This window comes from Pseudomonas sp. 20P_3.2_Bac5, assembly GCF_025466035.1.
Taxonomy (GTDB): Bacteria; Pseudomonadota; Gammaproteobacteria; order Pseudomonadales; family Pseudomonadaceae; genus Aquipseudomonas.
Genome location: NZ_JANLOA010000099.1, coordinates 1 through 57671, shown reverse-complemented (window position 1 = coordinate 57671; position 57671 = coordinate 1). Strand labels below are relative to the sequence as shown.

General features: G+C 64.0%; 47 protein-coding genes and 2 pseudogenes (1 of these 49 running past the window's edge). 28 read left to right on the top strand and 21 right to left on the bottom strand.

The window, feature by feature from the left end; translation table 11 throughout:
• Positions 1–419, top strand: partial view of a DUF6708 domain-containing protein gene (locus NTD88_RS17975; RefSeq protein ID WP_262154998.1) — the end only. Its footprint begins 772 nt before the window's first position; only the last 419 of its 1191 coding nucleotides appear in the window; its start codon lies off the left edge, out of view; its stop codon occupies positions 417–419.
• The gene (locus tag NTD88_RS17970; RefSeq protein ID WP_262128912.1) at positions 416–679 is read left to right on the top strand and encodes a PAAR domain-containing protein; all 264 of its coding nucleotides are present in this window, start codon (positions 416–418) and stop codon (positions 677–679) included. The genes NTD88_RS17975 and NTD88_RS17970 overlap by 4 nt, the downstream gene beginning before the upstream one ends.
• 9 nt (positions 680–688) lie before the next feature.
• Here NTD88_RS17970 and NTD88_RS17965 read toward each other — a convergent pair whose 3' ends face one another.
• The 3 genes from NTD88_RS17965 to NTD88_RS17955 all read right to left on the bottom strand — a co-directional run bounded on the left by NTD88_RS17965 (position 689) and on the right by NTD88_RS17955 (position 2490).
• Complete coding sequence (locus NTD88_RS17965; RefSeq protein WP_095156251.1) at positions 689–1108, bottom strand: DUF3010 family protein; 420 nt, start codon at positions 1106–1108, stop codon at positions 689–691.
• Positions 1109–1115: 7 nt separating this feature from the next.
• On the bottom strand, positions 1116–1523 hold the full coding sequence (locus NTD88_RS17960) for a lysozyme inhibitor LprI family protein (protein WP_095156250.1): 408 nt from the start codon (positions 1521–1523) through the stop codon (positions 1116–1118).
• 211 nt (positions 1524–1734) lie between these two features.
• Positions 1735–2490: a hypothetical protein gene (locus tag NTD88_RS17955; protein ID WP_262154999.1), complete on the bottom strand. Its 756-nt coding sequence runs from the start codon at positions 2488–2490 to the stop codon at positions 1735–1737.
• 247 nt (positions 2491–2737) lie between these two features.
• Here NTD88_RS17955 and NTD88_RS17950 point away from each other — a divergent pair, with 247 nt between their 5' ends.
• From NTD88_RS17950 to NTD88_RS17915, 8 genes are all read left to right on the top strand, one after another.
• Complete coding sequence (locus NTD88_RS17950) at positions 2738–3715, top strand: dipeptidase (protein ID WP_095156248.1); 978 nt, start codon at positions 2738–2740, stop codon at positions 3713–3715.
• A 74-nt stretch (positions 3716–3789) separates the two neighbouring features.
• Positions 3790–4320, top strand: coding sequence for a DUF5943 domain-containing protein (locus tag NTD88_RS17945; protein ID WP_095156247.1), 531 nt, complete (start codon positions 3790–3792; stop codon positions 4318–4320).
• 17 nt (positions 4321–4337) lie between these two features.
• Entirely contained in the window at positions 4338–6398 is a 2061-nt protein-coding gene (dgcA, locus tag NTD88_RS17940) for a dimethylglycine demethylation protein DgcA (protein ID WP_262155000.1), read from the top strand.
• 152 nt (positions 6399–6550) lie between these two features.
• Positions 6551–8497 (top strand): dimethylglycine demethylation protein DgcB, encoded by a 1947-nt coding sequence (dgcB, locus tag NTD88_RS17935; protein WP_262155001.1) that lies wholly within the window; start codon positions 6551–6553, stop codon positions 8495–8497.
• A complete protein-coding gene (locus NTD88_RS17930; RefSeq protein WP_262155002.1) occupies positions 8497–9720 on the top strand; it encodes an electron transfer flavoprotein subunit alpha/FixB family protein in 1224 nt (407 codons plus the stop codon). The genes dgcB and NTD88_RS17930 overlap by 1 nt, the downstream gene beginning before the upstream one ends.
• 15 nt (positions 9721–9735) lie before the next feature.
• Complete coding sequence (locus NTD88_RS17925) at positions 9736–10506, top strand: electron transfer flavoprotein subunit beta (protein ID WP_262155003.1); 771 nt, start codon at positions 9736–9738, stop codon at positions 10504–10506.
• An 804-nt stretch (positions 10507–11310) separates the two neighbouring features.
• Entirely contained in the window at positions 11311–12234 is a 924-nt protein-coding gene (locus tag NTD88_RS17920) for an RHS repeat-associated core domain-containing protein (RefSeq protein WP_262156393.1), read from the top strand.
• Positions 12222–13190 (top strand): RHS repeat-associated core domain-containing protein, encoded by a 969-nt coding sequence (locus tag NTD88_RS17915; protein WP_262156394.1) that lies wholly within the window; start codon positions 12222–12224, stop codon positions 13188–13190. The genes NTD88_RS17920 and NTD88_RS17915 overlap by 13 nt, the downstream gene beginning before the upstream one ends.
• A gap of 61 nt (positions 13191–13251) precedes the next feature.
• Here NTD88_RS17915 and gbcA read toward each other — a convergent pair whose 3' ends face one another.
• Positions 13252–14541 carry a glycine-betaine demethylase subunit GbcA gene (gene gbcA, locus NTD88_RS17910; RefSeq protein WP_095156240.1) on the bottom strand — a complete coding sequence of 430 codons (1290 nt, stop codon included), beginning with the start codon at positions 14539–14541 and terminating at the stop codon, positions 13252–13254.
• Between the two features lie 282 nt (positions 14542–14823).
• On the opposite strand from gbcA, the gene gbcB reads away from it, so the two are divergent.
• Positions 14824–15927 (top strand): glycine-betaine demethylase subunit GbcB, encoded by a 1104-nt coding sequence (gene gbcB, locus NTD88_RS17905; protein ID WP_262156395.1) that lies wholly within the window; start codon positions 14824–14826, stop codon positions 15925–15927.
• A gap of 9 nt (positions 15928–15936) precedes the next feature.
• Here gbcB and NTD88_RS17900 read toward each other — a convergent pair whose 3' ends face one another.
• The 3 genes and pseudogenes from NTD88_RS17900 to NTD88_RS29290 all read right to left on the bottom strand — a co-directional run.
• Positions 15937–16812, bottom strand: a complete 876-nt coding sequence (locus NTD88_RS17900) for a hypothetical protein (RefSeq protein WP_262156396.1) — start codon at positions 16810–16812, stop codon at positions 15937–15939.
• A gap of 323 nt (positions 16813–17135) precedes the next feature.
• Complete coding sequence (locus tag NTD88_RS29295; protein ID WP_371864292.1) at positions 17136–17999, bottom strand: methyl-accepting chemotaxis protein; 864 nt, start codon at positions 17997–17999, stop codon at positions 17136–17138.
• Positions 17991–18746 (bottom strand): annotated as a pseudogene (locus NTD88_RS29290) (MCP four helix bundle domain-containing protein); the annotation flags it as partial. The pseudogene NTD88_RS29290 and the gene NTD88_RS29295, both read right to left, overlap by 9 nt.
• A 296-nt stretch (positions 18747–19042) precedes the next feature.
• Here NTD88_RS29290 and NTD88_RS17890 point away from each other — a divergent pair.
• From NTD88_RS17890 to NTD88_RS29280, 4 genes and pseudogenes are all read left to right on the top strand, one after another.
• The gene (locus NTD88_RS17890; RefSeq protein WP_095156236.1) at positions 19043–19273 is read left to right on the top strand and encodes a hypothetical protein; all 231 of its coding nucleotides are present in this window, start codon (positions 19043–19045) and stop codon (positions 19271–19273) included.
• Positions 19270–19572 (top strand): cell division protein ZapA, encoded by a 303-nt coding sequence (locus NTD88_RS17885; protein WP_095156235.1) that lies wholly within the window; start codon positions 19270–19272, stop codon positions 19570–19572. Before NTD88_RS17890 ends, NTD88_RS17885 begins: the two co-directional genes overlap by 4 nt.
• Positions 19573–19671: 99 nt before the next feature.
• Positions 19672–20820: pseudogene (locus NTD88_RS29285) on the top strand (cache domain-containing protein); the annotation flags it as partial.
• A gap of 129 nt (positions 20821–20949) precedes the next feature.
• On the top strand, positions 20950–21687 hold the full coding sequence (locus tag NTD88_RS29280) for a methyl-accepting chemotaxis protein (protein WP_410017289.1): 738 nt from the start codon (positions 20950–20952) through the stop codon (positions 21685–21687).
• Between the two features lie 47 nt (positions 21688–21734).
• Here NTD88_RS29280 and NTD88_RS17875 read toward each other — a convergent pair whose 3' ends face one another.
• Positions 21735–22775 (bottom strand): low specificity L-threonine aldolase, encoded by a 1041-nt coding sequence (locus NTD88_RS17875; RefSeq protein ID WP_095156233.1) that lies wholly within the window; start codon positions 22773–22775, stop codon positions 21735–21737.
• 627 nt (positions 22776–23402) lie between these two features.
• Between NTD88_RS17875 and glyA the strand changes: the two genes are divergently transcribed.
• The 7 genes from glyA (at position 23403) to fdhA (ending at position 32356) form a co-directional block, all read left to right on the top strand.
• Positions 23403–24656 carry a serine hydroxymethyltransferase gene (glyA, locus tag NTD88_RS17870; protein ID WP_262156398.1) on the top strand — a complete coding sequence of 418 codons (1254 nt, stop codon included), beginning with the start codon at positions 23403–23405 and terminating at the stop codon, positions 24654–24656.
• A 15-nt stretch (positions 24657–24671) separates the two neighbouring features.
• Positions 24672–25922, top strand: coding sequence for a sarcosine oxidase subunit beta (locus tag NTD88_RS17865; protein WP_095156231.1), 1251 nt, complete (start codon positions 24672–24674; stop codon positions 25920–25922).
• Positions 25923–25936: 14 nt separating this feature from the next.
• Complete coding sequence (locus NTD88_RS17860; protein ID WP_095156230.1) at positions 25937–26266, top strand: sarcosine oxidase subunit delta; 330 nt, start codon at positions 25937–25939, stop codon at positions 26264–26266.
• Positions 26263–29280, top strand: a complete 3018-nt coding sequence (locus NTD88_RS17855; protein WP_262156399.1) for a sarcosine oxidase subunit alpha — start codon at positions 26263–26265, stop codon at positions 29278–29280. Before NTD88_RS17860 ends, NTD88_RS17855 begins: the two co-directional genes overlap by 4 nt.
• A gap of 121 nt (positions 29281–29401) precedes the next feature.
• Complete coding sequence (locus tag NTD88_RS17850) at positions 29402–30034, top strand: sarcosine oxidase subunit gamma (RefSeq protein ID WP_110972457.1); 633 nt, start codon at positions 29402–29404, stop codon at positions 30032–30034.
• Between the two features lie 22 nt (positions 30035–30056).
• Positions 30057–30914, top strand: coding sequence for a formyltetrahydrofolate deformylase (gene purU, locus NTD88_RS17845; protein WP_110972456.1), 858 nt, complete (start codon positions 30057–30059; stop codon positions 30912–30914).
• 242 nt (positions 30915–31156) lie between these two features.
• Positions 31157–32356: a formaldehyde dehydrogenase, glutathione-independent gene (gene fdhA, locus NTD88_RS17840; protein WP_095156226.1), complete on the top strand. Its 1200-nt coding sequence runs from the start codon at positions 31157–31159 to the stop codon at positions 32354–32356.
• Between the two features lie 79 nt (positions 32357–32435).
• On the opposite strand, the gene NTD88_RS17835 is transcribed toward fdhA, so the two are convergent.
• The 8 genes from NTD88_RS17835 to glnE form a co-directional block, all read right to left on the bottom strand.
• The gene (locus NTD88_RS17835) at positions 32436–33878 is read right to left on the bottom strand and encodes a lipopolysaccharide kinase InaA family protein (RefSeq protein WP_262156400.1); all 1443 of its coding nucleotides are present in this window, start codon (positions 33876–33878) and stop codon (positions 32436–32438) included.
• Positions 33878–34630: a lipopolysaccharide kinase InaA family protein gene (locus tag NTD88_RS17830; RefSeq protein ID WP_262156401.1), complete on the bottom strand. Its 753-nt coding sequence runs from the start codon at positions 34628–34630 to the stop codon at positions 33878–33880. The genes NTD88_RS17835 and NTD88_RS17830 overlap by 1 nt, the downstream gene beginning before the upstream one ends.
• Positions 34627–35361, bottom strand: a complete 735-nt coding sequence (locus NTD88_RS17825) for a lipopolysaccharide kinase InaA family protein (RefSeq protein WP_095156223.1) — start codon at positions 35359–35361, stop codon at positions 34627–34629. Before NTD88_RS17825 ends, NTD88_RS17830 begins: the two co-directional genes overlap by 4 nt.
• Positions 35361–36167: a lipopolysaccharide core heptose(I) kinase RfaP gene (rfaP, locus tag NTD88_RS17820; protein ID WP_095156222.1), complete on the bottom strand. Its 807-nt coding sequence runs from the start codon at positions 36165–36167 to the stop codon at positions 35361–35363. The genes NTD88_RS17825 and rfaP overlap by 1 nt, the downstream gene beginning before the upstream one ends.
• Positions 36164–37288: a glycosyltransferase family 4 protein gene (locus tag NTD88_RS17815; protein WP_262156402.1), complete on the bottom strand. Its 1125-nt coding sequence runs from the start codon at positions 37286–37288 to the stop codon at positions 36164–36166. The genes rfaP and NTD88_RS17815 overlap by 4 nt, the downstream gene beginning before the upstream one ends.
• Positions 37288–38349: a lipopolysaccharide heptosyltransferase I gene (waaC, locus tag NTD88_RS17810; RefSeq protein WP_095156220.1), complete on the bottom strand. Its 1062-nt coding sequence runs from the start codon at positions 38347–38349 to the stop codon at positions 37288–37290. Before waaC ends, NTD88_RS17815 begins: the two co-directional genes overlap by 1 nt.
• Positions 38350–39399 carry a lipopolysaccharide heptosyltransferase II gene (gene waaF, locus NTD88_RS17805; RefSeq protein WP_262128928.1) on the bottom strand — a complete coding sequence of 350 codons (1050 nt, stop codon included), beginning with the start codon at positions 39397–39399 and terminating at the stop codon, positions 38350–38352.
• 134 nt (positions 39400–39533) lie between these two features.
• The gene (glnE, locus tag NTD88_RS17800; protein ID WP_095156218.1) at positions 39534–42467 is read right to left on the bottom strand and encodes a bifunctional [glutamate--ammonia ligase]-adenylyl-L-tyrosine phosphorylase/[glutamate--ammonia-ligase] adenylyltransferase; all 2934 of its coding nucleotides are present in this window, start codon (positions 42465–42467) and stop codon (positions 39534–39536) included.
• Between the two features lie 383 nt (positions 42468–42850).
• On the opposite strand from glnE, the gene aceE reads away from it, so the two are divergent.
• From aceE to NTD88_RS17775, 5 genes are all read left to right on the top strand, one after another.
• The gene (gene aceE, locus NTD88_RS17795; RefSeq protein ID WP_095156217.1) at positions 42851–45496 is read left to right on the top strand and encodes a pyruvate dehydrogenase (acetyl-transferring), homodimeric type; all 2646 of its coding nucleotides are present in this window, start codon (positions 42851–42853) and stop codon (positions 45494–45496) included.
• Between the two features lie 13 nt (positions 45497–45509).
• Positions 45510–47144, top strand: coding sequence for a dihydrolipoyllysine-residue acetyltransferase (gene aceF / locus NTD88_RS17790; RefSeq protein ID WP_095156216.1), 1635 nt, complete (start codon positions 45510–45512; stop codon positions 47142–47144).
• A 301-nt stretch (positions 47145–47445) separates the two neighbouring features.
• Positions 47446–50136, top strand: coding sequence for a putative bifunctional diguanylate cyclase/phosphodiesterase (locus NTD88_RS17785; protein ID WP_095156215.1), 2691 nt, complete (start codon positions 47446–47448; stop codon positions 50134–50136).
• Positions 50137–50226: 90 nt separating this feature from the next.
• Complete coding sequence (gene msrA / locus NTD88_RS17780) at positions 50227–50892, top strand: peptide-methionine (S)-S-oxide reductase MsrA (RefSeq protein ID WP_262156403.1); 666 nt, start codon at positions 50227–50229, stop codon at positions 50890–50892.
• A gap of 9 nt (positions 50893–50901) precedes the next feature.
• Positions 50902–51534, top strand: coding sequence for a glutathione S-transferase N-terminal domain-containing protein (locus tag NTD88_RS17775; RefSeq protein WP_262156404.1), 633 nt, complete (start codon positions 50902–50904; stop codon positions 51532–51534).
• A 208-nt stretch (positions 51535–51742) separates the two neighbouring features.
• On the opposite strand, the gene creD is transcribed toward NTD88_RS17775, so the two are convergent.
• From creD to NTD88_RS17755, 4 genes are all read right to left on the bottom strand, one after another.
• Positions 51743–53077, bottom strand: coding sequence for a cell envelope integrity protein CreD (creD, locus tag NTD88_RS17770; RefSeq protein ID WP_262156405.1), 1335 nt, complete (start codon positions 53075–53077; stop codon positions 51743–51745).
• Between the two features lie 84 nt (positions 53078–53161).
• A complete protein-coding gene (gene creC, locus NTD88_RS17765; RefSeq protein WP_262156406.1) occupies positions 53162–54595 on the bottom strand; it encodes a two-component system sensor histidine kinase CreC in 1434 nt (477 codons plus the stop codon).
• Positions 54595–55281 (bottom strand): two-component system response regulator CreB, encoded by a 687-nt coding sequence (gene creB, locus NTD88_RS17760; protein WP_262156407.1) that lies wholly within the window; start codon positions 55279–55281, stop codon positions 54595–54597. The genes creC and creB overlap by 1 nt, the downstream gene beginning before the upstream one ends.
• A gap of 70 nt (positions 55282–55351) precedes the next feature.
• A complete protein-coding gene (locus NTD88_RS17755; RefSeq protein ID WP_095156208.1) occupies positions 55352–55849 on the bottom strand; it encodes an ATP-dependent zinc protease in 498 nt (165 codons plus the stop codon).
• Between the two features lie 180 nt (positions 55850–56029).
• Between NTD88_RS17755 and NTD88_RS17750 the strand changes: the two genes are divergently transcribed.
• A complete protein-coding gene (locus NTD88_RS17750; protein ID WP_262156408.1) occupies positions 56030–56917 on the top strand; it encodes an acyltransferase in 888 nt (295 codons plus the stop codon).
• Here NTD88_RS17750 and NTD88_RS17745 read toward each other — a convergent pair.
• Positions 56909–57496: a DUF2780 domain-containing protein gene (locus NTD88_RS17745; protein WP_262156409.1), complete on the bottom strand. Its 588-nt coding sequence runs from the start codon at positions 57494–57496 to the stop codon at positions 56909–56911. The two genes, NTD88_RS17750 and NTD88_RS17745, sit on opposite strands and share 9 nt — an antisense overlap.
• Between the last annotated feature and the right edge of the window lie 175 nt (positions 57497–57671).

Below are 57671 nucleotides of genomic sequence, written 5' to 3'. Positions count from 1 at the left end.
TGCTGAGCAAGGTGCCATGGCCGTGGCTATCAGTAATGGCGTCCTTGAGCTTTTTCAGGCCGCTGTGGCGTGCCGGTATGCGTTGGCAGGTCGCCTGCATTGTGGCGCTGACCTCTCCGGCTCTGGCATTGCATGCCGTAGGCCACTGGATATCGCTGCTGCTGTGCTGGGAGCCCCGCTGGCCGCGCATCATCCGAGAGGCCGGGCTGCCCGGAAAACCAGTTCCGCAACTATCTACCGCTGCTGACTGGCCATCACTGCCCAAAGTGGAGCCCGCCGGGAAAAAACCACGACGTGCCCGCAGACCCGCGAAGAGCGATGCGCAATCGGGCGAACAAGCGTCGCAAGAGGCAGGGCAGAGCACGCCAGAGTCTATGTCCGGCCTTGAGCCAGATGTTCATCGCCAGGAGTTGAAATGAGCCGACCTTTCATTGTTCTCGGCGACACCAGTAGCCATGGCGGCACGGTACAGACTGCAACCACCGGTTTCACCGCCAATGGCATTGCCGTGGCAGGGCATGGCGACACACTTGAGTGCCCCCTGCACGGGAGGGTTGCCATCGAGGCGGCAGGACGCGGGATGCGAGCCAATGGCAAGACACCCGCGCGAGACAGTGACACTGCTTCCTGCGGGGCCAACCTGATCGCTTCTCAGAAGGGCATCAGGTGGCAGGGATGATGGCTCTGCTCAGCGTCGGCCAAACATCAGCGCACCCGCACTTTTCCACGCTTCATGCTGATACTTGTTCAGGGCCGCAGGCGGGGTCAGGTCATGCTTCTTGCCTTGCGCGGTGATGGTCTGCGGCGACACCAGGTGCACTTCGCAGCCGTCCAGCAACTGCAGCAAGCCTTCCATCTTGAAGGTCACCGGGCCGCCGGCGAAGTCGCCTTTCTTGCCACGCTTCTTGATCGCCACGTGGGTGATGCCGTGCTCGTTCACGAAGGCCTGGACGCGGGCGGCGAACGCTTTGACCTGGGCGGCGTCTTCGTCGTCGTCCAGGGCAATTTTCTTGGTCGCGACGGGCTGGTGCAGCGGTAGGCCGCCGTCGAGGCTGGCGACGGCCAGCAGGGCTTCGCTGCCCTTGAGTTCGATACCGCAGATTTTCATGTCGTGCTCAATCGGAAGTGGGCAGGCCGAGGGACTGCAGATACTCGGAACGGTCATCGTTGCGCTGGGCGATGCAGGTGTTTTGCGCCGCCTCGAAGGCCTTGCCGGCGGGGATGTCGTAGGTTTCGACACGGCAGTCGGCATCGCGCAGTTGCTTCCAGATTGCCTCGGCATCGTTCAGGCGCTTGCTCAGCTCGGCGATTTTCGTGGCCTTGCCCGCGTATTGCTCCTTGATGCGGTCCTGCAGGTCGGCGAAGGCCGCCTCGAGTTCACGTTCGGAACTGGTGCGGCTGAAATGCGCGCACTCGTAGTTCTGCTGATCGGTCTCGACGTTGTCGCATGGCGTGCTTTCTTCTTCGCTGGCGTGGGCGCCAACGGCAAGGGTGGCCAGCATCAGCCAGACCATCGATTTCATCTGCGGCATCCTCCCAAAGGAACATGGGCAGGGATTCTCGCTCAGCGCCACGGCAAAGAACAGCGCCTCTCCATGAAGGTTTGCAGTTGTTGATAATGATTGTCGGCTTTCATGGGTATCGCCGGCGATTATGCCGGCGACTGCTGCGATGTACGGCTGTTCAGCCGCGCGGGCATCCCTCGAGCAAACCGTTACAGGTGTGCACCGTCGATCAGAGCGCCAGCCGCGCAATGAACTGGCTGGCGTTGCTGCCGAGCTTGTCCAGCACCGCTTCGCGCACCTGGCGGTAGACCCCGGTATTGAGCACGGCCAGTTGCGCCGAGCGGTACACCTGGACTTCGTGCTGTCGGTAGGTGAAAAACAGGATTTTGTAGCGCAGCGCGTTGTGCACGAACTGCATGCAGTTCAGCAGCATCGACACGTTGCCCTCCGCCGTTTGCGAGCACGGCAGGATCTGGAACATGCCCAGCCAGCCGTGGTCGCTGTGGTGCTCGAACAGCGCCAGGGCCTGCGGCTGTTTTTTCAGCGCCGCGAAGGTCTTCTTCAGCACCGGCGCGAAGCCGGCGCCGCCCACCGCGGACTCGATGATGTCGAGGGCCACTTGATCCATGGTGAAGGCATCGTGCTTGGGCACATAGTGCTCGATCGAGCTGTTGGAGACGGTCCAGCCCAGTTTGCCCAGCCCCTCGGTATAGAAGCGGAACCACGCTTCGCGCTGCTGCGTCTTGTCGAATGCCGCGCTCGCGGCCAGTTGCATGAGCAGCGTGCTGTTGAGCACATCTTCGCGGTTCTGCGGGCTCAAGCCGGAGACAAAGGACACCACGCTGTGCCCGGCAATGTTGGCGCTATCGCTGTCGGTAGCGGAAATGGCGCTGGCAGGAACTGTCTCGGCTTGCCGCAGCAGTGCGCCGGTATCCGGCAGCGACAGCGAGGCGATGAAATCGAGCGTTTGGTCAGGTTGGGTCATCACGAACTCCGTTGAAGTGGTCAGCGCCGCCGATACTGGCGGCAGCCCGACCCTTGCTGGCAGATGGACACCCTTCACGCCCGGCCTGCCTTTCCCGACCGGCTCGCGACGCTTTGTCGCGCTTTGACGCTTTCGGCAATTCCCCTGTCGTTTTTGCACCGGGGCGACAATCCCCCGAGGCATATGCTGGCTCCAATAGCGCCGGCAGACGATTCGGCGCGGGAATACCAAAAAAGGGGACTGCCTGATGAGCCCGGCCGAATTACACGCAGACAGCATCGTTATCGACGGGCTGATCATCGCCAAATGGAACCGCGAACTGTTCGAGGACATGCGCAAGGGTGGCCTGACCGCAGCCAACTGCACCGTGTCGGTATGGGAAGGCTTCAAGGCCACGGTCGACCAGATCGCCGCCAGCCAGAAGCTGATCCGCGAGAACGGCGATCTGGTCATGCCGGTGCGCACCACCGCTGACATCCGCAAGGCCAAGGAACTGGGCAAGACCGGCATCCTCTTCGGCTTCCAGAACGCCCACGCATTCGAAGACCAGATCGCCTACGTCGACGTGTTCAAGCAGTTGGGCGTGGGCATCGTGCAGATGTGCTACAACACCCAGAATCTGGTCGGCACCGGCTGCTATGAGCGTGACGGCGGGCTGTCGGGCTTCGGTCGCGAGATCGTCGCCGAGATGAACCGCGTCGGCATCATGTGCGACCTGTCCCACGTCGGCTCCAAGACTTCCGAGGAAGTCATCCTCGAATCGAAAAAACCGGTCTGCTATTCCCACTGCCTGCCTTCGGGCCTCAAGGAACACCCGCGCAACAAGTCTGACGCAGAACTGAAGTTCATCGCCGACCACGGCGGTTTCGTCGGCGTGACCATGTTCGCGCCCTTCCTGGCCAAGGGCATCGACTCGACCATCGACGACTACGCCGAAGCCATCGAATACACCATGAACATCGTCGGTGAAGACGCCATCGGCATCGGCACCGATTTCACCCAGGGCCACGGCCAGGACTTCTTCGAGTACCTGACCCACGACAAGGGCTATGCCCGTCGCCTGACCAACTTCGGCAAGATCATCAACCCGCTGGGCATCCGCACCGTGGGCGAGTTCCCCAACCTCACCGAGACCCTGCTCAAGCGCGGCCATTCCGAGCGCGTGGTGCGCAAGATCATGGGCGAAAACTGGGTCAACGTCCTGAAGGACGTTTGGGGCGAATAAGCCTCCGAACCATCTCTTCCGGCCCCCGCGACAGCGCGGGGGCAGCCAACCAAATTTTCTGGAGTTGAGTTTCCATGGCCAAGATCGCCCCGCAATTGCCAATCGAAGTCGACAGCGAGACCGGTGTCTGGACCAGTGACGCCCTGCCGATGCTCTACGTGCCACGGCATTTCTTCGTCAACAACCACATGGGTATCGAGGAAGTGCTGGGCGCTGAAGCCTACGCCGAGATCCTCTACAAGGCCGGCTACAAGTCCGCCTGGCACTGGTGCGAGAAAGAAGCCGAATGCCACGGCCTGGAAGGCGTGGCGGTGTTCGAGCACTACATGAAGCGCCTGTCCCAGCGCGGCTGGGGCCTGTTCAAGATCCAGGACATCGACCTGGAAACAGGCACCGCCAGCGTCAAGCTCGAGCACTCCGCGTTCGTCTACGTCTACGGCAAGGTCGGGCGCAAGGTCGACTACATGTTCACCGGCTGGTTCGCCGGGGCCATGGACCAGATCCTCGCCGCCCGCGGCAGTTCGATCCGCACCGTCGCCGAGCAGGTCTACGGCGGTTCTGAAGAAGGCCACGACGACGGCCTGTTCATCGTCAAGCCGTTGTAAGCCGGGGAGTCCGCGCCATGGCATTCGAAGCTATGTTCCAGCCGATCCAGATCGGCAAACTGACCATCCGCAACCGTGTGCTCAGCACCGCGCACGCCGAGGTGTATGCCACCGACGGCGGCATGACCACCGACCGCTATGTGAAGTACTACGAAGAGAAGGCCAAGGGCGGCATCGGCATGGCCATTTGCGGCGGCTCTTCAGTGGTTGCCATCGACAGCCCGCAGGAATGGTGGGCGTCGGTGAACCTGTCCACCGACCGCATCATCCCGCACTTCCAGAACCTCGCCGACGCCATGCACAAGCATGGCGCCAAGATCATGATCCAGATTACCCACATGGGCCGTCGCTCACGTTGGGACGGCTTCAACTGGCCGACCCTGATGTCGCCGTCGGGCATCCGTGAACCCGTGCACCGCGCCACCTGCAAGACCATCGAGCCGGAGGAAATCTGGCGGGTGATCGGCAACTACGCGCAAGCGGCGCGCCGCGCGAAGGCCGGCGGCCTCGACGGCGTGGAACTGTCGGCGGTGCACCAGCACATGATCGACCAGTTCTGGAGCCCGCGCGTCAACAAGCGTACCGACGAATGGGGCGGCACCTTCGAAGGCCGCATGAAGTTCGGCCTGGAAGTGCTCAAGGCGGTCCGCGCCGAGGTCGGCCCGGATTTCTGCGTGGGCATGCGCATCTGTGGTGACGAATTCCACCCCGATGGCCTCAGCCACGACGACATGAAGCAGATCGCCCAGTACTACGACGCCACCGGCATGCTGGACTTCTTCGGCGTGATCGGCTCGGGCTGCGACACCCACAACACCCTGGCCAACGTCATCCCGAACATGAGCTATCCGCCGGAGCCGTTCCTGCACCTGGCGGCGGGCATCAAGGAGGTGGTGAAGGTTCCGGTGCTGCACGCGCAGAACATCAAGGACCCGAACCAGGCCACGCGCATCCTCGAAGGCGGCTACGTCGACATGGTCGGCATGACCCGCGCGCACATCGCCGACCCGCACCTGATCGCCAAGATCAAGATGGGCCAGATCGACCAGATCAAACAGTGCGTCGGTGCCAACTACTGCATCGACCGCCAGTACCAGGGCCTGGATGTGCTGTGCATCCAGAACGCCGCGACCTCCCGTGAATACATGGGCGTGCCGCACATCATCGAGAAATCCACCGGGGCGAAACGCAAGGTGGTGATCGTCGGTGCCGGCCCGGCGGGCATGGAAGCGGCGCGGGTTGCCGCCGAGCGTGGCCACGACGTGACCCTGTTCGAGAAAAAAGACCAGATCGGCGGGCAGATCACCACTGCCTCCAAGGCGCCGCAGCGTGACCAGATCGCCGGCATCACCCGCTGGTATCAACTGGAACTGGCGCGGCTGAAAGTCGACCTGCGCCTGGGCACTGCGGCGGATGCCGACACCATCATGGACTTGCGCCCGGACATCGTGGTGCTGGCGGTGGGCGGCCATCCTTTCGTCGAGCAGAACGAACACTGGGGCGCCGCCGAAGGGCTGGTGGTCAGCAGTTGGGACGTGCTCGACGGCAAGGTCGCGCCGGGCAAGAACGTGCTGGTCTACGACACCATTTGCGAGTTCACCGGCATGTCGGTGGCCGACTTCCTCGCCGACAAGGGCAGCCAGGTCGAGATCGTCACCGACGACATCAAGCCGGGCGTGGCGATCGGCGGAACCTCGTTCCCCACCTACTACCGCAGCATGTACCCCAAGGAAGTGATCATGACCGGCGACCTGATGCTGGAAAAGGTCTACCGCGAGGGCGACAAGCTGGTGGCGGTCCTGGAGAACGAATACACCGGCGCCAAGGAAGAGCGGGTGGTCGACCAGGTGGTGATCGAGAACGGCGTGCGGCCTGACGAGGCGCTGTATTACGGGCTGAAAGAGGGTTCGCGGAACAAGGGCCAGATCGACGTCGAAGCCCTGTTCGCCATCCAGCCGCAGCCGATCCTCAGCCAGCCGGGCGAAGGCTATTTGCTGTACCGCATCGGCGACTGTGTGGCCCAGCGCAATACCCATGCGGCGATCTATGACGCCTTGCGGCTCTGCAAGGACTTCTGATCGGGCGCGGGAGCGGGCTGTTCGGGGGCCGCGTTGCGGCCCATCGCGAGCAAGCTCGCTCCTACAGATAATCGGTGCGCCGCAGTTCTTGCAGGAGCGAGCTTGCTCGCGATGAGGCCGGCCCCATGCAACCACTCCAGTGGGAGCTTCCCATGCTGAACGTTCTTCTTCCCATCCTGCTGTTCGCCGCGCTCGGCCTGGCCGTGCTCGGCGCCGTGCGGCGGGTGCGCATGTGGCGCCAGGGGCGACCGTCGAAGGTCAACCTGCTGGCCGGCCTGCTGGCCATGCCGCGGCGCTATCTGGTCGATCTCCACCATGTGGTGGAGCGCGACAAGTACATGTCGAAAACCCACGTGGCCACCGCCGGGGGCTTCGTCCTGTCTGCCGTGCTGGCCATCGTCGTGCACGGTTTCGGCCTGCATAACCAGATCCTCGGCTACGCGCTGCTGGCCGCCACCGTGGTGATGTTCTGCGGTGCGCTGTTCGTCTTCAAACGCCGGCTCAATCCGCCGTCGCGCCTGTCGAAAGGCCCGTGGATGCGCCTGCCGAAAAGCCTGCTGGTGTTCTCCACCACCTTCTTCATCGCCACCCTGCCGGTGGCCGGCATCCTGCCGGAAGGTTTCGGCGGCTGGTTCGTCGTTGCCCTGCTCGGGCTGGGCGTGGTCTGGGGCGTGTCCGAGCTGTTCTTCGGCATGACCTGGGGCGGCCCGATGAAGCACGCCTTCGCCGGCGCCCTGCACCTGGCCTGGCACCGCCGTGCCGAACGCTTCGGCGGCGGTCGCTCCACCGGCCTCAAGCCGCTGGACCTGGAAGACCGCAGCGCGCCGCTCGGCGTGGAAAAACCCAAGGACTTCACCTGGAACCAGTTGCTCGGCTTCGACGCCTGCGTGCAATGCGGCAAGTGCGAGGCCATGTGCCCGGCCTTCGCCGCCGGCCAGCCGCTGAACCCGAAAAAGCTCATCCAGGACATGGTCATCGGCCTGGCCGGTGGCACCGACGCGCAGTTCGCCGGCAGCCCTTATCCGGGCAAACCCATCGGCGAGCACGGCGGCAACCCGCACCAGCCGATCGTCAACGGCCTGGTGGACGCCGAGACGCTGTGGTCCTGCACCACCTGCCGCGCCTGCGTCGAGGAATGCCCGATGATGATCGAGCACGTCGATGCCATCGTCGACATGCGCCGTCACCTGACTCTGGAAAAAGGCGCCACGCCGAACAAGGGCGCCGAAGTGCTGGACAACCTGATCGCCACCGACAACCCCGGCGGCTTCAACCCCGGCGGGCGGATGAACTGGGCCGCCGACCTCAACCTCACGCTGCTGTCCGAGGTGAAGAGCACCGACGTGCTGTTCTGGGTCGGCGACGGCGCCTTCGACATGCGCAACCAGCGCACCCTGCGCGCGCTGGTCAAGGTGCTCAAGGCCGCCAACGTGGACTTCGCCGTGCTCGGCCTGGAAGAGCGCGACAGCGGTGACGTGGCCCGCCGCCTGGGCGACGAGGCGACCTTCCAGCAACTGGCCAGACGCAATATCCAGACGATGGGCAAGTACCGTTTCCAGCGCATCGTCACCTGCGACCCACATAGCTTCCATGTGTTGAAAAACGAATACGGCGCGTTCGGCGGCGACTATCAGGTGCAGCACCACAGCACCTACATCGCCGAACTGCTCGCCGCCGGCAAACTCAACCTCGATGCGCACAAAGGCGGCAGCGTGACGTATCACGACCCGTGCTACCTCGGCCGCTACAACGGCGAATACGAGGCGCCGCGCCAGGTGCTGCGCGCCCTCGGCATCGAGGTCAAGGAAATGGAACGTTCCGGCTTCCGCTCGCGCTGCTGCGGCGGCGGCGGCGGCGCGCCGATCACCGACATTCCCGGCAAACAGCGGATCCCCGACATGCGCATGGACGACATCCGCGAGACCGGCGCTGAAGTGGTGGCGGTGGGTTGTCCACAATGCACCGCGATGCTCGAAGGCGTGGTCGAGCCTCGTCCGCTGATCAAGGACCTGGCCGAACTGGTGGCCGACGCCCTGGTGGAAACCGAGGCGCCGAGCAAACCGGCCGTGAACAAACGTGAACCCGCGGAGGTGCACTGATGAGCGACATTATCCGCCGCGACCCCCGCGCCGAATGGATCGCCCGTAACCGCCTGCACCCGCTGCACGCGGCCATGCAGGTGCAACAAACCACCTGGATGGGGCCCAACGGCGTCATCCGCAAGAATCCCCATGCGCTGGGCTTTATCGGCCCCAACGGTCTCAAGCGGATCGACCGCAGCGGCGCTCAGCAGGGCGGCACCAGCGGCAAACGCAGCGCCGCCGCCGAAGTACAGTTGCCGCTGCACCAGGTGCCGGCGCCGGCGTTCTACATCGCCGTGGTCCCGGACATGGTCGGCGGCCGCCTGAGCAGCCACGACCGCGACCTGCTCGGCCTGGCCCACAGCCTCGCCGGCAGCGACGGCGCGGTGCTGGCGGTGGTGTTCGGCGAGCACAAGGAGAGCAACTTCACCGGCAACGGCGTCGATCGCCTGCTGGTCATCGACGGCGACGAATTCCAGGGTTATGCACCGGAGCAACGAATCCAGGGCCTGCGGGCTGTGGATAACCAGCTCGGCCCCCGGCATTGGCTGCTGCCGGACAGCCGCACCGGCGGCGGCGAACTGGGCCGGCGCTTTGCCGCGGCCTTGGGCGAACGCCCGGCCACGCGGGTCTGGCAGGTCAAGGACGGCGTGTGCAGTGGCCGCGCCGGTGCCGGCCAGCAGGACCTGGTGCGTGCGCTGCCGCGGCTGATCCTGGCGTCGGCCGAATGCGCGGAGCCGGTCAGCGAAACCCGTCACGAAGCCCTGCCGGTGGAGTTGTCCACAGGCGTGGCGCGCAGCCTGTCGCGCATCGAAGACCTCGGCCCAGTGGCCGTGGACCCGGCGGCGATTGCCATGGCCGAGGCCGAATTCATCGTTTCGGGCGGCAACGGCGTCAAGGACTGGGCGCTGTTCCACCGCGCCACGGTCGCGCTCGGCGCCACCGAAGGCGCCTCGCGGGTGGCGGTGGACGACGGCTTCATGCCGCGCAACCGCCAGGTCGGCGCCACCGGCACCTGGGTCACCGCGCGGGTTTATGTGGCGGTGGGCATTTCCGGGGCGATCCAGCACCTGCAAGGCATCGGCGCTTGCGACAAGGTGGTGGCCATCAACATGGACCCGGGCTGCGACATGATCAAACGTGCCGATCTATCAGTGATCGGCGACAGCGCGGCAATCCTCCAGGCGCTGATCGAGGCTGTGGAAAACTTCCGCAACGGCACGCAACGCGACGCGGCATAAGGGCAGGGGACAGTTATGAACACGAAGGTCATCAGCCTGGTTTCGGTCGGCGCCCACCCCCTCTCGGGACGCAGCCGCCGCGCCGAACAGGACGCCCGCGCCGTGGAACTGGGCCTGCAACTGGCAGGCGAAGGCTTGCAGGTGCTGCATGCCGGCGACCCGCACGAAGACGCCTTGCGCGCTTATCTGGGCATGGGCCTGGCGCAACTGGAGGTGCTCGAACAGCCCGCTGGCGCTGACGTGCTCGGCGTGTTGGGCGATTACTTGCGCGATGCCGGTGCACAACTGGTGCTCACCGGCAGTCAGGCAGAAACCGGCGAAGGTTCGGGCATGCTCCCGTACCTGTTGGCTGAGCGCCTGGGCTGGCCGCTGGTGGTGGGCTTGGCCGAGGTGGAATCCATCGACAACGGCACCGCCCAGGTGCTGCAGGCGTTGCCGCGTGGTCAGCGGCGCCGGCTCAAAGTGCGCCTGCCGTTTCTCGCCTCTGTGGATAACGCTGCGCCCAAACCCCGGCAGACTGCATTCGGCCCGGCTCGGCGGGGTGTGTTGGCGGCGCGTGAAGTGGCGATTGTCGAGGACGAACTGCTCGCCAGTGCCGAACTGCAACCGGCCAAACCCCGGCCCAAGCGGCTCAAGGTGATCAAGGCGAAGAGCGGCGCCGACCGCATGAAAGCCGCGACGGCCAAGGCCAGCGGGGGCGGCGGGCAGGTGCTCAAGGATGTCAGCCCGCAGGCGGGGGCCGAGGCGATCCTCAAGTTGTTGGTGGAAGAGGGCGTGCTGCGCTGACGGGTTGTGCACAGAGACTGTTGGCCTGGCTGTGGATAAAGTGTTTGCTATCGGCTGGACGCCTTGCGGGGCGTGGCTTTCAGAGTTTTGATCGAATTTTGATCAATTTTCTGCTGCGGGCAGGCAGTGCGCGATCGCGAGCAAGCTCGCTCCTACAATGCCCTGTAGGAGCGAGCTTGCTCGCGATTCGGCCCCCCCAAAAATACGTGGGTGGTACGTCTCGGCCCTGTTGAATCCTCTCGCAGACAAAAACCAGCACTTGCCCACAATCCTTGTTGGCGCTTCTGTGGATAAACTGTTCGGCCTCTAGATAAATCCTTTAAATACAATAACTTGTCGTTTTTGATCAAAAAACAACCAAACCCCGCCTTTCTCTCTCCGAATCCCCGTTAAAGCCCCAAAAACCGCAGCGTTGGTGAGTTATCCACTCCTGCCCCTCAGGCGGGAAAAGTTCCACACAATCTCTGTTGGCCTGCTTGTGGATAAGGTGTTCGCCAACCGCTACACGCCTTGAATTCAAAGGCTTGTAGCGTTTTGATCAAAAAACGACCAAATCACGCCTGTGAACAAAATCCAGCACAAACGCAGTTTTCCACAGCGGTTGCCCACAATTGCTGTGGGTCGTCCTGTGGATAAAGTGTTTGCGAAGAGCGTTCTTCCTAATGAATACGGGCGTTTTTTATGGGTGTTCAAAAAACAACCAGCGAATGCGGGGCTGCTACCTGATAAATCTGTCAGTAGCGGCGCAGTCGTGGATGGGGTTAGCGTGGCGCCATAGGGTTCAACGGCGTCGGGGATCTTGTCATGGCTGCCCACAAAACCGTTCAAACGTGCTTGCTGGCAACCGATGCCAAACAAACGCCCCTCGCCGAATTCGCTGGCGCGGCACTCCAGCGTGTGAGCTACAGCCCCTATGGCCATCAGAGCGCCAGCGCGCCGCTGGCAAGCGGTACCGGCTTCAATGGTCAGCTCAGGGAGCCGCAGGGCTGGTATCACCTGGGCAACGGGCACCGGATTTACAACCCGGTGCTGAGGCGTTTTCACAGCCCTGACCATTTGAGCCCATTCAGCGACGGTGGATTGAACCTTTATAGCTATTGCCTCGGCGACCCGATCAACTACACCGACCCTACCGGGCGGGCCGTGAACTGGCTGGGAAGAAACCCGTTCCACAGCCTGTTATTGAACGTGAGCTTGCTGGTGGCCAACGTCGTGGCCTCTGTCCTCGTGCCACCTGCCGGCCTCGCCTTGTGGTCAGCGCGTCTCAGTATGGTCGGGGCGACCACGGGTACCGTGGGGGCCAGTATGCAGTTGGGCGGAGCTGAAGCGGGCAAAGCGGTCTCGATTGTCGGCACCTTCGTGTCGATGGCAGGGGTTGCCATGCGCGCGGGGATTGGTGCTCAAACGCTTTACCAGACCCGTGCCACTCTACGGCCGGATCTTGGCAATCGACTGAAAAACATGTTCTTGGGTGGTTACAAGGCGCCTCCTGCTCCTTCGGTGGTTCAGCCGGTTGCCTCACCACCAGCCTCACCCCCCATCTCACCCGGTTCGGCTATCAGTCGCCCCCTTTCTCCCGGCTCGTTCAATTCGCTTTCGAGCCATGCAAGCACGGTGAAGCACGTGCCGGTCACGCCGTCGGATGTAAGCCCTGGCAGCTTTACCTCTAACGGATTGTCAGAGACGACCTCCTCAATCAGGACGAGTATCCGCACATGGGTAATCTAGATTTTGATTCGCGCCGGACTCTCCTTCTTGCCGTTGACCGTAGTCAAAGCGTATTGGCCGAAAGAGCGCCCGACGGCACCCGCTGCATTGCTTACAGCCCTTATGGCAGCCAGCAGGCAGGCGTTCAGGCGCAATCGCACCTCGGTTTCAACGGCGAACTGCGGGAGCGACCACAAGGCTGGTATCACCTGGGCAATGGCCACCGGATCTACAACCCGGTGCTGATGCGCTTTCACAGCCCGGACCGGCTCAGCCCGTTTGCCGAGGGTGGTTTGAATCCGTATGCCTATTGCCTTGGCGATCCGATGAATTACGTCGATCCGACCGGCCGTGCCGCTAGCTGGGAGCACATTCTGACGGGCGTGACCATCGCGATGGGGTTGGTGCTGGGGGCTAAAGCGGTGTTCATCCCGAAGATCGCGAAGATGGCGACCAAGAGAAAGATTGACCGGTTGATGAGGTACTTCACGGCCAAGCCGCCGATTCTCGGTTCTTCCCTGGGCGGCCTTGACCGCATCAATGCCTTGATCGGGATCGGCGGTGCGCCTCTGGGCTTTGCAGGGGTCGGTCTGGGGTCAAATGAACATCCTTCGGAGGGCATGCAAGCGCTCTCGACAGCGCTCATGAGCGTCAGCGCTGTCCTGGGCGTGCAACAGATCCTCGGGCGGGCGCTGGTGCAGCTCTATCCGGTCGTTCCCAAGTCGCCAGGCCTGGCGACGGCAGCCAGGTGGATTCATGGCAAGCACAAAGTGAAGGCGGCTGAAGGTGGTAACGCCATACGTGCAATAGCGGAAGGCGTAACGGTCTCTGGACCGAGCGGGGTAGCACGTTCCGGTTATAAGGCTCCCCCCCCCAGTGTGAGCACCACGCCGTTACCCCCTCTCCCAGAGCCATTTAACCGTAATGGCACTTATCGCCAGGCCAGGCGCAGTCGTGACCAAGAGACAAGGCTGTGACAAGGGCCATGCCTCGACGGTGACCGAAGACACCGCGGGGCCAGCCCTCGTCGTTCCCGTGTTACACCGAAACATCCTTCAAATAAGGCGCCGGCTCAGCCCCCAGGTTCGCCAGCACGCGCTGGCTGTACCAGTCGATGAAGTTCACCACGCCAAACTCGTAGGTCTTCGAGTACGGCCCCGGCTGGTAGGCGGTGGAGTTGATGCCGCGCTGGTTTTCTTCGGCCAGGCGACGGTCCTGGTCGTTGGTGGCGTCCCACACTTCGCGCATGCGTTGCGGGTCGTAGTCCACGCCCTCGACGGCGTCCTTGTGCACCAGCCACTTGGTGGTGACCTTGGTTTCCTGGGCGCTGATCGGCCACACGGTGAAGACGATCATGTGATCGCCCATGCAGTGGTTCCACGAATGCGGCAGGTGCAGGATGCGCATCGAGCCGAGGTCGGGGTTCTGGATGCGGCCCATGAGTTTCTGGCAGGCCTGTTTGCCGTCCATGGTCATGGACACGGTGCCTTTGAGCAGCGGCATGCGCACGATGCGGTTACGCAGGCCATGGCTCTTGTGCAGGTACGGAATTTTCTCGGCGTCCCAGGCGGCGGCGGAAGCGGCCACGTGGTCCTTGAACGACTGGGTGGCACGCGGGTCGTTGGTGTCGTCCCACTCCAGCAGGGTGTTGAGCAGTTCCGGGTGCGAACCGCTGCAGTGGTAGCACTCGCGGTTGTTTTCCAGCACCAGTTTCCAGTTGGCCTTTTCCATCAGGGTGGTCTGCACCGCCACCTTGGTGTTCTCCATGTCGTACGGTTCCATGTAGTGCGCCAGGGTGGCGAGGAACTCGTCGATGGCCGGCGGGTTTTGCGCCAGGCTGATGAAGATGTAGCCGCCGGCGACCTTCACATGCACGGGCTTGAGCCCGTACTGCTTCATGTCGAAGTCGGTGCCCATCTCGGTGCCGGCGAACAGCAGGCGGCCGTCCAGCTCATAAGTCCACTGGTGGTACGGGCAGACCAGCTTCGCCACCTTGCCCTTTTCACTGGTGCACAGGCGCGAGCCACGGTGCCGGCAGACGTTGTGGAAAGCGTGGACCTGACCCTCGGCGCCGCGCACCACCATGATCGGGTTCTTGCCGATTTCCAGGGTGAGGAAGTTGCCCTTGGCCGGGATCTCGCAGGTCATGCCGGCGATCAGCCATTCCTTGTGGAAGATCTCCTGCATGTCGATCTGGAACACGCGCTCGTCGGTATAGAACGGTTGTGGCAGAGAGTAGGTGCGCTCGCGTTTCTGCAGCATCTCGGCGGTGGCCTTGCGTGCGGGTTCCAGCGGGTCGCCCAGGCTCAGGGTGGTGGTAGCGTCCATCGTGTCGGTCCTCATGGCCTGTTCGGCCGGCGAAAGTGGCTAATCGTTGTTATGCGACGCAAGGCAATGACGGCGGGATCATTTGCGACGGAGTGTGCGTCCGGGCACGCCACGAACCATATCCATGGGCGACATGGCCGAATCCGTTTCCGACGAGCAAGCCCTTGCCGCTGGGGGCTGGTCGCGATAAGCACGCCGATGTCGTGAATGGGTAAGTGGGATGCTCGCGGCTTGCGCATTATCTTCGCCATAGAGCCGCAGTCGGCCGTGGAGACGAAGAGCATGTCCAATCCCTTTCTGAATCCGGTGACCACCCAGACCTGGGCCAACGGTCGCCACATCGTGCGTTGCGTCAAAGTGATCCAGGAAACCTGGGACGTACGCACCTTCTGCTTCATGGCCGACCAGCCGATCCTGTTCTTCTTCAAGCCGGGCCAGTTCGTCACCCTGGAGCTGGAAATCGAAGGCCAGCCGGTGATGCGTTCCTACACCATCTCCAGCTCGCCGTCGGTGCCCTACAGTTTCTCGGTCACCATCAAGCGCGTGCCTGGCGGCAAGGTTTCCAACTACCTGCACGACACCCTGCACGAAGGCCAGGAGCTGGCGGTGCACGGGCCGGTCGGGCTGTTCAACGCCATCGACTTCCCCAGCCCGAAAGTGCTCTACCTCAGCGGTGGCGTCGGCATCACCCCGGTGATGTCCATGGCCCGCTGGTTCTACGACACCAACGCCAATGTCGACATGGTCTTCGTCCACAGCGCCCGCTCGCCGAAAGACATCATTTACCACCGCGAGCTGGAGCACATGGCGTCGCGGATCGACAACTTCAGCCTGCACATCATTTGCGAGAAGCATGGCCTGGGCGAACCCTGGGCCGGCTATCGCGGCTACCTGAACCACAAGCTGATGGAACTGATCGCCCCGGACTTCATGGAGCGCGAGATCTTCTGCTGCGGCCCGACGCCATACATGACCGCGGTCAAGCGCCTGCTTGAAGCCGCCGGCTACGACATGCGCCGGTATCACGAGGAATCGTTCGGCGCGACCCCGCCGGAAGCCAAGGCCGACGCGGTGGAGCATGCTGAACAGGCCGCCGAAGCGGCGGAAGAAGTGGAAGCCAGCGACCTGCACCTGGTGGAGTTCACCGCCACCGGCAAGAGCAGCCGCATCGCCCCCGGCGAGACGGTGCACGCCGCGGCGGCGAAAGTCGGGTTGATGATTCCCAAGGCCTGCGGCATGGGCATCTGCGGCACCTGCAAGGTGCTCAAGCTGGGCGGCGAAGTGGAGATGGAGCACAACGGCGGCATCACCGACGAGGACGTGGCCGAGGGCTACATCCTGTCGTGCTGCAGCGTGCCGAAAGGGGATGTGCGGATCGAGTATTGAGGTCCGGCGTCACGAATGGAGCTGGCGCTCGATCCACAACGCCAGCAACGCAAAGCCCGCGAGCGCCATCCCGCGGGCTTTTTCATTCAAGCGCCAACTCGCCAGCACCGCGTAGGAATGGGTCGCCATGGAAGCGACCATCGCCAGCGCACCCAGCAGCACCGCCAGGCTGCCCAGTCCCGGATAGAACCGCTCGCCCACCAGGCGCAGGCTGACCACGGTATCCACCGCCGGAATGGCCGAGGCCATCAGCGCGCCCAGCGACATCAGCCAGAGCCCCGGCAGTGCGATGCCGGGGTAATGCGGCGTGCCTTTGCTGGCGAGCGGCGTGAGGCTGATCGGCCAGAGCGCCGCCGCTACCGCCTGAATCGCGAACGCCGACCAGGAGAACTGCAACTGACGCTGCGCCGTGTCCGCTTCCAGCAACAACACCGCGCCCATCGTCAGCAGGCCGAACACCAACGCCAGCAACGGCGCGAGGACGGCCTGCACGCGGTACAGCAACCCCGGGCCGATAAACCCGATCAGCGTCGCCAGCATCAATGCCATGGCCTGCCAGTTGATGGGCGTGCCGGGCAGCAGGTGAATCGCCACGCGGAAGAGGGTTTCCAGGTTCAGCACATGGAGCAGCAGGGCGATCGGCAGCAGCAGGATCGCGCTGCGCAAGGACCGGCACAGGACGGGAACGAGACTGCCGAGCAACACGGCGGGGATGATCGCCAGCAGCGATTGCCAGAGCGACAGGCCTTGCAGCGGACCGAGAAAGCCGATCGCGAGGGGCACGGGCAGGAAGTGGGTGGAGAACCAGAAGGAGGCGGTCTGACAGGGTGCGCGATGCGTGCTGTCGGAAGATTCTTGGAGCAGGCTGGCTTGAGCCTTGTTCATGGGCGATCCGGCGTTCGGAGGAGGTCTGGACGCCGAGAGGTTAGGGACTGGTCGGAATGTTCACAGGGGGAAATTGCATCAAATCATGCGAGGGGAGAAGGGGCGGATGACGGCGGAATCAGGGGTTTCCGGGGGATTTAGGCGGGATTTGTAGGAAGGGGGATTGTTGCGGTGTGGTGGTCGCGTTGTTGGGTGTAGGTGAAGTAGGTCAGGGCGGAATGTTGTAGGTGGATTCGTGGTGGTGCCGTCCAGATTGCGGGTGGCGTGGTTCTACAGGGATGTGCGAAGCCTTCAGGGGCGGCGTACCGCCCCGAAGGCCAGGATCAGATCCTGAAGCGTCCCACCAGGTTGTTCAGGTCCACCGCCAGGCGCGACAGCTCGGCGCTGGCTGCGCTGGTCTGGTGTGCACCAGTGGCCGATTGCACCGACAGGTCGTTGATGTTCACCAGATTGCGGTCCACTTCGCGGGCGACCTGGGCCTGCTCTTCGGCGGCGCTGGCGATCACCAGGTTGCGCTCATTGATCTGCGCCACCGCGCCGGTGATGGTTTCCAGCGCCATGCCGGCGCCACGGGCGATGCTCAAGGTCGACTCGGCGCGCTCGGTGCTGTTGCGCATCGAGCTGACGGCCTGTTCGGTGCCGCCCTGGATGCTGCCGATCATCCGCTCGATCTCGGCGGTGGACTGCTGGGTACGGTGGGCGAGGGCGCGGACTTCATCGGCGACCACCGCGAAACCACGGCCGGCTTCACCGGCACGCGCCGCTTCGATGGCCGCGTTGAGGGCCAGCAGGTTGGTCTGGTCGGCCAGGCCGCGGATCACGTCCAGCACCTTGCCGATATCGCGGGATTGTTCGGCCAGGTTGCCCACCAGCACCGAGGTGCTCTGCACATCGTTGCTCATGCGCTCGATGGCGCTGACGGTTTCCATGACCAGGTCACGGCCGTCGCCGGCGGAGCGGGTGGCTTCCTGCGACGCTTCGGAGGTGCTCACCGCGTTGCGCGCCACTTCCTCGACGGCGCTGGTCATCTCGGTCACCGCGGTAGCCGCCTGCTCGATTTCGTTGTTCTGCTGTTGCAGGCCGCGGGCGCTTTCCTCGGTGACGCTGTTCAGCTCTTCAGCCGCCGACGCCAGTTGCGTGGCCGAGCCGGAAATCTGCTGCAGGGTGTCGCGCAACTGTTCCTGCATCTGCGCGATGGCGCGTTGCAGGCGTGCCGCCTCGTCTTTGCCCTCCGGGTGGATGACGTGGGTCAGGTTGCCTTCGGCAATCTTCTCGGCCACGCCCAGCACGTCTTCAATCGGCTTGACGATGCTGCGGGTCAGCAGCACGGCGCAGAGGAAGGTCAGCACCGTCGCGGCGACCAGCAGGGCGATCACCAGACTGAAGGCCATTTCGTACTGGTCGGTGGCGGCCTGGTTGAAGTCGCGGGTCTGCTCGGTGTTGATCTTGATCAGCTTGTCCAGGAGCGCGGTGACCTGCTCCATGTTCTGCAGCAGCTCGCGGTTGATCATGTCGCGCAGGGCCGGCAGGTCGCCGCTCTGCGACAACTGGCGCATGCGGGTTTCGAGTTGGCGGTACTGGCCGAGCACCTGCACGTACTGGTTGTACGTGGCGCGCTCTTCATCGGCGGCAATCAGCGGCTCGTAGATCTTGCGCTGGGCATCGATCTGCTCGTTGCGCTGGTCGAGTTGGGTGAGGGTGGTCTGCAGCAGGTCCGGCTCGCGGTTGATCATCAGGCGGTAGGACAGGGTACGCAGGCGCAGGGTCATCAGGCTGATCTGGTCCAGGCTCTTGATGCTCGGCACCGTGACGCTTTCGATGTTCGCGCCGGCCTCGCGGATCTTGCTCATCTGGTTGAGGGCAAAGATGCCCAGGGTCAGCATCAGCGCGCCGATCAGCGCGAACCCCAGCAGTGCTCGCGGGGCAATATTCATGTTGCGTAGGGACATGGGTCGGATCCGAGTCAAGAGGGGACGCGATCCATGCGCCTGTTTTGGAGGAGTACCACTTGCCTATCGGTAAACGCGCGCTGGACTTGAGGCTTTGTCCGACAAAATATGAGCCGCCTATCGTGTTTCATGTAGGCGTTGTCCGACCAAATGCGGGAACCGGATGACCTATATCAGGTCAATGTGCACCAACGCGGGGCTCTGGCCCCGATATCTCTGGCGGGCATGTCGAGATTTCTTTATCGTGTGCGCCCCCCGCAACCACCCCCGAGAAGGCAATCATGTTGGACACCACTCTGAGTCAACTGGAACAACTGGTCGGCGAGCTGCTGCAAAAGAATCAGCAACTGGCCGAGCGCAATGCACAACTGGACACCGAGCTGAGCCAGGCCAAGGACGAGAACGAAAGCCTGCAACTGAGCCTGATGGAACAGGAAGACAAGAACGGCGCCACCACCGCACGCCTGCAGGCGCTGATCGAGCGTGCCAGCGCGGGTGCTGTTAGCGCATGAACGAGACCGCGCAGACGATCAATGTCGTCTCGATCATGGGCAACGACTACTCGATCAAGGCCCCCGAAGGCCAGGAGCACGTGCTCCACGAGGCGGTCCGGATGCTCAAGGCTTCCCTGGCCGATACCAAGCGCAATTACCCGTCGCTGATCGGTGACAAGTTGCTGGTTCTCGCGGCCCTGAACCTGTGCTCGCGACAGATCGAACTGCAGCAGTCGCACCAGCAGGCCCTCGACCGTTATCAAGAGCAAGTCAGCGCCACGGTCGACGCCATCTCCCAGGCCATCGTCAACAGTTGATCGCCTTGTGTGGGAGCGTTCCGGCTCCCACACCTACATCCCTTTCCCTCGTTTTTTTCAGCCAGACCTTACATTCGTGAGGGGCATTGTGCTGCTCGTATGGAATTATTGGATACCAATGTGTATACAATTGGCCTGTCATTTGCAGTACAGGTCTTATTTCTCCGAGGGAACTCCATGCACTTCTGGCGGCGCAGTATCCAGTGGCAACTGATCACAAGCATGGGCGCAGCCCTGTTGGTGAGCATTCTGATCGTGGTCGGTATCTACACGGTGGCGGTCAACCGGTTGACCGAGCGTTACCTGGTCGACACGGCATTGCCGGCCAGCATTGAGGCGATTCGTAACGACATCGAGCGGATGCTCAGCCGGCCCCTGACCGCGGCCGCCGACATTGCCCACAACACCTATCTGCGCGACTGGCTCGCCGCTGGCGAGGAGCCTGCCGGGGCGCCGGCAGTGGTCGAGTACCTGGAAATCATGCGCGAGAAGAACCAGGCCTTCACGTCGGTGTTCGTCTCTACCGACACCAACCACTACTACAACGAGAAGGGCCTGGACCGGACCCTGAGTCGCAACAATCCGGCAGATAAATGGTTCTTCGGATTCGTCGACAGTGGCAACAATCGCATGCTCAACATCGATACCGATGGCGCCACCGGTGAGCTGGCGCTGTTCATCGACTACCGGATCGAGAAGGCCGGCAAGCTGGTGGGCATCGGCGGGCTTGGCCTGCGCATGACCGAGATGTCCGAGCTGATCCACAACTTCAGCTTCGGCGAGCGCGGGCGGGTGATGCTGGTGCGCGGCGACGGCCTGATCCAGGTGCATCCGCAGAACGAGCATGGCGGCAAGCGGCAGTTGTCCGAGCAGATCGGCGAGGCCGCGGCGCAGGCGATCCTGGCGAAAACCGATGGCTTGCAGAGCAGCCGCTTCGAGCGTGACGGCGAGCGCTACCTGGCCTTGAGCCTGCCGCTGCGCGACCTGAACTGGCGTCTGGTGGCCGAGGTGCCGGAGTCGCAGATTTACGGACAGATGCATGACGCGGTCTGGCTTACCTCATTGATCGGCGGCGCCGTTGCCTTGCTCTCGCTGCTGTTGGTGGTGCTGCTGGCGCGGGGCATCGCGCGTCCGATTCGCCAGGTGACCGACGCGCTGATCGCCATTGGCGATGGCGGCGGCGACCTCAGCCACCGCCTCGACGAAAGCCGCCGCGACGAACTGGGCGATCTGGCCCGGGGCTTCAACCGCTTCCTCGATGGCCAGCGCAACCTGATCGGCGAAGTCCTGCGCACCAGCGAGCAGTTGCGCAAGGCGGTCGGGCAGGTGATCCATGTGGTGGTCAGCACCGCTGATCGCTCGCTCAAGCAGCAGGAAATGACCGAAATGGTCGCCACTGCCGTTCACCAGATGGGCCTGACCGTACAGGAAATCGCGCAGAACGCCGGCGAAGCGGCGCACGCCTCGCAGACAGCCCGCGACGAAGCCTTGCAGGCGCGAGACGTGGTGCAGCGCTCGATTGCGCATATCGAAGGGATGTCCGGCGAGATCGGCACGGCGGCGGATGCGGTGAGTGAACTGGCCGAGGAAGTGGCGTCCATCGACAAGGTGCTGGCGGTGATCCGCAGCATTTCCGAACAGACCAACCTGCTGGCGCTCAATGCCGCCATCGAGGCGGCGCGGGCCGGGGAAATGGGTCGTGGCTTTGCTGTGGTGGCGGATGAAGTCCGCACCCTGGCGCAGCGCACCCAGGTTTCGACCGGGGAAATCCAGCAGATGATCCAGCGCCTCAAACAAGGCACCGGCACCGCGGTGGCCTCGATGCATGCCGGGCAGACGGCGACGGGCACGGGGGTCGAGTCGAGTCAGCTCACGGGTGATTCATTGACCACCATCACCGGCCAGGTGGAGCGCATCAGCGACATGAACCTGCAGGTGGCGACGGCGACCGAAGAACAGTCGGCGGTGACCGAGGAGATCAACCGCAACGTGCAGGGGATTTCCGATCTGGCGCGGACGACGGCGACGGAAGTGGAGGCGTGCCGGAAGGATTGCGAGGCGTTGCAGCGGTTGGCCGATGATCTGGCCAAGCAGATGGGTGGGTTCAGGCTCTAGATTGCAGGGGCCCTTCGCGACGATCCGTCGCGAAGGGCTGCACATCATCAGACGCCCATCACCGCCCGAATATCCGCCGCCAACTCCCGCACCCGCGCTTCTTCGGTATCCCACGAGCACATGAACCGCGCCCCGCCGCTGCCGATGAAGGTGTAGAACCGCCAGCCTTTATTACGCAGCTTTTCCAGCGCCGGCTCCGGCATCTGCAGGAATACGCCGTTGGCTTCCACCGGGAACATCAGTTCGACCCCCGGCACGTCCGCCACGAGGCTGCTGAGCAATTGCGCGCAGTGGTTGGCGTGGACGCCGTGGCGCAGCCAGGCGCCGTTTTCCAGCAGGCCGACCCACGGCGCCGACAGGAAGCGCATTTTCGACGCCAGTTGCCCGGCCTGTTTGCAGCGGTAGTCGAAGTCTTCGGCCAGCTTGTGGTTGAAGAACAGGATCGCCTCACCGACCGCCATGCCGTTCTTGGTACCGCCGAAACAGAGCACGTCGATCCCGGCTTTCCAGGTCAGCTCGGCCGGCGAGCAGCCGAGGAAGGCGCAAGCGTTGGCGAAGCGCGCGCCGTCCATGTGCAGGTTCAGGCCCAGTTCCTTGCAGGTTTCGCTGATCGCCTTGAGTTCTTCGGGGCGGTACACGCTGCCGACTTCGGTGGCCTGGGTGATGGTCACCACGCGTGGCTTAGGGTAGTGGATGTCCTGGCGCTTGAGCGCCACTTCGCGGATCGATTCCGGGGTCAGCTTGCCGTTCTCGCTGCGCGCGGTGAGCAGCTTGGAGCCGTTGGAAAAGAACTCCGGCGCGCCGCATTCGTCGGTCTCGACGTGGGCGGTCTCGGAGCAGATCACGCTGTGGTAGCTCTGGCACAACGACGACAGCGCCAGCGAGTTGGCCGCGGTGCCGTTGAAGGCGAAGAACACCTCGCAGTCGGTTTCGAACAACTGGCGGAAATGGTCGGAAGCGCGGGCCGTCCACTGGTCGTCGCCGTAGGCGCGTTCATGGCCGTGATTGGCCTTTTCCATGGCGGCCCAGGCCTCGGGGCAGATCCCGGAATAGTTGTCGCTGGCGAATTGTTGGCTTTGTTCTGTCATGGCGCGAGTCCTGTGAGCGAGGCAGGGGAGCACTCTAATGCATCGATTAAGCAGTTGCCTATACAACCTGATTCTTGTGTCGTTTTTGGTGGGCTCATCGCGAGCAAGCTCGCTCCTACATTGGTTGCAACGTGCCATGGTCTGACAGAGAGGTGTTGCCCGCCCTTGGCGCCTGGCGATGAATCGCGGGGAGGCTGTTGAAGTTAACTCGATACCGCTTCGTACAAACAAGGCGTTCAACTATGGCCTGACAGGCATAGGTACGTTGCAACCAATGTAGGAGCGAGCTTGTCGGGGCGCCGAACCGTCGCGATGCGCCGCGCGGGCGGCGCTCGGTCTTGAGAGCGCTAGAAAATTTCCGGCATGCGCCTGGTGGCCATCACTCGGTCTTTTGACAAACGCCTTCCAGCCTCCATATGACCGAAAGATGTGTAGATACCCATGCAGCGATGAGGCCCCAAGCCGCACGACTATCGCAAACAAGACAAAACAATGTCGTAAACGCACCTTTCCGTGGCGTGCGCAGGCATCTGGCCTGCGGGGCCCGGCCATACCATCGCTGCAAAGGATGCCGTCAATGCCACGGCGCCCGCCTACACGACCTATGCCGCTGCCGGGAGAGATGCGATGTTCAGCAAGCAAGACCAGATTCAAGGTTATGACGATGCACTGCTGGCGGCGATGAATGCCGAAGAGCAACGTCAGGAAGATCACATCGAGCTGATCGCTTCCGAAAACTACACCAGCAAGCGGGTGATGCAGGCCCAGGGCAGCGGCCTGACCAACAAGTACGCCGAGGGCTATCCGGGCAAGCGCTACTACGGCGGTTGCGAACACGTCGACAAGGTCGAGGCGCTGGCCATCGAGCGCGCCAAGCAACTGTTCGGCGCCGACTACGCCAACGTCCAGCCGCACTCCGGTTCTTCCGCCAACAGCGCCGTCTACCTGGCCCTGTTGCAGGCCGGCGACACCATTCTCGGCATGAGCCTGGCCCACGGCGGTCACCTGACCCACGGCGCCAAAGTGTCGTCCTCGGGCAAGCTGTACAACGCCGTTCAATACGGCATCGACACCAACACCGGCCTGATCGATTACGACGAAGTCGAGCGCCTGGCCGTCGAGCACAAGCCGAAGATGATCGTTGCCGGCTTCTCTGCTTACTCCAAGACCCTCGATTTCCCGCGCTTCCGCGCCATCGCCGACAAGGTCGGTGCGCTGCTGTTCGTCGACATGGCCCACGTCGCTGGCCTGGTTGCCGCCGGCCTGTACCCGAACCCGCTGCCGTTCGCCGACGTGGTCACCACCACCACCCACAAGACCCTGCGCGGTCCGCGTGGTGGCCTGATCCTGGCCAAGGCCAACGAAGAGATCGAGAAAAAGCTCAACGCCGCAGTGTTCCCCGGCGCGCAAGGCGGCCCGCTGATGCACGTCATCGCCGGCAAGGCCGTGTGCTTCAAGGAAGCGCAGGAGCCTGGCTTCAAGACCTACCAACAACAGGTCATCGATAACGCCCAGGCCATGGCTGGCGTGTTCATCGCGCGTGGCTACGATGTAGTGTCCGGCGGCACCGATAACCACCTGTTCCTGGTCAGCCTGATCCGTCAGGGCCTGACCGGCAAAGAGGCCGATGCCGCCCTTGGCCGCGCCCATATCACCGTCAACAAGAACGCCGTGCCGAACGACCCGCAATCGCCGTTCGTGACCTCGGGCCTGCGTATCGGCACCCCGGCCGTCACCACCCGCGGCTTCAAGGTCGCCCAGTGTGTGGAACTGGCTGGCTGGATCTGCGACATCCTCGACAACCTCGGCGACGCCGATGTGGAAGCCGATGTGGCGCGCAACGTGTCGGCACTGTGTGCGGACTTCCCGGTTTACCGCTGAGTGGAGTAACAGACCATGCAACGCTATTCGGGCTTCGGCCTCTTCAAACACTCCCTCAGCCACCACGAAAACTGGCAGCGCATGTGGCGCACGCCGACCCCGAAAAAGGTCTATGACGTGATCATCGTCGGCGGTGGCGGCCATGGCCTGGCCACGGCCTACTACCTGGCCAAGGAACACGGCATCACCAACGTCGCAGTGGTCGAGAAGGGCTGGCTGGGCGGCGGCAACACCGCCCGCAACACCACCATCGTCCGCTCCAATTACCTGTGGGATGAATCGGCGCACCTCTACGAGCACGCGATGAAGCTCTGGGAAGGCTTGTCCCAGGACATCAACTACAACGTGATGTTCTCCCAGCGCGGCGTCTACAACCTGTGCCACACCCTGCAGGACATGCGTGACTCCGAGCGTCGGGTCAGCGCCAACCGCCTCAACGGCGTCGACGGCGAACTGCTCAACGCCAAGCAGGTGAGCGACGAGATTCCGTACCTCGACTGCTCGAAGAACACCCGTTACCCGATCATCGGCGCCACCGTGCAACGGCGCGGCGGCGTGGCCCGTCACGACGCCGTGGCCTGGGGCTTCGCCCGTGCCGCCGACGCCCTGGGCGTGGACCTGATCCAGCAGACCGAAGTGATTGGTTTCCGCAAGGAAAACGGCGCCGTCATCGGTGTCGAAACCAACAAGGGCTTCATCGGCGCCAAGCGCGTCGGCGTGGTCACCGCCGGTAACTCCGGGCACATGGCACGCCTGGCCGGCTTCCGCCTGCCGGTGGAATCGCACCCGCTGCAAGCGCTGGTGTCCGAGCCGATCAAGCCGATCATCGACAGCGTGATCATGTCCAACGCCGTGCACGGCTACATCAGCCAGTCGGACAAGGGCGACCTGGTCATCGGCGCCGGTATCGACGGCTGGGTCGGCTACGGCCAGCGCGGCTCGTACCCGGTCATCGAGCACACCCTGCAGGCGATCGTCGAGATGTTCCCGATCCTCTCCCGCGTGCGCATGAACCGCCAGTGGGGCGGCATCGTCGACACCACCCCGGACGCCTGCCCGATCATCTCCAAGACCCCGGTCAAGAACATGTTCTTCAACTGCGGCTGGGGCACCGGCGGCTTCAAGGCGACCCCGGGTTCGGGCAACGTCTTCGCCGCGAGCCTGGCCAAGGGCGAAATGCACCCGCTGGCCAAACCGTTTTCCATCGACCGTTTCCACAACGGCGCCCTGATCGACGAACACGGCGCAGCCGCCGTCGCCCACTAACAGGAGAAATCATCATGTTGCACATCTTCTGTCCACACTGCGGCGAACTGCGCTCCGAGGAAGAATTCCACGCGGCCGGCCAGGCTCACATCCCGCGTCCGCTGGACCCGAACGCCTGCACCGACGAACAGTGGGGCGACTACATGTTCTTCCGCGACAACCCGCGCGGCCTGCACCACGAACTGTGGATCCACGCCGCCGGCTGCCGCCAGTACTTCAATGCCACGCGCGACACCGTGACCTACGAGATCCTGGAAACCTACAAGATCGGCAGCAAGCCACAAGTCACCGGTAAAGGCACCGCCCCGCAGTTGGTCGCCAACGGCCAGGGAGAAAAGGTATGAGCCAGGTTTATCGCCTTTCCAGCGGCGGTCGCATCGACCGCAGCACCGTCTTGAACTTCACCTTCAACGGCCAGACCTACCAGGGCTATGCCGGCGACAGCCTGGCCGCCGCGCTGCTGGCCAACGGCGTCGATATCATCGGCCGCAGCTTCAAGTACTCGCGTCCCCGCGGGATCATCGCCGCCGGCTCCGAAGAGCCGAACGCCATCCTGCAGATCGGCGCCAGCGAAGCCACCCAGATCCCCAACGTGCGGGCTACCCAGCAGGCGCTGTATGCGGGCCTGGTGGCGACCAGCACCAACGGCTGGCCGAGCGTGAACAACGACGTCATGGGGATTCTCGGCAAGGTCGGCGGCAAGCTGATGCCGCCGGGCTTCTACTACAAGACGTTCATGTACCCGCAGTCGTTCTGGATGACCTACGAGAAGTACATCCGTAAAGCCGCCGGCCTTGGCCGCGCGCCGCTGCAAAACGACCCGGACACCTACGACTACATGAACCAGCACTGCGACGTGCTGGTGGTGGGCGCCGGCCCTGCCGGCCTGGCCGCAGCCCTCGCTGCCGCACGCAGCGGGGCGCGGGTGATCCTCGCCGACGAGCAGGAAGAATTCGGCGGCAGCCTGCTGGACAGCCGCGAAAGCCTCGACGGCAAACCGGCGACCGACTGGGTCGCCGCGGTGGTCGCGGAGCTGAAGAGCCTGCCGGAAGTCACCTTGCTGCCGCGCTCCACGGTCAACGGCTACCACGACCACAACTTCCTGACGATCCACGAACGCCTCACCGACCACCTCGGTGACCGTGCGCCGATCGGCCAGGTGCGCCAGCGCATGCACCGCGTCCGCGCCAAGCGCGTGGTGTTGGCGACCGGCGCCCACGAGCGTCCGCTGGTGTACGGCAACAACGACGTGCCGGGCAACATGCTCGCCGGCGCCGTTTCCACCTACGTGCGTCGCTACGGCGTGGCGCCGGGCCGCAAGCTGGTGCTGTCGACCAACAACGACCACGCCTACCGCGTGGCCCTCGACTGGCACGATGCTGGCCTGCAAGTGGTCGCCGTCGCTGACGCGCGGCACAACCCGCGCGGTTCGCTGGTGGAAGAAGCCCGCGCCAAAGGCATCCGCATCCTGACCTCCAGCGCCGTGGTCGAGTCCCGTGGCAGCAAGCGCGTCACCGGTGCGCGGGTCGCGGCCATCGACGTCAAGGCCCACACCGTCACCAGCCCCGGCGAATGGCTGGAGTGCGATCTGGTTGCCACCTCCGGCGGCTACAGCCCGGTGGTCCACTTGGCCTCGCACCTCGGTGGCAAGCCGGTCTGGCGTGAAGACATCCTCGGCTTCGTGCCGGGTGAAGCCCCGCAGAAGCGCGTGTGCGTGGGCGGCATCAACGGCGTGTTCGCCCTCGGTGATGCCCTGGCCGACGGTTTCGAAGGCGGCGCCCGCGCCGTGACCGAAGCCGGCTTCAAGGCCGGAGCCGCTACCCTGCCCAAAGCCCTGGTGCGCCAGGAAGAAGCGACCTTGGCGCTGTTCCAGGTGCCGCACGACAAAAACACCGCGCGGGCGCCGAAGCAATTCGTCGACCAGCAGAACGACGTCACCGCCGCCGCCATCGAACTGGCGACCCGCGAAGGCTTCGAGTCGGTCGAGCACGTCAAGCGCTACACCGCGCTGGGCTTCGGCACCGACCAGGGCAAGCTGGGCAACGTCAACGGCCTGGCCATCGCCGCCCGTTCGCTGGGCATCGGCATCCCGGAAATGGGCACCACCATGTTCCGCCCCAACTACACGCCGATCACCTTCGGCGCCGTGGCGGGCCGGCATTGCGGTCACCTGTTCGAGCCTGTGCGCTTCACCGCGCTGCATGCCTGGCATGTGAAGAACGGCGCCGAGTTCGAAGACGTCGGCCAGTGGAAACGGCCGTGGTACTTCCCGCGTGCCGGCGAAGACATCCACGCCGCCGTGGCCCGTGAATGCAAGGCCGTGCGCGACAGCGTGGGCCTGCTGGACGCCTCGACCCTGGGCAAGATCGACATCCAGGGCCCGGATGCCCGCGAGTTCCTCAACCGCATCTACACCAACGCCTGGACCAAGCTCGACGTGGGCAAGGCCCGCTACGGCCTGATGTGCAAGGAAGACGGCATGGTCTTCGACGACGGCGTGACCGCCTGCGTCGGCGACAATCACTTCATCATGACCACCACCACCGGCGGCGCGGCCCGCGTGTTGCAGTGGCTGGAGATCTACCAGCAGACCGAATGGCCAGACCTGAAGGTGTACTTCACCTCGGTCACCGACCACTGGGCGACCCTGACCCTGTCCGGCCCGAACAGCCGCAAGCTGCTCGCCGAGGTCAGCGACATCGACCTGGACAAGGATTCCTTCCCGTTCATGAGCTGGAAGGAAGGCCAGGTCGGCGGCGTGCCGGCGCGGGTGTTCCGTATCTCCTTCACCGGCGAGCTGTCGTACGAAGTGAACATCCAGGCCAACTACGCCATGGGCGTCCTGGAAAAAATCGTCGAGGCCGGCAAGAAGTACAAACTGACCCCGTATGGCACCGAGACCATGCACGTCCTGCGGGCCGAGAAGGGCTTCATCATCGTCGGTCAGGACACGGACGGCTCGATGACCCCGGACGACCTCAACATGAGCTGGTGCGTGGGCCGCAACAAGCCGTACTCGTGGATCGGCCTGCGTGGCATGAACCGCGAAGACTGCGTGCGCGAGAACCGCAAGCAACTGGTGGGCCTCAAGCCGGTCGACCCGACCAAATGGCTGCCGGAAGGCGCGCAACTGGTGTTCGACCCGAAACAGTCGATCCCGGTGGCGATGGTCGGCCACGTCACCTCCAGCTACGCCGCCAACTCGCTGGGTTATTCCTTCGCCATGGGTGTGGTCAAGGGTGGCCTCAAGCGCATCGGCGAACGGGTGTATTCGCCCCAGGCGGATGGCAGCGTGATCGAGGCGGAAATCTGCTCCTCGGTGTTCTTCGATCCGAAGGGTGAGCGGCAGAACGTTTGAGGCTTCGCGAGCAAGCTCGCTCCTACAAGAGCGGCTCGTTCCTCTGTAGGAGCGAGCTTGCTCGCGATGGGCTGCACAGCAGCCCCAAACCGGTTTCCAGAATTCAGGCAGGTATAAAAAGATGAGCGCCATCAACGTCTACGAGCAACGCCCCGGCAACGACGCCAAGGCCGAGTCGCCGCTGCACCACGCCGACCTGTCCAGCCTGGTCGGCAAGGGTCGCAAGAACGCCGGGGTCACCCTGCGCGAGAAACAATTCCTCGGTCACCTGACCCTGCGTGGCAACGGCCACGACCCAGCCTTCGCCGGCGGCGTGTTCAAGGCCATCGGCCTGGAACTGCCGGTCGCCCTGACCGTGGTCGCCAACGGCGAGATGTCGCTGCAATGGCTCGGCCCGGACGAATGGCTGCTGATCGTGCCCGGTGGCCAGGAAGTCCCGGTGGAAAACGCCCTGCGCGAAGCGCTGGCTGACCAGCACATCCAGATCGTCAACGTCAGCGGCGGCCAGACCCTGCTGGAGCTGAGCGGTCCTAACGTGCGCGACGTGCTGATGAAGTCCACCAGCTACGACGTGCACCCGAACAACTTCCCCGTGGGCAAGGCGGTCGGCACGGTCTTCGCCAAGTCGCAACTGGTGATCCGCCGTACCGGCGAGGAAACCTGGGAACTGCTGATCCGTCGCAGCTTCTCCGATTACTGGTGGCTGTGGCTGCAAGACGCGTCCGCCGAGTACGGCCTGGCGATCCAGGCCTGAACCCCCGCACAGGAGAGTCGTCATGAGCCGTGCCCCGGACACCTGGATCCTCACCGCCGACTGCCCGAGCCTGCTCGGCACGGTGGATGCGGTCACCCGCTTCCTCTATGAGCAGCGTTGCTACGTCACCGAGCACCACTCGTTCGATGACCGGCTCTCCGGCCGCTTCTTCATCCGCGTGGAGTTCCGCCAGCCGGACGACTTCGACGAGGCGGGCTTTCGCGCCGGCCTCGCCGAGCGCGGCGAAGCGTTCGGCATGCTGTTCGAACTGACCGCGCCGAACCACCGGCCCAAGGTGGTGATCATGGTCTCCAAGGCCGACCACTGCCTGAACGACCTGCTTTATCGCCAGCGCATCGGACAGTTGTCGATGGACGTGGTCGCGGTGATTTCCAACCACCCTGACCTGGAGCCGCTGGCCGAGTGGCACCACATTCCGTATCACCATTTCCCGCTCGATCCCCACGACAAGCCAGCGCAGGAGCGCAAGGTGGTGCAGGTGATCGAAGAGTCCGGCGCCGAGCTGGTGATCCTCGCCCGCTACATGCAGGTGCTGTCGCCGGAGCTGTGCCGGCGCCTGGATGGCTGGGCGATCAACATCCACCACTCGCTGCTGCCCGGTTTCAAGGGCGCCAAGCCGTATCACCAGGCCTACAACAAGGGCGTGAAGATGGTCGGTGCCACCGCGCACTACATCAACAACGACCTCGATGAAGGCCCGATCATCGCCCAGGGTGTCGAGGTGGTGGATCACAGCCATTACCCCGAAGACCTGATTGCCAAGGGGCGGGATATCGAGTGCCTGACTTTGGCACGGGCGGTTGGTTATCACATTGAGCGGCGGGTGTTTCTGAACGCCAATCGGACAGTCGTTCTCTAAATCATCGCGAGCAAGCTCGCTCCTACAGGGTCACCATTGCCTTGTAGGAGCGAGCTTGCTCGCGATTTGCCTTTCTGAAACCGACAAAAATCCTGCCGCCCACAGATAACTCGCTGTCGCATCCAGCCCCTGCATTTGCGCCAACCGGGCCCACAATTCCCCCATTCCAGTAACACATGCCGCCCATGGACGGTGGCGCTGCAACCAACGCTGTATAACTACAAATCAAGCGAGGTAAGAGCATGTCTGGCAATCGTGGAGTGGTGTATCTCGGCTCCGGAAAGGTCGAGGTGCAGAAAATCGACTACCCGAAAATGCAAGACCCGCGCGGTCGCAAGATCGAACACGGCGTCATCCTCAAAGTGGTCTCCACCAATATTTGCGGCTCCGACCAGCACATGGTTCGCGGTCGCACCACTGCCCAGGTCGGCCTGGTCCTGGGCCATGAAATCACCGGCCAGGTGGTCGAGAAGGGCAGTGACGTCGAGAACCTGAAGATCGGCGATCTGGTGTCCGTCCCGTTCAACGTGGCCTGCGGCCGCTGCCGCTCCTGCAAAGAACAACACACCGGCGTCTGCCTGACCGTCAACCCGGCCCGTGCCGGTGGCGCCTACGGCTACGTCGACATGGGCGACTGGACCGGCGGCCAGGCCGAGTACGTGCTGGTGCCTTACGCCGACTTCAACCTGCTGAAACTGCCCGATCGCGACAAGGCCATGGAGAAGATCCGCGACCTGACCTGCCTCTCCGACATCCTGCCGACCGGCTACCACGGCGCGGTCACCGCGGGCGTTGGTCCAGGCAGCACGGTGTACGTGGCCGGTGCCGGTCCGGTGGGCCTCGCGGCTGCTGCATCGGCGCGCCTGCTGGGTGCGGCGGTGGTGATCGTTGGTGACGTCAACCCGGTGCGTCTGGTGCATGCCAAGGCCCAGGGCTTCGAAGTCGTCGATTTGTCCAAGGACACCCCGTTGCACGAACAGATTGTCGACATCCTCGGCGAGCCGGAAGTCGATTGCGCGGTGGACGCGGTGGGCTTCGAAGCCCGCGGTCACGGCCATGCCGGCGCCAAGGCGGAAGCGCCGGCGACCGTGCTCAACTCGTTGATGCAGGTGGTTCGCGTGGCGGGCAAGATCGGTATTCCCGGCCTGTACGTCACCGAAGATCCGGGTGCGATTGACGCGGCGGCGAAGATCGGCAGCCTGAGCATCCGCTTCGGCCTGGGCTGGGCCAAATCCCACAGCTTCCACACCGGCCAGACCCCGGTGATGAAATACAACCGTGCGCTGATGCAGGCCATCATGTGGGACCGCATCAACATCGCTGAAGTGGTGGGCGTGCAGGTCATCAGCCTCGACCAGGCGCCGGAAGGCTACGGCGAGTTCGATGCCGGTGTGCCGAAGAAGTTTGTGATCGACCCGCACAAGATGTTCAGTGCGGCGTAAGCAGAAATGAAGAAGGGGCCGTGATTGGCCCCTTCTTCTTTGAGTACGTCACCGCCAAACCTGTAGGAGCGGCTGTCCCTCAGTCCGACAGCTTCGGCAAGCACTCATCCAGCCGCTTGTACAACGCACTCTCCACCGGCCAGTTGCGCAGCAACCGCGCGCGGTCCTTGGCGAAGGCCGGGGCGAAGCTCATCTGGGTCACGTGCTGGCTCATGGCGTCCAGGTCGATCAGCGCCCATTGCCCGTCTTTCCAGAACAGGTTGTAGGCCTTGAGGTCGCCGTGGCTGATGCGCTCGTGGATCAGTTGCGCCAGCAGCCGTTGCAGCGCGTCCAGTTGCTCGGCTGGCACGTCGCCGTTTTCCACATACGGCGCGAAGGCGGTCATCAGGTCCGGGCCGTCGAGCAACTCGGTCACCAGATACGCCTTGCCGCGAAGCCCCAGCCAGCGGGTTTCCAGCACCGCGAGCGGCTTTGGCGTGGCGAAGCCGAGGAATTCCAGGCGGTGCCCTTCGATCCATGAATGCCAGGCCCGGCTCGGGCGCCAGAAGCGCTTGAACCAGTGGGCGGTGTCCTTGATGTTGTAGCGCTTGATCACCAGCGGCCGACCCTGCACTTCAACCCGCGCCACGCTGGCCGCACCGCCGGTCTTGTACAGGTGGCCGGCGTCGATCAGCGCGTCGGCGTTCTCAAGCACCGGCAGCATCGCCGCCTGCTCACCACGGACGATGGCGCGCAGGCCGGAGGCGCCGCGTTCGACGCTGAACAGCGTGCAGTCGCGGCCGGCCTTGTCCAGATAGTCTTTCAGGCGCCAGTGGCGCACTTTGTCGATCTGTTTTTGCAGGGCTTCCAGCGGCAGGGCGTGCTCGCTGTTGGCCAGCAGGTAATGCACCAGCAGTTCTTCGATGAACGGTTCCAGGCGCTTGGGCAACTGGGCGAAGAACACGCCGAGGTTCTGTAGTACCTGTTCGCGTGAAAGCGGCTGGCCCGGGGTTTGTGCCTTGACGCCGCCGCCGTCGATCACGTGCAGTTGGCCGTTGTGGCGCAGCAGGTTGTCGAGGTGCAGATCGTCCTGCCAGAGCCCTTTGGCGTGGAGGTGCGCCACGGCGGCGAGGGCTTCGCCGAGGACCAGGCTTTGCTCGTCGCTCAGCGGCGTTTGCCCTTCGACGTCGGCCCAGGCGTCGCCGAGGCTGGTGGACCCTTCGAGGTATTCGAACAGCAGCCAGCCGCCTTCACCTTCGCGCAGGCCATCCGCGAGCAACAGCGGAGTGGTCACGCCGTTGTCCGCCAGCAGGCGCACGCCAGACAGCTCGCGCTGGAAGTGGCGGGCCGCATTGCCGCCCACCAGCAGCTTGGCCAGCACCGGCTTGCCGCGCCACACGCCGGCCCCGACATAACGCTGCCCCGGCAGTACGCGCAGCAGGGTGAGCAGTTGCAACTCGGCGCTGCCAGCGGCATCGGCCAGGGTGATGCTCAATGGGAGTTGCGGGCTGCGCCCGGCATCCTTGAGTTCGGACAAACGCATCAGCGGGCCTCTTTGTGACGACGACGACGCACCAGGCGTTGCAGCCAGGTGTGTACCAATGGGCTATCGCCCGGTTGATCCAGGTAAGCCGACAGCAACAGGCGGATGTCGGCCTCGCTCCACACCGGCGCGCGGCGCAGCAGCGGCTCCAGGTCCTTGATCCGGTCACGCTGGCCGAACAGCAGCGGGCGGGTTTTTTCCAGGTCGATCAGTTGCGCCTGCCAACCCTCGCCGCGTTCGCGCAGGAAGATGTGCTTGGGATAGAAGCAGCCATGCACCTGGCGGGCGGCGTGCAGCGTGCGGGCCAGTTGGCCGCAGGCGCGGAGGATGCCCTGGCGCTGCGGGAGCGGCAGTTGCGGCCACTGGCCCAGCAGGCTGTCGAGGTCGGTCCAGTCGTCCAGCGCGCGGGTCATCAGGATCGCCCGGCGTTTGCCGTTCACTTTGCGCTCGCCGTAGTACACCGCCTGCAAGGCGGGGATGTGCAGTTTCTGGTAGCGGCTGATATTGCGGAATTCGCGGGCGAAAGTGGGTTCGCCGAACGGGCTGTGCAGGGTGTGGGTCAGGTAATCGCTCTGGCGCTTGAGGTAGTAGCCCTTGCCCTCCAGCTCCAGGCGAAACACGCTGCTCCAGCCGCCGCGGCCGGTATTGGGCTCGTCCACGGCGTCCAGTTGCAGTGCCCAGAGCGGGTCGAAGCCGTTCAGGCCATGACGTTCGAGCAGCGCCGTGTCGGCACTGGCCAGGAAATCACTCATTCGCGTCCCTCGAAAAACTTCACGATATGCCGGACGCGTTTCTTGTCCGATGCATTCAACCGGTTGCGGTTGCGGTACAGCAGGTAGAAACGCAGGCGCTGGGTCGCCGACAGGTGGTATTTGGCCACTTTGTCCAGGCACGCCAGGTCTTTGGTGATCCGGTAGCGCAGCATGAAGCCCCACCAGAAGTCGCCGGTGGGACAGTCGATGAAGAATAGCGTGCCCTGGTCGTCCACCAGCAGGTTGCGCCACTTCAGGTCGTTATGGGTGAAGTGGTGGTCATGCATGATCCGCGTGTGACGGGCCAGTTGCTGGCTGATGTTGTCGACCCAGCGACGGTCGGCCAGGCGCGGGTCATTGCGCTCGGCGAGCACCGAGAGGTCTTCGGTGCGCGGCAGTTCGCGGGTGATCATCGCGCCGCGGCCAAAACTCAGGCCGTTGCGCTCCAGGCCGCAGGCCACCACTTCGGCGGTGGGAATCTGCCATTTGGCGAACTGCTTGAGGTTCTGCCACTCGGCCTTGATCCGCGGCCGCCCGAGGTAGCGGCGCAGGCCCTTGCCGGCGCCGGTGTAGCGTTTGACGTAGTAGTTGACCCCGTCACGCTGCACGCGGATCACTTCGCTCAGCGGGTCGCGGGTCAGGCGTTCGCCCTGCAGGGCGAAGACCGCTTCGATACTGCCGAAATCATGCGCCAGGGCCGAGTATTTCGGCTCCAGTGTCCAACCCGCCATCAGAGCGCGTCCCCATACCGTTGCTTACGCTCGTAGAGCTTCTGTGCCTTGCCGTCCAGCCAGGCCAGGAGGCCGGCGTGTTCGGCGAGAATCTGCCGCAGTGGCTGCTGGAAATAGCCGCGCAGGAAGCGCAGCTTGTCGCGCCGCGTCAGGCCGATGTCCAGCGCCGAGAAATACAGGGCGGCGAGGTCTTTGTCGCGCCAGCGGCGGGTGATTGTCGCCCGGGTCTGGGCGCGGTGCAGGTCGATGACCGACAGTTTGAAATCATCCGCCGTCACCGGACGATCGGTGTGCAGCAGGAAGTGGCAGATGTAGCAGTCGCGGTGGTTGACCCCGGCGCGGTGCATGCCGCCGGTCATCTTCGCCACTTCGGCGATCAGCGCGCGTTTCAGGCGCGGCGGTGGCGGCTGCTTGACCCAGTCGATGCTGAAGTCTTCCAGGCTGACGGTGGGCGCCAGTTCCTCGGTGACGATGAACGAATGCTGGGTCGCCGGGTTGCTGCCGCGTTCGCCGTAGGCCACCGCGGTCATGGTCGGTACGCCGACTTCGTGCAGGCGCTGGATGGCCTTCCACTCCTGGCCGGCGCCGAGCACCGGGAGCTTGGCGGTGAGCAGGTTCTTGACGATCTCGCCCCAGCCGATGCCACGGTGGATCTTGACGAAGTAGCCACGGCCCTCGATTTCGGTACGCAGGGTGCGGCGGCCTTCCAGTTCGCGGTAGACCTCGCCTTGCAGCGCTTCGACGGCATCGAAGGCGTCGCGTCCGGCCCAGAGCCGTTTGAAGGTCTCGTTCAGTACAAGTTTCATGCGCGCTCCTGCGCGAGGATCACGTCGGCGGCATGCTGCGGCATGCTGTACAGATCGGCGGTGTCGGCGAAGGCCAGGCCATTGCGACCCCAGTCGGCGCGGGCCGCATCGTCTTCGAGCATGCGTTGCAGGTAGCGGTTGAGCTGCTCCTGTTCGAACGGTTCGTCCAGCACCAGGCCGCTGTCGGCCTCGGCGATGTAGTGGGCGTAGCCGCAAACGGCCGTGACCAGCACGGGCAGGCCGGCCACCAGCGCTTCAAGCAGCACGGTGCCGGTGTTCTCGTTGTAGGCGGGGTGGATCAGCAGGTCGGCGCCGAGCAGGAAACGCGGGATGTCGCTGCGGCCCTTGAGGAACTGCACCTGGTCATTGAGGCCCAGGGCGGTGCTCTGCAACTGGAACACCTTGGGGTCGTCCTGGCCGATGACCATCAGCCGGGTGCGCTTGCGCAGGGCCGAAGGCAGGGCGGCCAGGGCCTTGAGGCTGCGGTCGACGCCCTTGGTCTTGAAGCCGGAACCGATCTGCACCAGCAGCAATTCATCGTCTTTGAGGTCGAATTCGCGGCGGAATTCGGCGCGGATCTCGGCGGCATTGGCCGGGGCCCGGCGGTCCTGGGAAATACCCGGCGGCAGCAGGTGGAAGCGTTCGGCCTGGGTGCCGTAGTGCTTCACGAACAGCGGCTGCTGGACTTCGGAAATCATCAGGATTTCGGTGCGGGCGTTCTTGTCGAACACCGCGCGCTCGTATTCGGCGAAGTGCCGGTAGCGGCCCCAGCGCCGGTACAGGCCGCCGCGCAGGGTCTGGGCCTTGTCTTCGAAACAGCCGTCGGCGGCGTAGTAGACGTCGAGTCCGGGCATCTTGTTGAAGCCGATCAGACGGTCCACCGGGCGCTTGGCCAGGTCCGCTTCCATCCAGGCGCTGAGTTTCTCGTTGCGCCGATGGTTGAACAGCGCCTTGACCGGCGCCACCAGCACCTCGAAGCCGGGCGGCACGTCGCCTTCCCAGATCAGGGTGTAGACGCGGATCTGATGCCCGCGCTGCTGGCACTCCAGGGCGATGCGCATGAAGTCACGCTGCAGGCCACCGAAGGGGAAATACTTGTAGAGCACGAAAGCCAGTTGCATCAACGAACATCCTCAACCCGCAGCAGCTCGCCCAACTGGCGTGCCACACGTTCGGGATTCAGGCGAGTGAAGCACAGCGGCCACTCACGTTTGAGATCGAACCGGCGCAGTTCCTCGGCGCTCGGCTTGTAGGTGCACTTTTTGCGCAGGCAGGGCGCGCACGGGAAGTCGCTGGCGACATGGACCTGGGATTTCCCGTAGGCCCCGGTCAGGCCCGGGTTGGTCGGGCCGAACAGCGACAGGGTCGGCACGTCCAGCGCCGCCGCGAGGTGGCCGAGGCCGGTATCGACCGCCACGCAGGCCTTGGCCGAGGCCAGCACCCGGCCCACCCCGGCAAGGTTCAATTTGGGCAGTACCTGGGCGTTCTTCAAGCCCTGGGCGATCCGCTCGGCCCGGGCTTTCTCCGCCGGGTTGCCCCACGGCAGGCAGATTTGCAGGCCGGCGCGGCCGAGCCGCTCGGCCAATTGGCGCCAATACAGCTCGGGCCAGTGCTTGGTGTCCCAGGTGGTGCCGTGCAGGAACACCACGTAAGGCGCGACGCCCACCTGCTCCAGGCGGCTGCGGTCCAGGCCGTAGTCACCGATGCCTTCGGGCAGGTCGTAGCCCAGGGCGAGGGCGAACAACTGGCGCACCCGTTCAACGGCGTGCTGACCGGTGGCAACCGACAGACGGCGGTCATAGAAGCGGCTGGAAAACCCCTCGCGGGCCGAATAGCGGTCCAGGCCGGCCACCGGCGTCTTCTTCACGTAGCGGGTCAGCCAGGCGCTCTTGACCAGCCCTTGGGCGTCGATCACCAGGTCGTACTTGCGCTCGCGAATGCGCTTCTTGAACTGGCGCCATTCGCCGCTCTTGAAGGTTTGCCAGAGGTTCTTGCGCCAGCGGCGGATCGCCACCGGGATGACCTGGTCCACCGCCGGGTGCCAGGTAGGAATCTCGGCGAAGCCTTCTTCCACCACCCAGTCGAAGGTGATGCCGGGGATGGCATGGGCCGCGTCGGTGAGCGCCGGCAGGGCGTGGATCACGTCGCCCAGCGAGGATGTCTTGATCAGCAGGACCCGCACTTAATCGACCTCTGCGCTGACGTCGACCAGCGACGGGCCGTTGAGCCGCTGCAGCGCCGCGGACACCGCATCGGGCTCCAGCTGGCGCAGGCAGTTGTAATGGCCGAAGCGGCAGGTGCGGTCGAAACAGGGGCTGCATTCCAGGCCCAGGCGCACCACTTCGACCTGATCGGCCAGCGGTGGCGTGAAGCCGGGGGACGTGGAGCCGTAGACCGCCACCAGCGGGCGGTTCAGCGCCGCGGCGACGTGCATCAGGCCGGAGTCGTTGGAGACCACGGCGTCGGCGCAGGAGAGCAGGTCGATGGCCTCGGCCAGCGAGGTTTCGCCGGCGAGGTTATAGGATTCTTCACGCAAGCCCGGAATCAACCGGTCGCGGATCTGCTCACCCACCGGGTGGTCGTTCTTCGAACCGAACAGCCAGACTTGCCAGCCCTCGCGGACCTTCAGTTCGGCGACCTTGGCGTAGTGTTCCGCCGGCCATTTCTTGGCTTCGCCGAACTCGGCACCCGGACACAGCGCCAGCACCGGACGGTCCAGCTCCAGGCCGAACTTGGCCAGCGCGGCCTCGCGGCTGGCGGCCTCGATGCTCAGGCTCGGACGTGGATACGGTTGCGGCAGGTCGCTGCCGTCGGGGAAGGCGAGGGCCATGAAGCGCTCGATCATCAACGGGTAGCGGGCCTTGTCCAGGCGCCGCACGTCATTGAGCAGGCCATAGCGGAACTCGCCGCGCCAGCCGGTGCGCTGCGGGATCCCGGCGAAGAACGGCACCAGCGCCGACTTCAGCGAGTTCGGCAGCAGGATCGCCTGATCGTACTGGCCGACCAGGGATTTGCCGATGCGCCGGCGGGTGGCCAGTTCCAGCGCGCCGTGGCCGAGCGGGAAGCTCAAGGCCTGGCGGACTTCGGGCATGCGCTCGAGGATCGGCCGGCTCCATTCGGGGGCCAGCACATCGATCACGCAATCGGCGTGACGCTGCTTCAGGACCTGGAACAGCGTTTGCGCCATCACCATGTCGCCCACCCAACTGGGCCCGATTATCAAAATTCTCATGCTTTATCCAGAAACGATCAGGGAGGCTGCAGCCTGTTTAAAACAGCCTGGCCTCCCTTCTTTATATTCAGGCTAGGTCCATCAGTGTACGCCACCGATCCAGAGCTGGCCTCCTGCCAGCCGGATCTGCCCATTCAACTGAGCCCCAGTTCGCTCCAGATCCGCCGTACTTCCTGGCGTTCACTGACGAATTGCCCCGCGTCGATCACCCCGGCCTGTTTCTGCAAGGCCTGGCGGTGCGCCGCCGAGCGGAACGCCTTGTACACCTCGCGCAGCAGCACCGCATCGCTGGCGGGCATCAGCCCGGCTTCTTCAAGACCTTCGAGAATGCGGATGTTGTCGGTGTAGCGCAGCAATGCCGGATGGCTGTGGGACCAGGCGAGCGCGGCGTATTGCACCATAAATTCAATATCGACGATACCACCGGCATCCTGCTTGATATCGAAGGGAACGCCGGCGTCATAGGCATTGGCCGCGGTGCCGGCGGCGGTGGATTTGGTCCCCAGGTTGTCGCGCATCTTGGCGCGCATCTCGCTGACTTCGGTACGGAGCCCGGCCAGGTCGCGCTGCTTGCCGAGCACCCGCGCCCGCACGTCTTCGAAGGCCGCGCCCACTTGTGGGCAGCCCACCAGCACGCGGGCGCGGACCAGGGCCTGATGCTCCCAGGTCCAGGCCTCGTTCTGCTGGTAGCGCTCGAAGGCGCCGACCGAGCTGACCAGCAAGCCCGAGGCCCCGGACGGCCGCAGGCGCATGTCGACGTCATACAGTTGCCCGGAGTTGGTCTGGGTGGTCAGCAGGTGAATGATGCGCTGGCCCAGGCGGGTGAAGAACTGCGCGCTGTCGATCGGCTTGTCGCCGTCGGTTTCTGCCTGTGGGTCGCCGTCGTGGATGAACACCAGGTCGAGGTCCGAGCCGTGGCCCAGTTCGAGGCCGCCCATTTTGCCGTAGCCGACGATGATGAAGCCCGGGTCGCACGGGCTGCCGTCGCTGCGCTGGGGCCGGCCGTGGCGGGCGACGGTCTGGCGCCAGGCCAGGGCCAGCACTTGATTGAGAATGGCTTCGGCCAGCCAGGTCAGGTAGTCGCTGACTTTCATCAGCGGCAGGCTGCCGGCGATTTCCGAGGCGGCGACGCGCAGGCTGTGGGCCAGCTTGAAGTGCCGCAGCGCTTCCATCTGCTGTTCGAGGTCGTCCTCGGGAATGCGGGTCAGGCGCTCGCGCAGTTCGGCGGCCAGTTCCGGTGCCTTCGGCGGGCTGAACAGGCGGCCTTCATTGAGCAGTTCGTCCAGCAACAGCGGGAAGCGGGCGATCTGTTCGGCGATCCACGGGCTGGCCGCGCACAGGGTCAGCAGGCGGCGCAGGGCGCCGGGGTTTTCGGTGAGCAGCACCAGATAGGCCGAGCGCCGCGCCACGGCTTCCACCAGTGGCAGCACCCGTTCCAGCACCAGGTCGGGGTCGTCATGCTCGACCGCCTGGGCCAGCAGGCGCGGAATGAAGGAGTCCAGGCGCTCGCGGCTGAGGCGCTGCATGGAGCGCAGGTTCGGGCTGGCGCGCAGGCCGGCGAGGTGTTTCAGGGCCTTGGCGGCGTCGCGGAACCCGGCGTCCTGCAACTGGCGGCAGGCGGCTTCTTCGTCCTGGGCTTCTTCCCAGAGCGGCAGCCATTCGCCGCCGACCACCACTTCGCCTTCGCCCTCTTCGTCGTCCGGGTCGGCAATGACCTGGCGGAAATGCCAGTCGATGCGTCCGCGCCAGTGCATCAGTTGGGCGTGGAAGGCCTCCCAGTCAGGGAAGCCGAGCATGAACGCGATCCGCGCGCGGTCGAGGTCGCCGTCGGGCAGCATTTGGGTCTGGCGATCGGCGATGGCCTGGATGGCGTGTTCGGTGTAACGCAGGAATTCATAGCCTTCGCGCAGCTCGCTCACCACCGCCGGCGGCAGGTAGCCCTGGCCTTCGAGGGTCGCCAGCACCTTGAGCAACGGCCGCTGTTGCAGGCTCAGGTCGCGGCCGCCGTGGATCAACTGGAAGGCCTGGGCGATGAACTCGACTTCGCGGATGCCGCCGGCCCCGAGCTTGATGTTCCCGGACATGCCCTTGCGCCGGACTTCCTGCTGGATCAACTGCTTCATGGTGCGCAGCGCTTCGATCGCCGAGAAGTCCAGGTAGCGCCTATAGACGAAGGGCCGCAGCATTTCCTGCAACTGGTTGCCGGCGACCTGATCGCCCGCCACCACCCGCGCCTTGATCATGGCGTAGCGTTCCCAGTCGCGGCCCTGGTCCTGGTAGTACTGCTCCAGCGCATTGAAGCTGAGCACCAGGGCGCCGGATGAACCGTAAGGCCGCAGGCGCATGTCGACGCGGAACACGAAGCCGTCGACGGTGATCGGGTCCAGCGCCTTGATCAGCCGCTGGCCGAGGCGGGTGAAGAACTCCTGGTTATCCAGCGAGCGCTTGACGCCTTCGGTTTCGCCGCCCTCGGGGTAGGCGAAGATCAGGTCGATGTCCGACGACAGGTTCAGCTCCACCGCGCCCAGCTTGCCCATGCCCAGCACTACCATCTGTTGCGGCTGGCCGCTGCGGTGGCCGGTCGGCGTGCCGAATTGCTGGCATAGGCGCGGGTAGAGCCACTGGTAGGCCTGGTCGATGGCGGCGTCGGCCATATCGGAAAGGTCGCGGCAGGTCTGGACCAGATCGGCCTGGCGGGTCAGGTCGCGCCAGATGATCCGCACCTGATGACGGGTGCGCTGACGGCGCAGGGTGCGCGCCAGTTCATCTTCGGTGGTCGCGGCCTGGGCGGCGGCGGCCAGTTGCGCGCACAGCTCGCCGGGGGCAAAGGGGCGATCAAGCTCGCCGCTGGCGGCGAGGTCGAGGAGCATGGCCGGGTCGCGCTGGCTGTGTTCAAGAACGAATTCGCTGGCCGCGGCGACCCGGGCGAACCCGGCCCAGCGCTCGGCGGTCCAACTCTCCAGGCTCAGGCCTTCACTGGCGGCCACGGCGCTGCGCAGCGCCTGTTCGTTGCTGATGGACAGTGGTTTGAGGGTTTCGGGCAGTTCGACCAGCGACGGCAGGCTCATGGTCTATCCTTGATCGGCGGGAAAACGCAGGCAGTGGCGGGGCAGAAGTCGTATGCCCCGGGTATGACTGTCGTACAAAAGTTTGAAATAGCGGCAATTGCGTATTTGTTGGCAGAAACCATCACGGCAAGCCTTTTCTCAACCGGTTTTTCGTCGCCGGTATCGTTTTATCTCACAAGCCGGGAGCATTCGGCTTATGGGGAAAATGTAGTTTTACTACTGCTTTTTTCATCTGAAGGCATGTAATGACGAACGATTTGTAGTAAAACTACACGCCGCCGGGACTACCTCCGGTAATCCAAGAATTCATGTCGTCTGCCCAAAAGGCCAGTCGCAAACTTCAGGCAACCGATTCTGGTAGCCTTTCCGCCCTGGAGCAAGCCATGCAAGACCTCGATCCCGTCGAAACCCAGGAATGGCTGGACGCCTTGGAGTCGGTTCTCGACAAAGAAGGCGAAGACCGCGCTCACTACCTGATGACCCGTATGGGCGAGCTGGCAACCCGTAGCGGTTCGCAGCTCCCGTACGCAATCACCACGCCATACCGCAACACCATTCCCGTTACCCACGAAGCACGCATGCCTGGCGACCTGTTCATGGAACGCCGCATTCGCTCGCTGGTACGCTGGAACGCCTTGGCGATGGTAATGCGCACCAACCTGAAAGACTCGGATCTGGGTGGCCACATCTCCAGCTTCGCTTCCAGCGCCACGCTGTATGACATCGGCTTCAACTACTTCTTCCAGGCTCCGACCGAAGAGCACGGCGGCGACCTGATCTTCTTCCAGGGCCACGCCTCGCCTGGCGTCTACGCTCGCGCCTTCATGGAAGGCCGCATCAGCGAAGACCAGATGAACAACTTCCGTCAGGAAGTCGATGGCAACGGTCTGTCGTCCTACCCGCACCCATGGCTGATGCCTGATTTCTGGCAGTTCCCGACCGTTTCCATGGGTCTGGGTCCGATCCAGGCGATCTACCAGGCGCGCTTCATGAAGTACCTGGAAGCCCGCGGCTACATCCCTGCCGGCAAGCAGAAAGTCTGGTGCTACATGGGCGACGGCGAGTGCGACGAGCCGGAATCCCTGGGCGCGATCTCCCTGGCTGGCCGCGAGAAGCTGGACAACCTGATCTTCGTCATCAACTGCAACCTGCAGCGCCTCGACGGCCCGGTTCGTGGCAACGGCAAGATCATCCAGGAACTCGAAGGCGTGTTCCGTGGCGGTGGCTGGAACGTCAACAAAGTTGTCTGGGGCCGTTTCTGGGACCCACTGCTGGCCAAGGACACCGACGGTATCCTGCAGCGCCGCATGGACGAAGTCATCGACGGCGAGTACCAGAACTACAAGGCCAAGGACGGCGCGTTCGTCCGTGAGCACTTCTTCAACACGCCAGAACTCAAGGCCATGGTCGCTGACCTGTCCGACGATGAGATCTGGAAGCTCAACCGTGGTGGTCACGACCCGTACAAGGTCTATGCGGCCTACCACCAGGCGGTCAACCACAAAGACCAGCCAACCGTCATCCTGGCCAAGACCATCAAGGGTTACGGCACCGGTGCTGGCGAAGCCAAGAACACCGCGCACAACACCAAGAAGGTCGACGTCGACAGCCTGCGTCACTTCCGTGACCGCTTCGACATCCCGGTCAAGGACGAAGACCTGGAAAACCTGCCGTTCTTCAAACCTGAAGAAGGCAGCGCCGAAGCCCGTTACCTTGCCGAGCGTCGCTCCGCACTGGGTGGCTTCGTGCCTCAGCGTCGCGCCAAGAGCATCAGTATCCCGACCCCGCCACTGGAAACCCTGAAGGCGATCCTGGACGGTTCGGGCGACCGCGAAATCTCCACCACCATGGCCTTCGTGCGGATCCTCGCGCAGCTGGTCAAGGACAAGGAAATCGGTCAGCGCATCGTTCCGATCATCCCGGACGAAGCCCGTACCTTCGGTATGGAAGGCATGTTCCGCCAGCTGGGCATCTACTCGTCCGTCGGCCAGCTCTACGAGCCAGTCGATAAAGACCAGGTGATGTTCTACCGCGAGGACAAGAAGGGCCAGATCCTCGAAGAAGGCATCAACGAAGCGGGCGCCATGTCCTCCTTCATCGCTGCCGGTACTTCGTACAGCACTCACAACCAGCCGATGCTGCCGTTCTACATCTTCTACTCGATGTTCGGTTTCCAGCGTATCGGTGACCTGGCATGGGCAGCCGGCGACAGCCGCACCCGTGGCTTCCTGATCGGCGGTACCGCCGGCCGTACCACCCTCAACGGTGAAGGCCTGCAGCACGAAGACGGTCATAGCCACATGCTGGCCGCGACCATCCCGAACTGCCGCACCTATGATCCAACCTACGGCTACGAGCTGGCGGTGATCATCCAGGACGGCATGAAGAAGATGACCGAAGAGCAACAGGACGTCTTCTACTACATCACCGTGATGAACGAAGCCTACACCCAGCCAGCCATTCCGGCCGGTGTCGAGGAAGGCATCATCAAGGGCATGTACCTGCTCGAAGAAGATACCCGCGACGCGGCGCACCACGTTCAACTGCTGGGCTCGGGCACCATCCTGCGCGAAGTCCGTGAAGCGGCGAAGATCCTGCGTGAAGAGTTCAACATCGGCGCTGACGTGTGGAGCGTTACCAGCTTCAACGAACTGCGTCGCGACGGTCTGGCAGTAGAGCGCAGCAACCGTCTCAAGCCAGGTCAGAAACCACAGGTTACCTACGTCGAAGAATGCCTGAGCGGCCGTAAAGGTCCGGTCATCGCGTCCACCGACTACATGAAGCTGTTCGCCGAGCAGATTCGTCAGTGGGTACCGAGCAAAGAGTTCAAAGTCCTGGGTACTGATGGCTACGGCCGCAGCGACAGCCGCAAGAAACTGCGTCACTTCTTCGAAGTCGACCGCAACTTCGTGGTGCTGGCTGCACTGGAAGCCCTGGCTGACCGTGGCGAGATCGAACCGAAGGTGGTGGCTGACGCCATCGTCAAGTTCGGCATCGACCCGGACAAGCGCAACCCACTGGACTGCTGAGGAGTATTTTTAAGTGAGCGAACTCATTCGCGTACCTGACATCGGCAGCGGTGAAGGTGAAATCATCGAGCTGTTCGTCAAGGTCGGTGACCGTATCGAGGCCGACCAGAGCCTGCTGACCCTGGAGTCCGACAAGGCCTCCATGGAGATCCCCGCGCCGAAGGCCGGTGTGGTCAAGTCGCTGAAGGTCAAGCTGGGCGACCGCCTGAAAGAAGGCGACGAGTTGCTGGAACTGGAAGTCGAGGGTGCCGCTGCCGCGGCGCCTGAGGCTCCGGCCGCTGCTGCTCCGGCTGCCGCGCCTGCCGCTGCACCGGCTGCTGAAGCTGCTCCGGCAGCGGCTGCCGCACCGGCAACCGCCACCGTTCAGGACATCCACGTTCCAGATATCGGTTCGTCTGGCAAGGCCAAGATCATCGAAGTGCTGGTCAAGGCTGGCGATACTGTCAGCGCCGACCAGTCGCTGATCACCCTGGAATCGGACAAGGCCAGCATGGAGATCCCGTCTCCTGCCGCTGGCGTGGTCGAAGCCGTGATCGCCAAGCTGGACGACGAAGTCGGCACCGGCGACCTGATCCTCAAGCTGAAAATCGCCGGCGCCGCGCCTGCCGCTGCTCCGGCTCCGGCCGCAGCACCTGCGCCGGCTGCCAAGGCTGAGGCCGCTCCGGCTGCCGCTGCTGCTCCGGCACCGGCTGCCGCAGCACCTGCTGCCGCGCCGGTTGCCGCCAGCGGTGCCAAAGTTCACGCCGGCCCAGCCGTGCGTCAACTGGCCCGCGAGTTCGGCGTCGAGCTGAACGCTGTCGCAGCCACCGGCCCGCATGGCCGTGTGCTGAAAGAAGACGTGCAGGTTTACGTCAAAGCCATGATGCAGAAGGCCAAGGAAGCACCGGCCGCAGGTGGCGCAACCGGTGGCGCGGGCATCCCGCCGATCCCGGTCGTGGACTTCAGCAAGTTCGGTGAAGTCGAAGAAGTGGCAATGACCCGCCTGATGCAGGTCGGCGCTGCCAACCTGCACCGCAGCTGGCTGAACGTGCCGCACGTGACGCAATTCGACTCGGCCGATATCACCGAGCTGGAAGCGTTCCGTATCGCGCAGAAAGCCGTGGCCGAGAAGGCTGGCGTCAAGCTGACCGTTCTGCCGCTGCTGCTCAAGGCCTCTGCTCACCTGCTCAAGGAACTGCCGGACTTCAACAGTTCGCTGGCGCCAAGCGGCAAAGCGATCATCCGCAAGAAGTACGTGAACATCGGCTTCGCCGTGGACACCCCGGATGGCCTGCTGGTCCCTGTGATCAAGAACGTCGATCAGAAGAGCCTGCTGCAACTGGCTGCCGAAGCTGCGGCCCTGGCCGAAAAAGCCCGGACCAAAAAGCTGTCTGCCGACGACATGCAAGGCGCTTGCTTCACCATCTCCAGCCTCGGTCACATTGGCGGTACCGGCTTCACGCCGATCGTCAACGCGCCGGAAGTGGCGATCCTCGGTGTTTCCAAGGCCACCATCCAGCCAGTCTGGGACGGCAAAGCCTTCCAGCCGAAGCTGATGCTGCCACTGTCGCTGTCCTACGATCACCGTGTGATCAACGGCGCAGCCGCCGCGCGCTTCACCAAGCGCCTGAGCGACCTGCTGGGCGACATCCGCACCATCCTGCTGTAACCGTTGTTCACCTGTCTCCCTCTGCCGGGGGAGACAGGCCCGCTTTCGAGCTGCCACGCTCGTACCTCAACCCCGTCTCTGACGGGGCTTTTTTTGTCTGCGAAAAAACGGTTCAGCGCCCCGGCCCGCCTGGCGTTTACCGGTAGCGGGGCTGAAGAAAAACGCCGCCATGCCGACATAGATCAAGACGCCAGCCAACCTATTACTTGTCAGCCTCTGGCGCATGATGCAACCTTGCCCAAGCGTGCATAGCAGCAATGTGCCAAGCCCGTGCCATCAGTCTTTTTCGAGCGAGCTTCCCATGAAAAGCCAAACCGATGCTGCCAGCCGTCCGGCGGCCGAGGTAGTGACGCAGTTACCGGTGCCATCACGGCTCGGCATGCTGCGTTTCGAGCGGCTGAACGAAGCTAGCTGGGCGATGCTTTACCTCGATCCGGGCTGCGAACGGCAGTTCGGTCTGCCGGCGGTGGAGCTGTGTGCCCTGGTCGGTTCGCCCTACGCCAGCCTCATGGCCCCCGAGGCGCGCTACAAGCTGCACGACGCCATCGACGCGCAGTTGGCGGTCGGCAATCACTACCTGAGCCGCTACACCCTGCACACCAGCCACGGCCCGCTGAACCTGCTGGAAGTGGGCGAAGCCTACCGGCAGCACAATCGCCAGTTGCTGCGCGGCTACCTGCTGGTGCTGGACGACCAGCCCGGCGAGATGACCGAGCTCAGCGCCGACGACCTGGAAACCCGCAACAGCCGCCTGCAGATCGCCCTCAAGCTGAACCAGCAGGCGCAGCAGGAACAACTTGAACACCTGGAGCGAGTGCGTGCCCAGCAGGACCTGATCCTGCACCTGGCCCGGCACCGCTACAGCGCCAGCAATTCGCTGCAGGAAGCCGCCGAGCTGATCACCCGCAGCGCGTGCGAGATCTACAACATCGATTGCGCCAGCATCTGGTATCTGGAAGGCCAGCGCCTGGAGCCGATTTCCGCGTTCTACCGCGAGACCCGCGAGTACCGCCTGCCTGAGGCGATCGACGCCGGCCTGTTTCCGGATTACCTGGAGGCGCTGCACACCAGCCGCGCGATCGATGCGCACAACGCCAGCCATGACCCGCGCACCCGTGATATCACCGAGAGCCTGCGCCCGCGCGACATCATCGCCATGCTCGATGCCAGTATCCGCATCGACGGCCAGGTGGTCGGCGTGCTGTGCCTCGAGCACGGCGGCAGCCCGCGGGCCTGGCAGACCGACGAGATCGCCTTCGCCGGCGAGCTGGCGGACCAGTTCGCCCAGGTCATCAACAACCACAACCGACGCACCGCCACCAACGCCCTGTACCTGTTCCAGCGCGCGGTGGAGCAGAGCGCCAACGCCTTTCTGCTGGTCAACCGCGACGGCGTGGTCGAGTACGTCAACCCGAGCTTTACCGCGATCACCCAGTACAGCTCCGAGGAGGTCCAGGGGCATCGGCTGTCCGAGCTGTCGGCGCTGGAAAATCTCAGCGAATTGCTCTTCGACGATTCCAGCTTGGCCATGGGCAATAGCTGGCAGGGCGAGTTCAAGAGCCGGCGCAAGAACCTCGAGCCGTACTGGGGACAACTGTCGATTTCCAAGGTGTATGGCGACAACCGCGAGTTGACCCACTACATCGGCATCTACGAAGACGTCACCCAGAACAAGCTCGCCCAGCAGCGCATCGAGCGCCTGGCCTACACCGACAACCTGACGGGCCTGGGCAATCGCCCGGCGTTCATCCGCAGCCTCGACGAGCGTTTCGCCCGCGACAGCGACACGCCGATCTGCCTGCTGCTGGTGGACATCGACAACTTCAAGCGGATCAACGACAGCCTCGGCCACCAGACCGGCGACAAGCTGCTGGTGAGCCTCGCCCGGCGCCTGCGCAACAGTCTCAGCCCCGGTGGTAGCCTGGCGCGTTTCGCCAGTAACGAGTTCGCCGTGTTGCTGGACAACACCGACATGGAAAGCGGGCAGCAGACCGCGCAATCGCTGCTCAATACCCTCGACAAACCGATGTTCGTCGACAACCAGTTGATCAACGTCACCGGCTCCGTGGGCCTGGCGTGCGCGCCGCTGCACGGCCGCGACCCGCAGACCCTGATGAAGAACGCCGGCCTCGCGCTGCACAAGGCCAAGGCCAACGGCAAGCATCAGGTGCAGGTGTTCACCGAGGCGCTGAATGCCGAGGCCAGCTACAAGCTGTTCGTCGAGAACAACCTGCGCCGGGCGCTGGCGCAGAACGAGTTGCAGGTGTTCTACCAGCCCAAGCTGTGCCTGCGCACCGGCCGCCTGCTCGGCCTGGAAGCGCTGCTGCGCTGGAACCACCCGGAAAAGGGCATGATCCGCCCGGACCAGTTCATCAGCGTCGCCGAGGAAACCGGCCTGATCATCCCCATCGGCAAATGGGTGGCGCGCCAGTCGTGCCGCATGAGTCAGCAACTGGCCGCCGAGGGCATGCCCAACCTGCAGGTGGCGATCAACCTGTCGCCCAAGCAGTTCTCCGACCCGGACCTGGTCGCCTCGATCGCCAACATCCTCCAGGAAGAAGCGCTGCCGCCGCACCTGCTGGAGCTGGAACTGACCGAAGGCCTGCTGCTGGAAGCCACCGAAGACACCCGCCGCCAGCTCGACCAGCTCAAGCAACTGGGCCTGACCCTGGCGATGGACGACTTCGGCACTGGGTATTCCTCGCTCAGCTACCTGAAGAAATTCCCGATCGACATCATCAAGATCGATCGCAGCTTCATCAACGAAATCCCCGACAACCAGGACGACATGGAAATCACCTCGGCGGTGGTGGCCATGGCCCACAACCTCAAGCTCAAGGTGGTCGCCGAAGGTATCGAGACCGCCGAGCAGTTGGCGTTCCTGCGTCGTCACCGTTGCGATGTCGGCCAGGGCTACCTGTTCGACAAGCCGATCCCCGGCGATGAGCTGGTTGAAAAGCTCAGGCGCTATCCGCGTGGCCCGGTGGCCTGACAGTCACGCAACACTCGGGCACACTACGGGTCTATCCCAATAGACGACATCGCTCGGCGATGTCTCCTACCTGACAAGAGGAATGGGTCCATGGTCCTGCGTTCGGAAATCCTGGTGAACAAAAACGTCCTGCCTACCGCTGAACAGGCGCTGCCTGGCCGCGAAACCCCGATGTCCCTGCCCGAGCGGCATTTCGTGTTCAAGGAGACGCCGCTGCTCGGCCCGTTCTTCGAGAACGTCGATTTCGCGATTTTCGGCCTGGGCTGTTTCTGGGGCGCGGAACGCCGCTTCTGGCAGCGTGAAGGCGTGGTCAGCACGGTGGTCGGTTATGCCGGTGGCTTCACGCCGAACCCGACCTATGAAGAAGTCTGCTCGGGCCTGACCGGGCATACCGAAGTGGTGCTGGTGGTATTCGACAAGGACAAGCTCAGCTACGACGAGTTGCTGAAAATGTTCTGGGAACTGCACAACCCGACCCAGGGTATGCGCCAGGGCAACGACATCGGCACCCAGTACCGCTCGGCGATCTACTGCACCAGCCCGCAGCACCTGGACGAAGCCGAGGCGAGTAAGGCGCAGTACCAGGCCGAACTGAGCAAGGCCGGTTTCGGCGAGATCAGCACCGAGATTGCCCAGGCGCCGACCGTGTATTTCGCCGAGGCTTACCACCAGCAGTACCTGGCGAAGAACCCCGAGGGCTATTGCGGCATCGGTGGTACCGGTGTCTGCCTGCCGCCCAGCCTGCAAGGCAACTGAGGACGCGCCATGACCACGCCGAGCATGACGTTGTACCACTCGCCGCTGTCGCCCTTCGTGCGCAAGGTCACGGTGTTCCTGCACGAGACCGGGCAGTTCGACCGGGTCGCGCTGAACACCATCAACATGAGCCCGGTGAACCCGGATGCCGGATTGAACCGCGACAACCCGGTCGGCAAGATCCCGGCACTGGTGCTGGGCAACGGCACCGTGCTGCATGACAGCCGGGTGATTCTCGAGTACCTCGACCTGCAACACGTCGGCAACCCGCTGATCCCGCGTGAGGGCGACGCGCGCTGGCGCCGCCTGAGCCTGGCTTCGCAGGCGGATGCGATCATGGACGCCTCGGTGCTGGCGCGATACGAGCAGTTCCTGCGGCCTGCCGAGAAACAGTGGGACGAGTGGCTCACGGCGCAGCAGGAGAAGATTCGTCGCGGCCTGGCGAACTTCGAAGCCGAGCATATTGCCGAGCTGGCTTCGGTGTTCGACGTCGCGGCGATCGGTGCGGCCTGTGCGCTGGGCTATATCGACTTGCGCATGCCGAACTTCGGCTGGCGTGAGCAGCAGCCGAAGCTGGCGGCGTGGTATGCGGAGGTCAGTCAGCGCCCTTCGATGAAGCTGACTGCACCGCCGGCGGCCTGATTCGGCATTTCTGGGGCCGCTTTGCGGCCCTTCGCGACGGTTCGGCGCTCCGACAAGCTCGCTCCTACGGAGATTCGAGCCATTTCTATCTGCAGGAGCGAGCTTGTCGGGGCGCCGAGCCGTCGCGATTGCAACACCTCTGTTGCCCAGACTCCGACAATCCCCCGCACCAACTGCTCCCCGAACACCCGCTCCTCGCGCAACCCACTCATGCCGCCACCCCCTGACCCGCGCGATACCAGTCCAGCCGCCGCGTCAGCACCATGAACACACCCAGCAAGGCGAACAGCAGCAACGCCCCCATCAACAGCGCGTAATCCTCGGCGCTGAGCAGCCCGTACAGCATCGCGTACAGCACCGCCAACCCCGCGCCGAAGCCCATCCCACGCGCCCGGCTGTGCAGCACATGGCACAGATAGAAACCGATCAACGCCACACAGCCACTCGCCGACAACCCATACGCCAAGGCAAAGCCAAGGTGCTCGGACAACGACAGCAGCAACAGGTAGAACAGCGCCAGGGCCACGCCCACCAGAGCGTACTGGATCGGGTGGACGCTGAGGTTGCGCAGCACTTCGAAGAGGAAGAAGCCGGCGAAGGTCAGGGCGATGAACAGCAGCGCGTATTTGATCGCCCGCTCGCTTTTCAGGTACTGGTCCACCGGATCGACAAAGTTGACGCCGAAACGCCGGCTTTGGAAGTCCGTGCACTGGTCGGTCGTCACGCAGCGTTCGAGGGCGTCTTCCATGTTGGTGGAGAAGAACGAGGTCTGCCAGTGAGCGTTGAAGCCCTTGTCGGTGATCTCGCGGCTGGTGGGCAAGTAGTTGCCGATAAAGCCCGGGTGCGGCCAGTTGGCGCTCAGATTCACATTGCTGCTGCGGCCCACTGGCAACACGTGCAACTGCCCGGTGCCTTGCAGCTTGAGGTCGAAGGCGTAGTCCAGGCGCATTTCGTTCTGGCTATCGAGCCCCGGCACACTGGCGCGCACGCCGCCGCCGAGCCAGTCCACGCCGCTGCCGGCGGCGAAGTCGAGGGTCTGGCCATTGAGCTGCAACTGCAGGCCGTTCTGGATGCCGCGGATATCGCTGATGCCCACCGCGATAAACGGCGTTTCGAAGCGGTAGTCGTCGAGGTCGTTCTTGATGCCCCAGTTGGCCGGCACCTTGAACTGGCCGCTGACGTGGCTGTTGGCGTGGTACAGCCGCGCCTCGTAGATGCCCCGCGCGCGCAGCTCGGTGTCGGCGTCGGCATCGAGGACGAAGGTTTCCGGCAGAAAGGCCAGGTGGCGGGTGCGCACGCGGGTTTCCTGGAAGGTCCTGCCGTCCTGGGTTTTCCATACCCGCTCGGTCTTGCGGTACGGCACCACGAGGATCGGACCGCTGATCTGCTGGGCGTGGCTTGAGCTCTGGCCGATGTCCTCGACCACGCTGTCGCGCAGGGACTGCCGCTCGCTGATCAGGCCGCCGATCATCAGCAGGGGAATCAGCAGTCCGATCACCAGCAAGGCGATGATGCCGAGTTTGATACTCAGGGTTTTGTTCATGGAGGGGCTCCGCTTGAGAAGGAGCCCAGTCTGCGAGCGCTGTGTGGAGCGACGCGGGAGTGAATGTGGAGTTTGTGTGGAGATTCAGTCCAGGCGATTGGCGGGCAGCCACAACCGCACGCGCACGCCGTCCTCGACGTTGGCGATCTCCAGCGAGCCGCCGTGCAGTTGCGCCACTTCCTCGACGAAGTTCAGCCCAAGGCCGGTGCTCTTGCGCCCGGTCGCTGGCCGAGGCAACGAGTAGAAACGCTCGCTGAGACGGCCGAGGGCGTAATCGGGAATCGCCTCGCCCTGGTTGTACAGGCTCAGGGCCACGCGCTGTGCATCGTGCTCCAGTTCGAACACCAACCGGCCGCCAGGTGGGGTGAAGTCCAGGGCGTTTTCCAGCAGGTTGCCGATCGCCTGGCGCATCAGGAACGGCTCGCAGTACAGCCGCGCCGTCGCCGGTACTTGCTGACGCACCAGCAGGCCGGCGCTTTCGATGCGGGCGCTGCGGGCCAGCAGCAGGGCGTCGACCATCTCGGCCAGCGCCACTTGTTGCTGGTCTTCCAGGCCTTGACGCTGCTCGACCTGGGCCAGGTCCAGCAGGCGCTCGATCAATTGCTGCATGCGCGCGCTTTCGCTCTCGATGTTTTGGCTGAAGCGCTGGCGCTGCTCCTCCGGCATCGGCCCCTGCAACAGCTCGCTGGCACCGCGGATCGCCGCCAGCGGGCTTTTCAGTTCGTGGGTCAGGGTGTGCACGTAGCGCTCGACGTAGGCTTTGCCTTCAAGCTGGGTGCGCATACGCTCGACCGCGTCCGCCAGTTGCGCCAGCTCGCCGCCGCGGTAGTGCGGCAGGGCCACGCGCTCGCCGGCGCTGACGGCCTGGGCGTAGCGGGTCAGCCGGCGCAGCGAGCGGGTCAGCCACCACGACAGCGCCGCGCCTACCAGCAACCCGAGCACGATCAGGCCGATACCGAGGCTGACCAGGTGTTTCTCCGAGCGGTCGACGTAGGGTTGCAGCGAGCGGTTGGGCTTGGCCACGGTGACCACGCCGATCAGCGTGCCGTTGTCGAGGATCGGTGCGGCGACGTGCATCACCGAGGAGTCCGGGTCGTTCGGGTCGCTGCGGGTCGAGCGCGCGCCGTATTGGCCGCGCAGGGTCAGGTAGACGTCGTTCCAGCGCGAGTAATCCTGGCCCAGCGCCTCGCCGCTGGAGTCCAGCAGGACGATGCCCTTGGCGTCGGTAACGTAGATGCGGTGGTTCACCTCGTTCTTGGCCAGGCCCCAGATCTCGGCGTTGGGCCGGCGCTGGCCGTAGGCGGTGAGCAACTGCGGCAGGGCGCTCTGGCCGAGGGTGCCGGCCTTGACCTGATCGCGGAGGATTTCCGCCAGCAGGTTGGCGGTGTCCACCAGGGTTTCCTCGGTGGATTGGCGCACGGCGGGGCGCACCTGCTCGCGTACCGTGTTGAGGACGAAATACGCGGTCAGCCCGACGAACAGGAAATACACCAGGAAGATGCGGATACCCAGGCGCATCAGCTTTGGTCCGGGTTGTAGCTGTAGCCCAGGCCGCGGTGGGTCTGGATCGGCTCGGCGTCGGCGGCCACCAGGCGCAGCTTGGCCCGCAGGCTCTTGATATGGCTGTCGATGGTGCGCTCGTAGCCGACATCGGCCGCCACGCCAACGGCATCCAGCAACTGCTCGCGACTGAAAACCCGCTGCGGCTGCTCCAACAGGCACTGCAACAGGCGGAATTCGTGGCGTGTGAGGCTGAGCGGGTGCTCGCGGTAGTGGATCTGCATGCGCAGGGTGTCGATGCTGAACGGCGTGGTGCCGGTTGCGGCGGCGATGCTTGCCGCGGGTGCCATGCGCTTGAGGATGGCGCGCACCCGGGCGGCGACTTCCCGCGGGCTGAACGGCTTGACCACATAATCGTCGGCGCCGATTTCCAGGCCCACCACCCGGTCGATCTCGCCGTCGCGGGCGCTTAGAAACATGACCGGCACTTCGCTGAAGCGGCGCAGTTGCTTGCAGGTCTCGAAGCCGCTGATATCCGGCAGGCCGATATCGAGGATGACCAGATCGGCCGGCTGCTGGCGCTGTCGCTCCAGCGCGGCCTGGCCGAGGGTCACCCACTCGGTGCTGTGGCCTTCGCCCTGCAAGGCGTAGATCAGGGTGTCGGCGATGGCCGCTTCGTCTTCAACGATCAGGATGTGGGGCATGGCGGCAACTGCAGGCGGCAAGTGGGAAGCGGCAAGTGTAAAGCGCTGTCCATCACTTTGCCGCTTTGCGTCAGCAGTCCGGCTTGTCGGCGGTGAAGCGGCGGGCCGGGTTCACCGCGGCGCCGAACTCGCGCAGGGCCTTGGCGCCGATCAGCAGCGGGTAGTTGAAGCTGCTGCGGTCGGTCAGGTTGACCTCGACGGTGCGCTTCACATCGCCCAGGCACAGCTCCAGGTCGATGACCGGGCGGTGGGCGATTTCGCTGCCTTCTTCGTCTTCTTCGTCGGCGCGGTTCTTGATCTTGCTGATGCGCGCCAGCTTGTGTTCGAAGACCTTGCTGCCGGCATCCTTGGTGGCCAGGCGGAAACGTACCCAGTCTTCACCGTCACGGCTGAACTGTTCGATGTCCTTGGCGGACAGCGAGGCGGTGAGGGCGCCGGTGTCCATCTTGGCTTTGAGGGTCTGGCCGATTTCCGGCAGGCCGATGTATTCGTAGCGACCATAGAGGGTCGGTTCGGCGGCCATCACTGGCAGGGACAGCAGGCCGAGCAGGGCGATCAGTGGTTTCAATGGAATGACTTCCTTGGGATGGGTCGACCGTTAGACTGCCGTTGCGCTGTAGGTTCGGCAAGCTAGGGTAATGAACACAACGTGAAACATTTGTTCATGAGACTCGCCGGGCAGCATTTGGTGTTCCCGTCGCCGCTGCTTATCATTGCCGACCGTCTTTCCCACACTAAGAGTGGATTTATGCGCCGCCTGCTCACCGGCAGTTTCGTCACCCTGTTGCTGTTGCTCAACACCCTGGTCCTGATCGGACCGCTGCTGCTTTGCGCCGTGCTCAAGCTGGTCTTGCCCGGTCGCTACCGCGATCACGCCTCCCGGGCGGTGATGTGGTTCGCGGAGACCTGGGCCGAAATCGACAAACTGATCTTCGCCCTGTGCATCCCGACCCGCTGGGACGTGCGCGGCAATGCCAACCTGCGCCTGGACACCTCCTACCTCTGCGTCAGCAACCACCAGACCTGGGTCGATATCCCGGCGCTGATCCAGGTGCTGAACCGCAAGATCCCGTTCTTCAAGTTCTTCCTGAAAAAGGAGCTGATCTGGGTGCCGTTGCTGGGCCTGGCCTGGTGGGCGCTGGATTACCCGTTCATGAAGCGCTACAGCAAGGCTTTCCTCGACAAACACCCGCACCTCAAGGGCCAGGACCTGGCCATCACCAAGGCGGCCTGTGAACTGTTCAAGCGCCAGCCGGTGACCGTGGTCAATTACCTGGAAGGCACCCGTTTCACCGAGGCCAAGCGGCAGGAACAGCAATCGCCTTATCGGCACCTGCTCAAGCCCAAGGCCGGCGGTGTCGCCTTCGTGCTGGCGGCGCTGGGCGAGCAGCTCGACGCGCTGCTGGACGTGACCCTCGTCTATCCCGGTGACAAGGCGCCGGGCTTCTGGGATCTGGTCAGCGGTGGGTTGCCGCGGGTGATCGTCGATATTCAGGTGCGCGAGCTGGACCCGGCGCTGTGGGCCGGTGACTACGAAACCGACCCGGCGGTGCGCCAGGCCGTGCAGGACTGGGTCAACCAGTTGTGGCGCGAGAAGGATGCGCGGATCGAGGCCCTGCGCGCGGAATTAAACTGACGGGCCGGTTGCCGGGGCGAGCGGTGCGACGGTGCCGTTGCCCCAGATGCCGGCCAGGTTCTGCAACAACGACCCGGCCACGCCTTGCTGGCCGAGGTACTGCAGGATCAGCGGCGCGAAGCGGGCGATCATGCCGTTCTCCATGCCGAGGGCGCTGAAGGCGTTGTTCAGGTCGGTCCCGTTCTTGACTTCACCGCCCAGTGCATTGCTCAACGCCGAGCCCTGACCGCTCTTGCCGAGCAGCTCCCCCAACCCCGCCAGCCCGCCCAAGGCGTTCTCGCCAGACAGCATGTCGAGGCCCGGCACGGCCTTGCTCAGTTGTTGGTAATCGCCCGTGCTCAACTGATTGCGCGCCAGGCCCAGCAGGGCGCCGGTGCCACCAATGGCTTGTTCCGGGGTGATCTTGAGTTCGCTGCCGAGGGTGTTGAGCAGATTGGCCGAAGCGGCGGGCGCCTGGACGGCGGCGCCATCGGATTTGCCTTGCATGGCGGACACGGCGTTGGCCGCGTCGTTGAGGTTGAAAGCGAAGGCCGAACTGGCGGCCAGGGTCATCAGGGTGACCAGCGCGAAACGTTTCATGGCAAAGACCTCGTCAGCCGTAAAGGCAGGGAAAACGAGGTGTTGGAGTGGATTGGCGGGGGAATGTTCCCGGAGGTGGCGTTGTTGCCCATCGCGAGCAAGCTCGCTCCTACAGGGTAGGGGTAGGGGTAGGAGCGAGCTTGCTCGCGATAAGGAGCCCAGAGACCTACCTGAA

What these genes read in the sequence shown, in the direction of transcription:
- NTD88_RS17970 (WP_262128912.1), top strand. Translation starts at nt 416, where the DNA reads ATGAGCCGACCTTTCATTGTTCTCGGCGACACCAGTAGCCATGGCGGC.
- NTD88_RS17965 (WP_095156251.1), bottom strand. Translation starts at nt 1,108, where the DNA reads ATGAAAATCTGCGGTATCGAACTCAAGGGCAGCGAAGCCCTGCTGGCC.
- NTD88_RS17960 (WP_095156250.1), bottom strand. Translation starts at nt 1,523, where the DNA reads ATGAAATCGATGGTCTGGCTGATGCTGGCCACCCTTGCCGTTGGCGCC.
- NTD88_RS17955 (WP_262154999.1), bottom strand. Translation starts at nt 2,490, where the DNA reads ATGACCCAACCTGACCAAACGCTCGATTTCATCGCCTCGCTGTCGCTG.
- NTD88_RS17950 (WP_095156248.1), top strand. Translation starts at nt 2,738, where the DNA reads ATGAGCCCGGCCGAATTACACGCAGACAGCATCGTTATCGACGGGCTG.
- NTD88_RS17945 (WP_095156247.1), top strand. Translation starts at nt 3,790, where the DNA reads ATGGCCAAGATCGCCCCGCAATTGCCAATCGAAGTCGACAGCGAGACC.
- dgcA (WP_262155000.1), top strand. Translation starts at nt 4,338, where the DNA reads ATGGCATTCGAAGCTATGTTCCAGCCGATCCAGATCGGCAAACTGACC.
- dgcB (WP_262155001.1), top strand. Translation starts at nt 6,551, where the DNA reads ATGCTGAACGTTCTTCTTCCCATCCTGCTGTTCGCCGCGCTCGGCCTG.
- NTD88_RS17930 (WP_262155002.1), top strand. Translation starts at nt 8,497, where the DNA reads ATGAGCGACATTATCCGCCGCGACCCCCGCGCCGAATGGATCGCCCGT.
- NTD88_RS17925 (WP_262155003.1), top strand. Translation starts at nt 9,736, where the DNA reads ATGAACACGAAGGTCATCAGCCTGGTTTCGGTCGGCGCCCACCCCCTC.
- NTD88_RS17920 (WP_262156393.1), top strand. Translation starts at nt 11,311, where the DNA reads ATGGCTGCCCACAAAACCGTTCAAACGTGCTTGCTGGCAACCGATGCC.
- NTD88_RS17915 (WP_262156394.1), top strand. Translation starts at nt 12,222, where the DNA reads ATGGGTAATCTAGATTTTGATTCGCGCCGGACTCTCCTTCTTGCCGTT.
- gbcA (WP_095156240.1), bottom strand. Translation starts at nt 14,541, where the DNA reads ATGGACGCTACCACCACCCTGAGCCTGGGCGACCCGCTGGAACCCGCA.
- gbcB (WP_262156395.1), top strand. Translation starts at nt 14,824, where the DNA reads ATGTCCAATCCCTTTCTGAATCCGGTGACCACCCAGACCTGGGCCAAC.
- NTD88_RS17900 (WP_262156396.1), bottom strand. Translation starts at nt 16,812, where the DNA reads ATGAACAAGGCTCAAGCCAGCCTGCTCCAAGAATCTTCCGACAGCACG.
- NTD88_RS29295 (WP_371864292.1), bottom strand. Translation starts at nt 17,999, where the DNA reads ATGCAGGAACAGTTGCGCGACACCCTGCAGCAGATTTCCGGCTCGGCC.
- NTD88_RS17890 (WP_095156236.1), top strand. Translation starts at nt 19,043, where the DNA reads ATGTTGGACACCACTCTGAGTCAACTGGAACAACTGGTCGGCGAGCTG.
- NTD88_RS17885 (WP_095156235.1), top strand. Translation starts at nt 19,270, where the DNA reads ATGAACGAGACCGCGCAGACGATCAATGTCGTCTCGATCATGGGCAAC.
- NTD88_RS29280 (WP_410017289.1), top strand. Translation starts at nt 20,950, where the DNA reads ATGACCGAAATGGTCGCCACTGCCGTTCACCAGATGGGCCTGACCGTA.
- NTD88_RS17875 (WP_095156233.1), bottom strand. Translation starts at nt 22,775, where the DNA reads ATGACAGAACAAAGCCAACAATTCGCCAGCGACAACTATTCCGGGATC.
- glyA (WP_262156398.1), top strand. Translation starts at nt 23,403, where the DNA reads ATGTTCAGCAAGCAAGACCAGATTCAAGGTTATGACGATGCACTGCTG.
- NTD88_RS17865 (WP_095156231.1), top strand. Translation starts at nt 24,672, where the DNA reads ATGCAACGCTATTCGGGCTTCGGCCTCTTCAAACACTCCCTCAGCCAC.
- NTD88_RS17860 (WP_095156230.1), top strand. Translation starts at nt 25,937, where the DNA reads ATGTTGCACATCTTCTGTCCACACTGCGGCGAACTGCGCTCCGAGGAA.
- NTD88_RS17855 (WP_262156399.1), top strand. Translation starts at nt 26,263, where the DNA reads ATGAGCCAGGTTTATCGCCTTTCCAGCGGCGGTCGCATCGACCGCAGC.
- NTD88_RS17850 (WP_110972457.1), top strand. Translation starts at nt 29,402, where the DNA reads ATGAGCGCCATCAACGTCTACGAGCAACGCCCCGGCAACGACGCCAAG.
- purU (WP_110972456.1), top strand. Translation starts at nt 30,057, where the DNA reads ATGAGCCGTGCCCCGGACACCTGGATCCTCACCGCCGACTGCCCGAGC.
- fdhA (WP_095156226.1), top strand. Translation starts at nt 31,157, where the DNA reads ATGTCTGGCAATCGTGGAGTGGTGTATCTCGGCTCCGGAAAGGTCGAG.
- NTD88_RS17835 (WP_262156400.1), bottom strand. Translation starts at nt 33,878, where the DNA reads ATGCGTTTGTCCGAACTCAAGGATGCCGGGCGCAGCCCGCAACTCCCA.
- NTD88_RS17830 (WP_262156401.1), bottom strand. Translation starts at nt 34,630, where the DNA reads ATGAGTGATTTCCTGGCCAGTGCCGACACGGCGCTGCTCGAACGTCAT.
- NTD88_RS17825 (WP_095156223.1), bottom strand. Translation starts at nt 35,361, where the DNA reads ATGGCGGGTTGGACACTGGAGCCGAAATACTCGGCCCTGGCGCATGAT.
- rfaP (WP_095156222.1), bottom strand. Translation starts at nt 36,167, where the DNA reads ATGAAACTTGTACTGAACGAGACCTTCAAACGGCTCTGGGCCGGACGC.
- NTD88_RS17815 (WP_262156402.1), bottom strand. Translation starts at nt 37,288, where the DNA reads ATGCAACTGGCTTTCGTGCTCTACAAGTATTTCCCCTTCGGTGGCCTG.
- waaF (WP_262128928.1), bottom strand. Translation starts at nt 39,399, where the DNA reads ATGAGAATTTTGATAATCGGGCCCAGTTGGGTGGGCGACATGGTGATG.
- glnE (WP_095156218.1), bottom strand. Translation starts at nt 42,467, where the DNA reads ATGAGCCTGCCGTCGCTGGTCGAACTGCCCGAAACCCTCAAACCACTG.
- aceE (WP_095156217.1), top strand. Translation starts at nt 42,851, where the DNA reads ATGCAAGACCTCGATCCCGTCGAAACCCAGGAATGGCTGGACGCCTTG.
- NTD88_RS17785 (WP_095156215.1), top strand. Translation starts at nt 47,446, where the DNA reads ATGAAAAGCCAAACCGATGCTGCCAGCCGTCCGGCGGCCGAGGTAGTG.
- msrA (WP_262156403.1), top strand. Translation starts at nt 50,227, where the DNA reads ATGGTCCTGCGTTCGGAAATCCTGGTGAACAAAAACGTCCTGCCTACC.
- NTD88_RS17775 (WP_262156404.1), top strand. Translation starts at nt 50,902, where the DNA reads ATGACCACGCCGAGCATGACGTTGTACCACTCGCCGCTGTCGCCCTTC.
- creD (WP_262156405.1), bottom strand. Translation starts at nt 53,077, where the DNA reads ATGAACAAAACCCTGAGTATCAAACTCGGCATCATCGCCTTGCTGGTG.
- creC (WP_262156406.1), bottom strand. Translation starts at nt 54,595, where the DNA reads ATGCGCCTGGGTATCCGCATCTTCCTGGTGTATTTCCTGTTCGTCGGG.
- creB (WP_262156407.1), bottom strand. Translation starts at nt 55,281, where the DNA reads ATGCCCCACATCCTGATCGTTGAAGACGAAGCGGCCATCGCCGACACC.
- NTD88_RS17750 (WP_262156408.1), top strand. Translation starts at nt 56,030, where the DNA reads ATGCGCCGCCTGCTCACCGGCAGTTTCGTCACCCTGTTGCTGTTGCTC.
- NTD88_RS17745 (WP_262156409.1), bottom strand. Translation starts at nt 57,496, where the DNA reads ATGAAACGTTTCGCGCTGGTCACCCTGATGACCCTGGCCGCCAGTTCG.